The 57,671-nt window shown below is 43.2% G+C and carries 56 protein-coding genes and 1 pseudogene; 25 read left to right on the forward strand and 32 right to left on the reverse strand.

From position 1 onward, the window contains the following. Window positions 1-158: 158 nt before the first annotated feature. The gene (locus AACS00_RS16245) at window positions 159-410 is read left to right on the forward strand and encodes a hypothetical protein (RefSeq protein WP_064624122.1); all 252 of its coding nucleotides are present in this window, start codon (window positions 159-161) and stop codon (window positions 408-410) included. Window positions 411-528: 118 nt separating this feature from the next. Here the strand turns inward: AACS00_RS16245 and AACS00_RS16250 are convergent, their stop codons facing one another. Then, window positions 529-846, reverse strand: coding sequence for a helix-turn-helix domain-containing protein (locus tag AACS00_RS16250; protein WP_017046120.1), 318 nt, complete (start codon window positions 844-846; stop codon window positions 529-531). A gap of 101 nt (window positions 847-947) precedes the next feature. Between AACS00_RS16250 and AACS00_RS16255 the strand changes: the two genes are divergently transcribed. The 11 genes from AACS00_RS16255 to AACS00_RS16305 all read left to right on the forward strand — a co-directional run bounded on the left by AACS00_RS16255 (window position 948) and on the right by AACS00_RS16305 (window position 13,121). Next, complete coding sequence (locus tag AACS00_RS16255; RefSeq protein WP_064624120.1) at window positions 948-1,490, forward strand: hypothetical protein; 543 nt, start codon at window positions 948-950, stop codon at window positions 1,488-1,490. Then, complete coding sequence (locus tag AACS00_RS16260; protein ID WP_110168020.1) at window positions 1,475-2,857, forward strand: DEAD/DEAH box helicase; 1,383 nt, start codon at window positions 1,475-1,477, stop codon at window positions 2,855-2,857. Before AACS00_RS16255 ends, AACS00_RS16260 begins: the two co-directional genes overlap by 16 nt. A 196-nt stretch (window positions 2,858-3,053) precedes the next feature. Continuing rightward, on the forward strand, window positions 3,054-4,148 hold the full coding sequence (locus AACS00_RS16265; RefSeq protein WP_110168021.1) for a hypothetical protein: 1,095 nt from the start codon (window positions 3,054-3,056) through the stop codon (window positions 4,146-4,148). Next, a complete protein-coding gene (locus tag AACS00_RS16270) occupies window positions 4,132-4,557 on the forward strand; it encodes a hypothetical protein (RefSeq protein WP_110168022.1) in 426 nt (141 codons plus the stop codon). Before AACS00_RS16265 ends, AACS00_RS16270 begins: the two co-directional genes overlap by 17 nt. A 449-nt stretch (window positions 4,558-5,006) precedes the next feature. Next, window positions 5,007-6,113, forward strand: coding sequence for an SAVED domain-containing protein (locus AACS00_RS16275; protein WP_110168023.1), 1,107 nt, complete (start codon window positions 5,007-5,009; stop codon window positions 6,111-6,113). Between the two features lie 9 nt (window positions 6,114-6,122). Next, window positions 6,123-7,487 carry an SMODS domain-containing nucleotidyltransferase gene (locus tag AACS00_RS16280; protein WP_110168024.1) on the forward strand — a complete coding sequence of 455 codons (1,365 nt, stop codon included), beginning with the start codon at window positions 6,123-6,125 and terminating at the stop codon, window positions 7,485-7,487. Between the two features lie 315 nt (window positions 7,488-7,802). Then, window positions 7,803-8,201 carry a hypothetical protein gene (locus tag AACS00_RS16285; protein WP_110168025.1) on the forward strand — a complete coding sequence of 133 codons (399 nt, stop codon included), beginning with the start codon at window positions 7,803-7,805 and terminating at the stop codon, window positions 8,199-8,201. Beyond that, entirely contained in the window at window positions 8,146-9,390 is a 1,245-nt protein-coding gene (locus AACS00_RS16290) for an SAVED domain-containing protein (RefSeq protein ID WP_110168026.1), read from the forward strand. Before AACS00_RS16285 ends, AACS00_RS16290 begins: the two co-directional genes overlap by 56 nt. A 302-nt stretch (window positions 9,391-9,692) precedes the next feature. Further along, complete coding sequence (locus AACS00_RS16295) at window positions 9,693-10,931, forward strand: nucleotidyltransferase domain-containing protein (protein ID WP_110168027.1); 1,239 nt, start codon at window positions 9,693-9,695, stop codon at window positions 10,929-10,931. Further along, window positions 10,931-12,679, forward strand: a complete 1,749-nt coding sequence (locus AACS00_RS16300) for a ThiF family adenylyltransferase (protein ID WP_219968431.1) — start codon at window positions 10,931-10,933, stop codon at window positions 12,677-12,679. Before AACS00_RS16295 ends, AACS00_RS16300 begins: the two co-directional genes overlap by 1 nt. Beyond that, complete coding sequence (locus tag AACS00_RS16305) at window positions 12,657-13,121, forward strand: Mov34/MPN/PAD-1 family protein (RefSeq protein ID WP_110168029.1); 465 nt, start codon at window positions 12,657-12,659, stop codon at window positions 13,119-13,121. The genes AACS00_RS16300 and AACS00_RS16305 overlap by 23 nt, the downstream gene beginning before the upstream one ends. An 84-nt stretch (window positions 13,122-13,205) precedes the next feature. Here AACS00_RS16305 and AACS00_RS16310 read toward each other — a convergent pair whose 3' ends face one another. From AACS00_RS16310 to AACS00_RS16320, 3 genes are all read right to left on the reverse strand, one after another. Further along, window positions 13,206-13,808, reverse strand: a complete 603-nt coding sequence (locus AACS00_RS16310) for a Cap15 family cyclic dinucleotide receptor domain-containing protein (protein WP_110168030.1) — start codon at window positions 13,806-13,808, stop codon at window positions 13,206-13,208. Next, the gene (locus AACS00_RS16315; protein ID WP_110168031.1) at window positions 13,805-14,239 is read right to left on the reverse strand and encodes a diadenylate cyclase; all 435 of its coding nucleotides are present in this window, start codon (window positions 14,237-14,239) and stop codon (window positions 13,805-13,807) included. The genes AACS00_RS16310 and AACS00_RS16315 overlap by 4 nt, the downstream gene beginning before the upstream one ends. 423 nt (window positions 14,240-14,662) lie before the next feature. After that, window positions 14,663-15,265 (reverse strand): helix-turn-helix domain-containing protein, encoded by a 603-nt coding sequence (locus AACS00_RS16320; protein WP_110168032.1) that lies wholly within the window; start codon window positions 15,263-15,265, stop codon window positions 14,663-14,665. Between the two features lie 45 nt (window positions 15,266-15,310). Here AACS00_RS16320 and AACS00_RS16325 point away from each other — a divergent pair, with 45 nt between their 5' ends. After that, window positions 15,311-16,015, forward strand: a complete 705-nt coding sequence (locus tag AACS00_RS16325) for a B3/B4 domain-containing protein (RefSeq protein WP_110168033.1) — start codon at window positions 15,311-15,313, stop codon at window positions 16,013-16,015. A 1-nt stretch (window position 16,016) separates the two neighbouring features. Continuing rightward, window positions 16,017-16,643, forward strand: a complete 627-nt coding sequence (locus AACS00_RS16330; protein ID WP_181397618.1) for a LysE/ArgO family amino acid transporter — start codon at window positions 16,017-16,019, stop codon at window positions 16,641-16,643. 535 nt (window positions 16,644-17,178) lie between these two features. On the opposite strand, the gene AACS00_RS16335 is transcribed toward AACS00_RS16330, so the two are convergent. From AACS00_RS16335 to AACS00_RS16390, 12 genes and pseudogenes are all read right to left on the reverse strand, one after another. Next, window positions 17,179-17,760 carry an SLATT domain-containing protein gene (locus AACS00_RS16335; protein WP_110168035.1) on the reverse strand — a complete coding sequence of 194 codons (582 nt, stop codon included), beginning with the start codon at window positions 17,758-17,760 and terminating at the stop codon, window positions 17,179-17,181. A gap of 23 nt (window positions 17,761-17,783) precedes the next feature. Continuing rightward, window positions 17,784-19,064 (reverse strand): SMODS domain-containing nucleotidyltransferase, encoded by a 1,281-nt coding sequence (locus tag AACS00_RS16340; protein ID WP_181397619.1) that lies wholly within the window; start codon window positions 19,062-19,064, stop codon window positions 17,784-17,786. Window positions 19,065-19,272: 208 nt separating this feature from the next. Continuing rightward, window positions 19,273-20,328 carry a DUF6765 family protein gene (locus tag AACS00_RS16345; RefSeq protein WP_110168037.1) on the reverse strand — a complete coding sequence of 352 codons (1,056 nt, stop codon included), beginning with the start codon at window positions 20,326-20,328 and terminating at the stop codon, window positions 19,273-19,275. An 8-nt stretch (window positions 20,329-20,336) separates the two neighbouring features. Then, window positions 20,337-20,606: a hypothetical protein gene (locus AACS00_RS16350; protein ID WP_064624099.1), complete on the reverse strand. Its 270-nt coding sequence runs from the start codon at window positions 20,604-20,606 to the stop codon at window positions 20,337-20,339. Then, window positions 20,603-21,268 (reverse strand): hypothetical protein, encoded by a 666-nt coding sequence (locus AACS00_RS16355; RefSeq protein ID WP_064624097.1) that lies wholly within the window; start codon window positions 21,266-21,268, stop codon window positions 20,603-20,605. Before AACS00_RS16355 ends, AACS00_RS16350 begins: the two co-directional genes overlap by 4 nt. Next, window positions 21,265-22,032 carry a hypothetical protein gene (locus tag AACS00_RS16360; RefSeq protein ID WP_064624095.1) on the reverse strand — a complete coding sequence of 256 codons (768 nt, stop codon included), beginning with the start codon at window positions 22,030-22,032 and terminating at the stop codon, window positions 21,265-21,267. Before AACS00_RS16360 ends, AACS00_RS16355 begins: the two co-directional genes overlap by 4 nt. Before the next feature lie 371 nt (window positions 22,033-22,403). Next, window positions 22,404-22,574, reverse strand: a complete 171-nt coding sequence (locus tag AACS00_RS16365; protein WP_181397622.1) for a hypothetical protein — start codon at window positions 22,572-22,574, stop codon at window positions 22,404-22,406. Window positions 22,575-22,677: 103 nt separating this feature from the next. Further along, on the reverse strand, window positions 22,678-23,235 hold the full coding sequence (locus AACS00_RS16370) for a helix-turn-helix domain-containing protein (RefSeq protein WP_234942183.1): 558 nt from the start codon (window positions 23,233-23,235) through the stop codon (window positions 22,678-22,680). 28 nt (window positions 23,236-23,263) lie between these two features. Beyond that, window positions 23,264-24,346, reverse strand: coding sequence for an ATP-binding protein (locus tag AACS00_RS16375; RefSeq protein WP_110168038.1), 1,083 nt, complete (start codon window positions 24,344-24,346; stop codon window positions 23,264-23,266). 434 nt (window positions 24,347-24,780) lie between these two features. After that, window positions 24,781-25,032: pseudogene (locus AACS00_RS16380) on the reverse strand (MarC family protein); the annotation flags it as partial. Window positions 25,033-25,093: 61 nt separating this feature from the next. Next, entirely contained in the window at window positions 25,094-25,729 is a 636-nt protein-coding gene (locus tag AACS00_RS16385; protein ID WP_181397624.1) for a lysoplasmalogenase, read from the reverse strand. A 1,002-nt stretch (window positions 25,730-26,731) separates the two neighbouring features. Then, a complete protein-coding gene (locus AACS00_RS16390; protein ID WP_110168041.1) occupies window positions 26,732-27,118 on the reverse strand; it encodes a DUF4145 domain-containing protein in 387 nt (128 codons plus the stop codon). Between the two features lie 331 nt (window positions 27,119-27,449). On the opposite strand from AACS00_RS16390, the gene AACS00_RS16395 reads away from it, so the two are divergent. Further along, window positions 27,450-27,785, forward strand: coding sequence for a DUF2500 domain-containing protein (locus AACS00_RS16395; protein WP_110168042.1), 336 nt, complete (start codon window positions 27,450-27,452; stop codon window positions 27,783-27,785). Here the strand turns inward: AACS00_RS16395 and AACS00_RS16400 are convergent. Then, window positions 27,782-28,795, reverse strand: coding sequence for an acyltransferase (locus AACS00_RS16400; protein ID WP_072670166.1), 1,014 nt, complete (start codon window positions 28,793-28,795; stop codon window positions 27,782-27,784). The genes AACS00_RS16395 and AACS00_RS16400 overlap by 4 nt on opposite strands. Before the next feature lie 323 nt (window positions 28,796-29,118). Here AACS00_RS16400 and AACS00_RS16405 point away from each other — a divergent pair, with 323 nt between their 5' ends. The 3 genes from AACS00_RS16405 (at window position 29,119) to AACS00_RS16415 (ending at window position 31,832) form a co-directional block, all read left to right on the forward strand. Then, on the forward strand, window positions 29,119-29,589 hold the full coding sequence (locus tag AACS00_RS16405; protein ID WP_072670167.1) for a Dps family protein: 471 nt from the start codon (window positions 29,119-29,121) through the stop codon (window positions 29,587-29,589). Between the two features lie 303 nt (window positions 29,590-29,892). Then, window positions 29,893-30,906, forward strand: coding sequence for an alpha/beta fold hydrolase (locus tag AACS00_RS16410; RefSeq protein WP_110168043.1), 1,014 nt, complete (start codon window positions 29,893-29,895; stop codon window positions 30,904-30,906). An 86-nt stretch (window positions 30,907-30,992) separates the two neighbouring features. Beyond that, window positions 30,993-31,832: a Cof-type HAD-IIB family hydrolase gene (locus AACS00_RS16415; RefSeq protein WP_110168044.1), complete on the forward strand. Its 840-nt coding sequence runs from the start codon at window positions 30,993-30,995 to the stop codon at window positions 31,830-31,832. 116 nt (window positions 31,833-31,948) lie between these two features. Here the strand turns inward: AACS00_RS16415 and AACS00_RS16420 are convergent, their stop codons facing one another. Further along, complete coding sequence (locus AACS00_RS16420; protein WP_110168045.1) at window positions 31,949-32,416, reverse strand: EVE domain-containing protein; 468 nt, start codon at window positions 32,414-32,416, stop codon at window positions 31,949-31,951. 46 nt (window positions 32,417-32,462) lie between these two features. Between AACS00_RS16420 and AACS00_RS16425 the strand changes: the two genes are divergently transcribed. Then, window positions 32,463-34,007 (forward strand): COG3650 family protein, encoded by a 1,545-nt coding sequence (locus tag AACS00_RS16425; RefSeq protein ID WP_110168046.1) that lies wholly within the window; start codon window positions 32,463-32,465, stop codon window positions 34,005-34,007. Further along, complete coding sequence (locus AACS00_RS16430; RefSeq protein ID WP_072670172.1) at window positions 34,007-34,606, forward strand: tRNA-uridine aminocarboxypropyltransferase; 600 nt, start codon at window positions 34,007-34,009, stop codon at window positions 34,604-34,606. Before AACS00_RS16425 ends, AACS00_RS16430 begins: the two co-directional genes overlap by 1 nt. Here AACS00_RS16430 and AACS00_RS16435 read toward each other — a convergent pair. From AACS00_RS16435 to AACS00_RS16470, 8 genes are all read right to left on the reverse strand, one after another. Next, window positions 34,583-37,081, reverse strand: a complete 2,499-nt coding sequence (locus tag AACS00_RS16435; protein WP_110168047.1) for a bifunctional diguanylate cyclase/phosphodiesterase — start codon at window positions 37,079-37,081, stop codon at window positions 34,583-34,585. The genes AACS00_RS16430 and AACS00_RS16435 overlap by 24 nt on opposite strands. An 85-nt stretch (window positions 37,082-37,166) precedes the next feature. Continuing rightward, window positions 37,167-37,886 carry a 5-amino-6-(5-phospho-D-ribitylamino)uracil phosphatase YigB gene (yigB, locus tag AACS00_RS16440; protein WP_110168048.1) on the reverse strand — a complete coding sequence of 240 codons (720 nt, stop codon included), beginning with the start codon at window positions 37,884-37,886 and terminating at the stop codon, window positions 37,167-37,169. A gap of 3 nt (window positions 37,887-37,889) precedes the next feature. Next, complete coding sequence (xerC, locus tag AACS00_RS16445; RefSeq protein WP_110168049.1) at window positions 37,890-38,819, reverse strand: tyrosine recombinase XerC; 930 nt, start codon at window positions 38,817-38,819, stop codon at window positions 37,890-37,892. Further along, the gene (locus AACS00_RS16450; protein ID WP_110168050.1) at window positions 38,812-39,495 is read right to left on the reverse strand and encodes a DUF484 family protein; all 684 of its coding nucleotides are present in this window, start codon (window positions 39,493-39,495) and stop codon (window positions 38,812-38,814) included. Before AACS00_RS16450 ends, xerC begins: the two co-directional genes overlap by 8 nt. A gap of 14 nt (window positions 39,496-39,509) precedes the next feature. Further along, entirely contained in the window at window positions 39,510-40,340 is an 831-nt protein-coding gene (gene dapF, locus AACS00_RS16455) for a diaminopimelate epimerase (protein WP_072670177.1), read from the reverse strand. 11 nt (window positions 40,341-40,351) lie between these two features. Next, window positions 40,352-41,605, reverse strand: coding sequence for a diaminopimelate decarboxylase (lysA, locus tag AACS00_RS16460; RefSeq protein ID WP_110168051.1), 1,254 nt, complete (start codon window positions 41,603-41,605; stop codon window positions 40,352-40,354). A 30-nt stretch (window positions 41,606-41,635) separates the two neighbouring features. Then, on the reverse strand, window positions 41,636-41,752 hold the full coding sequence (gene lptM / locus AACS00_RS16790) for an LPS translocon maturation chaperone LptM (protein WP_419796212.1): 117 nt from the start codon (window positions 41,750-41,752) through the stop codon (window positions 41,636-41,638). Between the two features lie 285 nt (window positions 41,753-42,037). After that, window positions 42,038-44,566, reverse strand: coding sequence for a class I adenylate cyclase (locus AACS00_RS16470; protein WP_072670180.1), 2,529 nt, complete (start codon window positions 44,564-44,566; stop codon window positions 42,038-42,040). Window positions 44,567-44,979: 413 nt separating this feature from the next. Here AACS00_RS16470 and hemC point away from each other — a divergent pair, with 413 nt between their 5' ends. Genes hemC through AACS00_RS16490 form a run of 4 tightly spaced genes read left to right on the forward strand, consistent with a single transcriptional unit; the run spans window position 44,980 to window position 49,045 of the window. Continuing rightward, window positions 44,980-45,918, forward strand: a complete 939-nt coding sequence (gene hemC / locus AACS00_RS16475) for a hydroxymethylbilane synthase (protein WP_110168052.1) — start codon at window positions 44,980-44,982, stop codon at window positions 45,916-45,918. A gap of 3 nt (window positions 45,919-45,921) precedes the next feature. Next, window positions 45,922-46,644: a uroporphyrinogen-III synthase gene (locus tag AACS00_RS16480; protein ID WP_110168053.1), complete on the forward strand. Its 723-nt coding sequence runs from the start codon at window positions 45,922-45,924 to the stop codon at window positions 46,642-46,644. Window positions 46,645-46,664: 20 nt separating this feature from the next. Then, window positions 46,665-47,867: a uroporphyrinogen-III C-methyltransferase gene (locus tag AACS00_RS16485; RefSeq protein WP_110168054.1), complete on the forward strand. Its 1,203-nt coding sequence runs from the start codon at window positions 46,665-46,667 to the stop codon at window positions 47,865-47,867. Further along, complete coding sequence (locus AACS00_RS16490) at window positions 47,864-49,045, forward strand: heme biosynthesis HemY N-terminal domain-containing protein (protein WP_110168055.1); 1,182 nt, start codon at window positions 47,864-47,866, stop codon at window positions 49,043-49,045. Before AACS00_RS16485 ends, AACS00_RS16490 begins: the two co-directional genes overlap by 4 nt. Before the next feature lie 62 nt (window positions 49,046-49,107). Here the strand turns inward: AACS00_RS16490 and hemN are convergent, their stop codons facing one another. From hemN to AACS00_RS16510, 4 genes are all read right to left on the reverse strand, one after another. Next, window positions 49,108-50,496 carry an oxygen-independent coproporphyrinogen III oxidase gene (gene hemN / locus AACS00_RS16495; protein WP_072670185.1) on the reverse strand — a complete coding sequence of 463 codons (1,389 nt, stop codon included), beginning with the start codon at window positions 50,494-50,496 and terminating at the stop codon, window positions 49,108-49,110. 240 nt (window positions 50,497-50,736) lie between these two features. After that, entirely contained in the window at window positions 50,737-51,225 is a 489-nt protein-coding gene (locus tag AACS00_RS16500; RefSeq protein WP_110168056.1) for a DUF2489 domain-containing protein, read from the reverse strand. Between the two features lie 9 nt (window positions 51,226-51,234). After that, window positions 51,235-51,807 carry a Der GTPase-activating protein YihI gene (gene yihI / locus AACS00_RS16505; RefSeq protein ID WP_110168057.1) on the reverse strand — a complete coding sequence of 191 codons (573 nt, stop codon included), beginning with the start codon at window positions 51,805-51,807 and terminating at the stop codon, window positions 51,235-51,237. Further along, window positions 51,807-52,445, reverse strand: a complete 639-nt coding sequence (locus AACS00_RS16510) for a class I SAM-dependent methyltransferase (protein WP_072670188.1) — start codon at window positions 52,443-52,445, stop codon at window positions 51,807-51,809. The genes yihI and AACS00_RS16510 overlap by 1 nt, the downstream gene beginning before the upstream one ends. A 415-nt stretch (window positions 52,446-52,860) precedes the next feature. Here AACS00_RS16510 and yihA point away from each other — a divergent pair, with 415 nt between their 5' ends. Continuing rightward, entirely contained in the window at window positions 52,861-53,517 is a 657-nt protein-coding gene (gene yihA / locus AACS00_RS16515; protein WP_110168058.1) for a ribosome biogenesis GTP-binding protein YihA/YsxC, read from the forward strand. Between the two features lie 422 nt (window positions 53,518-53,939). On the opposite strand, the gene AACS00_RS16795 is transcribed toward yihA, so the two are convergent. Continuing rightward, entirely contained in the window at window positions 53,940-53,987 is a 48-nt protein-coding gene (locus AACS00_RS16795; protein ID WP_438356636.1) for a hypothetical protein, read from the reverse strand. Window positions 53,988-54,180: 193 nt separating this feature from the next. Beyond that, window positions 54,181-56,976, reverse strand: a complete 2,796-nt coding sequence (polA, locus tag AACS00_RS16520; RefSeq protein ID WP_110168059.1) for a DNA polymerase I — start codon at window positions 56,974-56,976, stop codon at window positions 54,181-54,183. Between the last annotated feature and the right edge of the window lie 695 nt (window positions 56,977-57,671).

The following is a 57,671-nucleotide window of genomic DNA, read 5'->3' on the forward strand; positions in this document are numbered from 1 at the left end:
TGGCTAACTTCGGGAACAGAAACAGAAAATAACACCTAAGAATTACGAATTCGTAATGAGCTACGTGTCATGTGGATTAGATGTCGGAAGACAATATAGTTCGTATCCTTGGGGTGACTTGTTCACCCCTTTATTCCTCTCCTACAAGGGAAACGACTATGAGCAAGAAAATGTTATCAGAAAAAGAACTGATTAAGGGCATTGCGCCTGATACTGCCCATACTGATGAACTTGCAACAGTTTCATGGAATGAGCTGGGACTAGAACCGTCAGAAAGCGACTATAAAGCCGCATTGAAGAGAATTGAATCCCTGTTTGATCTGGCTGAACCTAGCACACCTGAAGGTAACGAACTTGAAAAGCTGGTTACTTGGCTTGAAGCGTATGAAGAAGAGCACCATCCATTTTAAGGATGGTGATTTAAACCAGCTCACACCTGACGCACTTCTGTCGGGTAGACGACACCTGTTACCAAGTGCTGCCCTCCTAAGATGTATGGACTCCCTCTCCTCGGAGAATATTAAGCGCTCATATAGTGTTTAAGTGCTTACTTATTTCTAAGGCTAGCTGTACCTTTTCATCTTTACTCATTTTTGAGATCAAGCAAACGAGCTCAGCTGAAATATCATCCTCACAGAAAAAGTAACTTAGTGGTACCCCAAGCTCATCAGCAATCAGCTTAAGCGTGTGGACGTCAGGTGTGTGTTTTCCCTTTTCGTATTGATTCATCCTAGGACTAGCTGAACTTTCATCCATACCTATGCGAACTCCCAACATTTTTTGTGAGAGCTTGGCTTTTTTACGCGCTTCTTTGAGGCGTATTGGGATTGGGTTGTCGAACGACACTTAGGATTCATATCTCTAGGCTCAATGTAACTAAGATTTTCTTAGTTTTACTGATTTATGTATACTAAGCAATCCTTAGTTTTATGGTTTTAGAATAGTCAATGAATCGTTCTCAAAAAATGAATGCGTTTATGCATCAACTGTTGATTGAAAAACAGATGGATAATTTTTCGGTTGTGGAAATTCGAGATGCATTGCTGTTGCTTGAAGGTGTTGATCCCGATCCTGAAGAAGCCCGGAAGTTCATTTATCGTCAAATTTTAGTACTTGAGAAAAAAGGTTGGCTAAGTTGTGAAGGGATCGGAAGGCAAAAAAAGTATTTCCAAACCGAACTCTTTCGAGGACTCGATATAATCTGCCGAGAGAGCTCATCGCCTAAAGTTCGGATTTCCAAACCGTCAACTTCAACCATGGATGGATACTCGGTCTTGATGACAGAGCGTGGTGAACATCAGGGGGAGTTAGAAATTATTCTCGGTGAAATAGAAGAATATCAGTCGTTGAGTCAACGTTTTCCTGAATTGAGTACTCAAATCACACCACTGCTTAAGATAGCGAGAGAACGTTCCGCATTATTACTGGGTAAAATCAATGTATTAACCAATGTACTAACGTCGTTATCAGAAGGATGCGCTCGATGTTAAGAGATTGGCAAAGAGACTGTGCGATGAGAGCGTTAACAAAGTATCAAGGCGAACAGTCTCATTTTTTCTGTCAAGCAACCCCGGGGGCCGGTAAAACTATCCTAGCCGCCGAAATTGCTAAACGCTTATTGGCGGGCAACTTAATTGACTTGGTGTTGTGCTTCTCCCCAACGCTCAGTGTGGCCGATAGTATAAAAAGAACCTTCTCCAAGACATTACATTGTACGTTCAATGGAGGCTTAGGCTCCATTGGGCAATCACTGACCTATCAATCCATTCAATTTTTAAATGATGAATTTTGGCGGATCCTGACTAAATACCGAGTGTTTGTCGTATTTGATGAAATCCATCATTGTTCAGGATCTGAAATGGAAGGCGCGAATGCATGGGGGCAGCAAATACTCTCCAAAGTTCAAGGGCTCGCCACTTATACGTTAGCGCTATCTGGAACGCCATGGCGCTCGGATTCCTTACCGATTGTGATGGCGGAATACAGTGACCCTGATGGCCAACTGCTCGTCGATTATCAATACAGCTTGAAACAGGCGATTGAAGACAGAGTGTGCCGTTCACCAAAGATTGTTTTGGTGGATAACGAACATCTCACCATTACTGGTAGCAAAGAGGTTCAATCGTTTTCTTCTATATTAGAGTTACTGAAACAGACAAAAACGTCATACCAGAGCATCATCCATAATGATGAAGCGATGGAATATCTCCTTGGTTTGGGCTGTAACAAACTGGCGAGTATTCGTCTGGAATCACCCAATGCCGGAGGGTTAGTTGTGGCGGCGTCGGTACAACATGCAAAGAAAATCCAAAAAATATTAGTGACTCAGTTTCATCAATCGGCTGCGATTGTTACCTATCGTCATGATGAGCCGCTGTCTGAAATCAATGCTTACCGTCATGGTAATACCGAGTGGATTGTCAGTGTCGGTATGATTAGTGAGGGGACCGATATCCCAAGATTGCAAGTTTGTTGCCATATCAGCTCAGTGAAAACCGAATTGTACTTTAGGCAAGTACTTGGCCGTATTTTGAGAGTGAACGATGAGCCGAACCAAGAAGCTTGGCTGTTCACTTTTGCAGAGCAAAGCCTTATCGAATATTCCGAACGCATTGAGCAAGATATACCCGAAACCTGTCTGTTTGCGAAAATGGGCCAAAATGAAGCTTTCCATATCGACGGTTCAAATATCCGCTCACTGCAATCGGCCACTTCTGAACAGAGTGACATACTCGTCCCCACTCTGAATTGGAACTCTTCAATTAAAAATGGAACGTCAGTTGATGGCTCAAATGAACCCTTTGATGAGTTACATTTAGGGCGCTTTAAGCAGCGAGTGATATCGGCATTTGTGTAGTTTTTGACCGATGATGGGGGTGAGGTTTCTACTTTGTTTTGTCTACAATTAATGATGTAGAAAAGCCTTACATATAAGTCGGTTACTGAACTAAAACTTACATTTTAATTGTGCAACAAGATGCTGGGCAAATTTTTGCCTGTGATTTTTTTGGGTTATCATAGGCAATCCTAAATAATGATGGTACATCATCCCTATGTTTGACAAACAGCGTTCTTATTGTTGTCCATTTTGGAAAGACCCTGAAACCTGCAATTGCGCATCCTGCTATAACCAAAGAGAATGGGATAGAAGCAGTGCCGCACTTAATGTCGCTGAAGCTAACAACTTCAGGTCATCGGGAACTGCAATTCCAAGTATGCAACCAATGCTTGAACCTGAACTGCCTAAAATGACGATGAAAGAAAGGCTAGAAGCACAAAGTAGGCAAAACCTTGCACAGCGTGAAAATAATTGGAAATATGTACAAGCCAATAAAGAGCGTTACGCCGCGCAACGAGCGGACCAATTAGCTCGACAAGCTCAAGCTGCTTATGATCTTACAGAGAAAGAATGGAATAAAGATCTAAAGGAAGATTTAAAAGCCTATTTAGAGAAACGACATACACAGGTTTGCATTTTCACTGTCGATGATGCAGCTAAATGCGCGATAAACATTTGGCAGCAAAAAAATACAGATGGTGAAACTATTGGCACTGAAACATTGAAATTGTTAGAAGAGATTCATTCTAAATTTGATATCGGTGTTGGCCTTGTTGCTGCTACAAAAGTAACAAAAGCTCTGGGTGGTTTAGGGGTGACCGTCAAACAATACTTAGATGCTAAAGGCAAGGAAAAAATCATCATATCTAGCCTTTGGAATGATAAAAAAATGCACTATGCAGTTGTTAATGGTTTAAATATAAAGAAAAACCATCCATATCCAATATCTAATCCAACGGTAAAACAATTAGGTGTTTTGGCAAAAGATACTGTGAATGGCTTTAAAAAAGGAGCGGTGTTAAGCATGATTATCTCCGCCGGAATAAACACAAACGAATTAGTATTTAATGATGATTATCATTTGGTTGATTGGTTTGGGCATGTTGGCAGTGATTTTTTCAAAGCTATGACCGTTCTTTCTACTAGTGCTTATGTGGTTAGCTTAACTGTAGGTTTGGGTATTGCTCTACCGATATTAGCAGGTGTTGTACTGTGGGTTGGTGTTGATTGGGCAATAAATGAAATTTGGGAATCATTTAAAATTGAAGATGCTATCGTTGAAGGATTGAAAAATGCCACAAATAGCTAATAAGCTTATATATTCATACGGTGCATTAGTGAGTTTAATTGGTTTACCCTTTGCTCTTTACTTGAGTTTAGAAGACCTTTTGAATGTTTATAAACTTGGTAGTAAAACCATAGAGTTAAGCTACTTTTTTGCTATTTCCCCCATCCTATTTTGGATTCTAAGTATTGTTATCGTAGGCACGTATTCATTATTTTTTAAGACAAGAATGAAGCTTTCACCGCCCATGAGAAAGGCGATAGGCATATACATGCCTATCATTGCTGTTTCACTTTCTTTAGCCATGGGTATTTTTCTAAAACCGCTAATGGCCGAACACTTGGTAACTAATGGGTATGCATTGGAAAAAACTATTTCTGCTTCGGCACCATGGCGTTCTGACATTGATGTTTATACACGAAACGGCCAGTAATGATGGAACTAAAAGTACTAAAGCATCAATTGCATTTGTAGGAGGGCAATATGGTTTGTTATAAGTTCTTAAAAGTGTAATACCTACCTTAATAGTTAATCTCTAAGATTACGTGGGTGAACTGAAAGAAAGCATAGTTCTTATAGAAGCAGTGTTTTCTTTGCTGATTGGGATCAAATAGGACAATGTTGGTAAGCTCATTTCTGCCCCAAAGTTGCTTAGACTTTTTACTCATTCACACCCTGTTCATGGGCTTTTGCAATACTAAAAGTTATCCCTTCTTCTCATGCTGTTCGCTGTTAATCCCCGAGATGTAATACGGGGTGAAAGTCTGTACAAACGAATAAATAACCAAATATAAATATGCATTTATATACACACATATCAATGCGCAATAAGTGTCTTATAGGTTAGAATCAATTACTTTCTAGATATATAGGACTTGAAGTTTGAAGTGGATAGAGCAACTACTTGATTTTGGTTATGTAATTTTTCAGCGACGACTTTCAGGTTCGCGCTATCTTATGGGCTTAGGCATAAAGCTCTTTACTCTTACGGCTATTGGCTCACTTGCATTTCAGTTTAGCAATGGTGAATACTCATTCGTCATTGATACAGCGTCTGACTCAACATATGAAATTGCGACGTTGGTAGGTGTTTATGTCTCAATAGTAATGATCGTCGTAGGATTCTTCTTTGAAGTGTACTCAATGCTATTTGGTGAGTCAGCCTCAAAGAACAGAGCAAAGAGTATCGATTTAAGAAGCTTAGATGGGGCTGCCGCTCCAACCCTGTGCAGCAGTTTTAGTTCCACAATCGAACCAGCTGGGTTACATGATGACCTTTTCATGTGGAAGTCTAGAAAGCAGACTCTTGAGGACTGGTTAAAAGAATCATGCGCCAAACTTCAGAAGTTTTACGACGAATCACTTCAGAAATTAAATGGCTTTGAACCAAACAAGCCACTCGCTTTAGGAGCTATAGCTCATGTTCCGCATTGCTTCACTTTAGGTTACTTGGTTGGAAATAAGCGTCTGGTAAATTACTACTGCTGGAACCGTGATAACAAGAAGCAACACAAGGAACGATGGTTAGACTGTCGAGATGCTAGAAGTAGAGGTCAAAAATTAGAGTGCTCAGAAATTATGGAAAAGCCGGAGGTCCTAGATTCTCAGGTAACAAAGCTAGGCATTTCGATAGAAGTCTCTTTTGATAATGACTTAAAGACCTTTTTTGAAGATCTAGAGTTAGATCGCGCTATTGCTTATAGAGTTGAAAGTAGAAACGTTGGAAATATGTTCTCAGATGTAGAGCAATCCAACTTTGTTGCCTCCCTTAGAACCGAAATAAATAACACCCTTCTTAAGAAGTACCCCTACGTTACTGAAGTTCATTTGACCCTTATGGCTCAAGCCTCGCTAATCATGCGCATAGGGGCGGAGTTTAATCAAAATCACCTTAGTCAACAAATAAACGTACACCACTTCGATGGTGCTGGTTACCCTTGGTCATTACAAATAAACAAAGACCAAGAAATTAGTTACTTAATTAAGTAAGGAAGCCATGTGAGACATCAAAAAATATTTACTGAATTCCTAACAGGAGTGGTCAATCTCAATCAAGCTCGAATTAACAAGGTTACTACCACTTCGGCGTCTGTTGAGAAGTATGTAAAAGATCACGACGATTTTAAAGGGATTTTTAGGAACACCTCGCCTCAGGGGTCATACGGACATAGGACGATTATCAAGCCAGTTAAAAGCAAAGAGTTTGACGCTGATATAGTCTTCTTTATGGACGAAAATGATAATTGGGAGCCTAAAGACTACATAACAAAACTTCATCAGGCTTTTAAGGGGTCAAGTATCTATAAAGATATGGTTCACTATAACACTCGTTGTGTTTATCTTGATTATTCAGGTGATTTTCACATCGATGTTGTTCCATGTATTGTACGAGTAACAGAAACCGTTTTCGGTAATCATACACAATATTTGATTGCGAATAGACACACCAATGAGTTTGAACTTACTGACCCTGAATCATACAAGAAGTGGGTCGCCGACAAGAATTCAGTGGTAGGTAACAACAACCTCATTAAATGTATTCGCCTTATCAAGTATCTTCGTGACATAAAAACTACGTTTTCATGTAAATCAATACTTTTAACCACTCTGATTTGTAATATGGTTCAAGACTACGAATCTAATAGTGATCACTTCAAAGATATTGCTACCACCTTAAAGACAATTTTTACCCGCTTGGATGATTATTTAAGTTTTTACGATTCAATGCCAGAAATAGTCAATCCAGTACGAACCGAAGAAACGTTTACTCGTCACTGGAATGAAGAAAAGTATACGATTTTCAAAACAAAGATCGGCGATTATAGAACTTGGATAGAAGATGCATTTGATGAAACAGATCGAACTGAATCTATTAAAAAATGGCGCCGTGTGTTCGGAGATAGTTTTCATTCTGTTACAAAGAAATCAGCCACAGCAGCTACCTATGATGAAATTTTGAACGAAGCAAGTCAGCCTAACTTCCCTATTCCTCCTCACTGCGCGCACCACAGATGGGAAGAAGTGGATAACGTTGGTAGTGTCAACTTAGATGTTGAGTATCGTAATAAAAATAGCGTCAATCCGTTCGCTAGAGCTGTCCAACAAATTATTTTTGGCAAGAACTATTCCCTTAAGTTCACGGTTACAGATGATATTCCTCCCGGCTCAGACGTATATTGGCAAATTACTAACACTGGAGAAGAAGCGAGTAGATTAGGTCAATTACGAGGTGGGTTTGAAATCGGTGGAAAAATCAAAGAAGAAACAACCTCTTATAAAGGGAATCACTTCGTAGAGGCATTTGTTGTTAAAGACGAGGTGCTTTTAGCAAGAAGTGGTAAGCTCGTCGTCCCTATCAATTGATAGATATAAGGCTCGCATTAGCGAGCCTTTTCCTTCTAGAACCTGACCAATTCACCGCCAGCCACTCACGTTGACTCCATTTCTTTTCTCCTAAAAGCGGACATTTCTATCGGGGATTGACAGTACGAAGGCGTATAAACTGGAACTATTTTTTACTCTTAGTATTCCTTGTTACCTCTGTTTGACCAAATCTAACTAATACCACATTATGTGCTTGGTTGATTATCGTTCTTATTGGTCTGCAATCGAAAGGAAGAAATTGGGTCAGAGTCAGTTAATAATGAGTAGTGGTTAAACGATGGAAAAGGAATACAAGTGCAAAACGAACTGAAGGTACTTGAAGGTCATCCGTCAGGTTTATCTGACGCAGAATTGGCAGAATGGCTTTCTTTATGCCTCTCAAATGGAAAACTATTAGCTTATGCTTATGCCAAACATATCTTCAAGGTTTATGAGCAGAGTGAAGAACCGTCGCAGTTAATGGTAGGCGATTTAGGTACGAAAGCTGTATCCGTTCTAAAGGTGTTGTCTAAGAAGAACATGCTTAAACGTATAGAGCTTCCTTATGACGTATTAGTAGAAAGTAAGACCTCACAATCTGACTGGACGCTGCTAGAAGCGAAAGTCAAAGATATTACTGCTCTAAAGAAAGCAAGGGATGAACTATTTGGCCAAGGTCGAGGCAAAGCAATATCACCCCCCTACGGCTTCTAAGGTATGGCATGATGCTGGAGGAAGGTGTATGTACCGGGGGTGTGGCCAAGATCTTGGCTCTACTCCTTTAACAACACAAAATGCAAGGATTGCATATTTGGCTCACATTGTAGCTTCCGATCCAGATGGACCGAGAGGGAATGAGAGCTCTCATGCACTATCAGACTCTCCAGAAAACATCATGCTTATGTGTGACGGTCACCATAGACTCATAGATAGGATAGATGTAGCTGGACATCCAGCATCCGATTTACAACATATGCGCGATGTACATACTGCCCGAGTTAATTTGTTATTGGGTAGTTTGCAGTATCCCACCGTACAACTCATAACTCTACTCGCTGACTTAGCTCAAGTACCAACAAATGTATCCAAAACAGAACTTTGCAGTTCTGCACTTAGCCGAAATCTTGGTCCACTCCCAGAAATCAAACACATGCTCCGAAGAACACAGCGAGATGACCGAGGACGTTTTGGGTTTTGGGGTCATTTTCTTCATGAGCATGAGTCAGATATACGAGAATTAATTAGCTTCACAAGTAACAAACCATCTCAGAAATCATCTATGACACCTGAATCTCTGGGAATTTTCCCGCTGCATTTGGTTCCTGTACTAGTTCTGGCTGGAAGGATTATCGGTGAAGCTAGGCATGTAGAAATTTTCCAATATGATCGAATCGCAAAAACTTGGCATTGGCCAAAGGAGTCTCCGATCTTAACCTCGCAGTTTAATATCTCGTATGAAGTAGATGACGATTCTGACCAGGAAGAAGCAATCCTTTCTTTCGAACTCACAGCAAAGTTAGACACCAATGCTCTTCCCGAAGAATTGGCTAGAACAGTTAGAGATAAGAAAATACGCTGGATTAGAATCACTAATACTGACCCCAACCCCAACTGCATTAACTCAAAAGAACAATTAGATAATTTTTCAGATCTTGCTAGGCAAGCCATAAGGACAATTCAAGATTCATGGCGCTCTAAGGTGATACATGTTTTCGGTGTCTCCCCAGCCAGTACACTTTTCAAATTTGGCCAAATGTTACAAGCAGGGAATCATTCAGTATGCAGAGTCTACGATAGACCTGATGGTTCAAATATTTTCGTCCCCGCTTTAGATATAACTGGCAATGATGTTAGGTCAGTCGGTGCTAACTCCGATCAGCAACATCAAATAAGTCTCAGATAAAGGATATCAAAGTAACAATTACACAAATTTCAGGACAGCCTCAATTTATACGGTGTAGATTTTCAATTACAGCCTATTTTTTGTGGCATACCAGATAGATTCCAGCCAGAGCATGTATTCCCGTACGTTACGAATACATATTTTAAATATGTCGTTGTCAAAATGGCGGTTGAAAATTGTACATGGTTGACTCTGAGGAGTATTCTAGGTATGCAACTTTTGGCATTTACACAACATCAGCGTTCAAAAGCTGCATTATTGAAGTAACGGAATAATGTTCTTATAAAGCAGGAGAAAGTTGTATGTCTGTATCAGTTACAAAGCAAGCGGATACTTATCTAGAGGCTTTGGCCAAAGCATTAGAGATCCCACAGTCTAGATATGAACAGGCAGAGAAAAGCTATAAGTCTGTAGGGGAATGGCTTCATAGAGAGGAGTCAACGGTAAAAGATTACTCTCCTGACGTGTATGTACAAGGCTCTTTTCGTCTAGGATTAGTCATTAAACCTTTGTCAGCACAGGAAGAATACGATATTGATTGCGCGTGTTCTTTGACTTATCTCGATAAGTCGTCTCTCTCGCAACAAGATTTAAAAGTGCTCATGGGGGATGAACTAGAGTTATATCGCAAAAGCAAGGGTATCAAAAAGCCAGTCGCTGAGCAAAGGCGCTGTTGGAGGCTAGAATATGCTGACGGCGCGCAATTCCACATGGATGTCGTTCCCTGTATACCAAACGCTGAGCAACAACGCCTTTTACTAGAACAGAAGAACTTTGATACTAAATTTGCTGAGACAGCAATAGCTATAACAGACAATGAAGTACTACCTCAGTACCATCAAATTACATCAGACTGGCCGAGATCGAACCCTCGTGGATATGCTGAATGGTTTAAATTTCGAATGGGTGAGAACTTTGAAAGAAAACGCCGCGAAATACTGAAAGAAATGGAAACTAAAGGTATACAAGCCAGTATTGAAGACATCCCGAGTTATCGCGTCAGAACACCCTTGCAATCAGCGATAATGATACTTAAACGTCATCGTGACATGATGTTTGAAGATAATTCAAAAGATAAACCCATATCAATAATTCTTACAACGCTATCTGCTCATGCATATCAAGGTGAAGATAGTATAGGTTCGGCACTGCTCTCCATATTACTCAGGATGGAGGAAGGAATACATTATGATGGACATAAGTATGTAATCAACAATCCGACAGATGCCATGGAGAATTTTGCCGACAAATGGGAAACACATCCTGAACGCGCTGAAGCCTTTTTCTCCTGGCTGAGTCAGGCTCGAGAAGATTTTTATTCAGTAGGACAACAAGCTGAACACCGCCGAATGTCGGGTATCCTAGAAAGCAGAATCGGTCAGAATGTAATGAATCAAGTTCACCAAAATCTATTAAGTTTAACAAAGTCTGGAGCCTCTAGTTTGTTGTCCACTGCGACGGCAGCATCAACCTTAGCAACCCCAAGCATTGCATTTGGTGATGTTGCAAGAAAACCTAAGAAGCCGGATGGATTTGCGTGATGTGGTGGATTTTTCAAAAAGAAAGGTTTTCTTTAGAAAGAGCGGCTGTAGCGGAGCTTGAGTCTAAAGTAGGCTGGTTAGAGGTAGGCAAGTGGCAGGCTGATCCAGATAATGAACTGGCAATGTGTTTGACATTTCAAGTATTGCATCTAAATAGAACTTTTCACTTTAAGATGGTGTACCCGAGCGTATTCCCTGATTCACCACCAATGATCTATACAGAAGATAAAACGAGGGTCTCTTTGCATCAGTACGGGGCGAGTGGTGAACTATGTTTAGAGCATAGACCTGATAATTGGCAATCGTCAATAAGTGGCTCAGATATGATTGAAAGTGTTTACCGACTACTTTTAGAAGAGCAGGGAGAAGAAGGATATATGGCGCATGCACAATCAGCACATATACCTTCCTTAGGACGTGATACGCGCATCAAAACTTTTCGTTTTTTGCTTACTGAAGGAGACCTAAATGCGCTCAATGCCCTCACAGAGAGAAAAACAGAAAGAGCTTGGATCAGAGAACGTAAGGTGGGCGGGGTCTTCATTAGTTCTCTTCTAAAGGTGGGAGACAAAGAGAATCCTATTTGGACAAGCAATCTCACCTTACCTGACTGTAATAGAGAAGAACAAGCCTTTGTAGTACGTTTTTCTGGTGCAGAAATATCAGATCAACCAGATGTTTCTGATTTAAAGAAATTACTTGAAACATCAGAAATGCTAGAGCTGTATCATGAAATTCTACAAACAGATTCAATTGCAAACTTGATTATAGGGGATAAAGATAATTGGGTTTTATTGAGTCTCTTTGGTTCTATTGATGAACGAAAAATAATACGTTACACGACGATTAAAATACCGGAGCACAAAAATAGATTACCTGATCAATTTTTATCATTGAGCGATAAAAAAGTAGGACTAGTTGGGTGTGGTTCTGTCGGTTCCAAAGTTGCCGCAAGTTTGTGTAGATCTGGAGTAGGAAATTTTTTGCTCATTGATGAAGACATTTTTTTCCCTGACAACATTGTTAGAAATGACTTAGATCTCAACTATGTTGGAGCTCATAAAGCACCTGCATTACAACAGCGATTACAAAACATTAACCCTCACGTTGACACACAGATTCTTAGATTATCATTAGGTGGACAAGAAAGCTCTAGCTCAATGTCTGGGGCGTTAGAATCACTCGGTAATTGCGATCTCATTATAGATGCTACAGCAGAGCCTTTAGCATTCAACTTGATTGCGTCTGTTTCAGTGCGCAAGAAAAAACCAATGATCTGGGTAGAAGTTTTTGGTGGTGGGATTGGCGGTCTTGTGGCAAGGTCAAGACCTGAGCTAGACCCTGTCCCACTATCTGCGAGAGCTCAAATATATAATTGGTGCGAGGGGCAAGGTGTAGAGTTTTTGCACAGCACAAAAGCAAATGACTATAGTGCTCAAGTGGATGACGATACACCGTTAATAGCAAATGATGCTGAAGTCTCCGTTATGAGTGCTCATGCTACTCAGTTCGCAACCGATATCCTAGCTCGACCTGAAGCTAGTATATTTCCTTATTCTGCGTATATCGTTGGCATGTCGTCAGAATGGCTTTTTCAACAGCCTTTTGATACTCGCCCTATCGACCTGCTACCAGAAGGCCACTGGGGAGAAACTGCTGAACATATTGAGTCAGAAGAGATTATCCAACTATTGCAAGCTTACCTTCCACCTAAGGACCAATTAGATGCAAATAGTTCTTCCGAATAGTGTTTTGAAAAAGCTTCGACTCCATATGTTAAAGGCTGGCAAGCGTGAAATAGGTGGAATGCTTATGGGGGAAGACTTAGGCGAACAGGCCTTCCGGATCGTTGATTTTTCTGTCGATGTGAAAAGGGGGACGACTTCTAGCTTTTTCAGAGATTCTGATGAACACGATTTGGCATTGCAGAGGTTTTATGAAGAAACAGGCTCTGATTACAAACGCTTCAATTATTTAGGAGAGTGGCACACACACCCAAGTTTCTCTGTTGATCCTAGTATCAATGACATCAATGCTATGCAAGGTATAGTTAATGGCGGTGAAAACATAGATTTTGCGTTTTTATTTATTTCTAGGTTACGTTGGTTTTGGCAGTTCGAGTGTAGTGCTTACCTGTTTATTCGAGGCCATCAACCAATTCAAGTAGAGATTATTATTGAGGAAAAATAAAGACCTATTACTTTGATGGGTAGTTGTCGAGCTTTTATGCTATTTATCACTATTAGCAAGATAGAGTTAACTTTCGGTATAATTTTAATCAGAATGACTAACACGTTTTAACACATAGTAACCGACGGTTTTTCGACTAGTAAAATAATTCCCTTGAAGTAATCCATCATCATCCAGACCTAGCTTAAGAATAGCTGTACCCTTATATGGTTGTTGAGGTAGTGAGTGTGATTTGTGTTTTGGGGTGGTCAAAAAAACGTAATATAGTTCCGATCTCCCAGTTTCTGCATCTTTTTTAGGCTTAGCCAGTAAAGTTTGAGAGTCAGAATCTTCAGCCTCTACATCCATACCGATATTCAGAAAACTTTGTTTAATCACAGCTCTGCCGTGCGATGTACCTTGCTTTCCTTCCCACTCCCAATGGATCGTCATGTCCCATATCCCGTTTAAGTTGGGGAATAATAGTCTATTTAGGCTAGGGTATTTCCCCCAAATTCTCTCCCAGCCATAATAAAATAGTATGGCGAGTAGACCATTTAGAACAGTTGAACCGCTAGCTCCTATTGATACCGCTGACAAGAACGATGTACTTTCGTCATACACAGCCCAGAGGATTAGACAGCTAACCACTGCGTATGCGACAGCAATGAGGGTAATAACTCTGCCTATTGGAATAAGGCTAATCATTGTGCTTCCTCAAAATATACTTCTTTGCCACCTACAAAGATAGAAAGACCATGTCTTTCACTGATAACCCCTGTCATTATTACACCAGGAATTGCTGAGCCGAACAGAGCAGCTACGAAACGTCCACCTACTGGGCGAGCATTATCGATGCTCACTTCTTTAATAATCGGTGGAGAGAAATACTGAGCGACATGCGTTATCTCTCCTTTTCTATTTAGAATATGAAATCCATCATGATATTTGCTTTTATAGCTAGAAAGCTCTGCCAAAATGTCAACCACCGAACCGGATAACTTTGGTGATGTATCTCGTAGACTTACTATTGGTAAATTCGCAGGAGAATCAGATACAATAACACCAGCTCCAGAGAAATCGGAGCAAGCATCTGCCTTAATCTTATACAGTAAATTTCTAAAATCGCTTTGTGTCATAATAGCTTCTAAACTAGAGCGCTGAGTACTAGGAGCACCCAAGGTACTTCTTCTTCGATACTTTATGGAGATAATACAGGAAACTCGCACCAAATTTCACACACTAAAATCAGAGATATCAAATTCTTTTCAGCATGATATCAGCAACTGTAGTGAATAAGGGAATTTGGCCTGCCACATGTAGGCTGGTCGCATGGTTGCAATACTAGAAGTAATCCGAAAAATCAGGGCTCTGTATGGTTCATAACTCAGAAATGTCCAAAAACGTTTCACAGAGCCAAGCTTTGGGACAAGAGCGCCTTAGTGCTACTACTCTAAAGCACTTCTGCCCCATTGTTACTTGGGGCTAGTACTAATCCATCTATTGTGAGTATGGCTTTGCCTTAATAAATCTTATTTGAACTCACCTCTAAATGAGTGGGCTTATCGATGTAACTCAGCAACGCTCATAGTGAAAACTAAATCCGAATCTGCTTGGTTTGAGTAGCTGTGAGGGACATCCGTTTTAGCTATAGCGGACTGACCTTCATGCAGTTCTATGGCTTTCCCATCAATATTCAAAGTGAGTATTCCAGACTCAACATGAAAAAGTTCAAACGTGCCTTGTGGATGACCTGCTGATTCAAAAACTTCTGATGGTTTCATATTCCAGCGCCACAACTCAATCATATCTGGGCCGCTTGTTCCCGCCAGAAGTTTTGCGCTACCACCGTGCTCGCCAGTCCAAAGCGTTGGAATGTCCTCTTTATCAATGATGTTGACTGTTGGATTACTCGCAACATTCACAATATCGGCAACCGAAATCCCAAGGGCAGCAGACAGTTTACACAACGTCGAAATGCTAGGGTTAGCTGCCCCTTTCTCTACTTCTACTAACATGCCTTTACTTATCCCTGCTCTTTTTGACAGGGCATCCAGTGACAACTTGAGCCTTTTTCGATGTTCCTTGATCCTTGCGGCTACCGCTTGATTAATGAAATCAGCATCAGTGCCACCATCGGTCGATATATTGACTTTTTTGGTCATTGTAATGTATCTTGCATGAAAATGAATCACTGAAGGAATTATCTAATGGTTGTTATAGTGCCGTCAATCGATGCTCGAATTTCCCAGATTGCACCAGAGTTCAAAGCATTGAGCATATCCGTTAAAGGAACGGAAGTTCAAAACCCAGAGTACGCAAAACAGGTTCTGCAAGAAGCGTGTACTTCGGTCATTGAGAATGACCATTCATGGGCAGAATCACACATCAATGCGTGGGGAGACGTTTTTCGTCAATTTGGCGCTAAACCAAATCGAACCCCTTGCTCGGCTGCTGCACTGCGAAAACGAGTATTGAAAGATGGAAGAATGCAGAGTATTGACCCTATTGTGGATATTTATAATGCCATCAGTATTCGATACGCCATACCCGTAGGTGGTGAAGATATGGACAGTTATCAAGGAACGCCAACACTCACTATCGCAGATGGCTCTGAATCCTTTGACACCATGAAAAATGGTGAGGCTTCAATTGAAAACCCTGATGTTGGGGAAGTAATTTGGCGCGATGAAGTAGGCGTTACTTGTCGTCGTTGGAACTGGAGGCAGGGTGTCAGAACCCGAATTGAATCTGACACACGTAACATGTGGTTTATTCTAGAAAGTTTGCCTGAAATGCCACTAGAACACTTGCAGGAGGCGGGGCAAGAAATGATTAAACACTTGCAAGTGATCATGCCTGATTCAGTGATAGAGCAATCGTTGGTGTTTGCTTCAAAATCCATTGAGGTTTGATGTGATAAATACTTTGTTAACGGGTGCCGTTGTTTCTGGAAGTTTGATTGTCGCAATCGGTAGCCAAAATGCGTTTCTATTAAAGTGCGGATTAAAAAAGCAATACGCACTGTCCGTTGCCACTATCTGCTTTCTTGGAGACATTCTACTGATCAGTACTGGTGTACTGGGTATAGGGACACTGCTCTATAAAGCACCATTATGGAAAGACCTTTTGACTCTTGGCGGCGTAGTATTTCTTTTCTGGTATGGCTACCAATCTGCAAAATCAGCATGGAATGGTTCAAGTCACCTAGAGTTGGAAAATTCGGACATTGCCCAGAGTTGGTTAAACGTCGTTTTAATGGCTATGGCCATCACTTTTTTAAATCCACATGTCTATCTGGATACGGTGGTGATACTCGGGGGCGTGACTGCTCAAATGGAACCTGATGAAAAACTATTGTTTGTTATAGGGGCACTGATTGCATCAGGGAGCTGGTTTTATGGATTAGTGTATTTGGCTAACAAGTTGATCCCACTTTTTAGTAAGCCAAGAACATGGAGAATTTTAGATTCTGCGATTTCATGCATCATGTTTGGTATTGCATTGAAGCTCGCAACACCTCTGTTAAGCCAATACATATAGAACGTCTCGATAAAGCTGCATTTCCAATAACTAAACTGCTCCTGCCAGATTGGACACAGATTTTCCATACCAGAAGTTATTCGTATTTTGCTAATTTAAGTAAATGCTCTAAATCATTTCTGTCCAAAAGCTTGCTAGAGATTGCTCAGACTTTATTGTCATTTCCACAGTGTTTCTGGTAGCAATACGCCTCAAAAATAATCAAAATTTAGCTTTTTATAGCCTAAGAATCGCTTGAAAAGGCACGTTTCCGATGATACTTATTGTCTTCGGACATTAGACTGGAAATGTCTGTAAGCGGGGATAATTTTGTCTAGTCCGCGTACTAAGTTAGTACATCTAAATACCCAGTGTTTGTATTGGACGAAGTATACACGAAAGCTTTTGGATAAGCTTCCGCCAGATATCTGTAAAAATCGGCACCAGCACTACATAACTCTCTTCTGGACAGAATTTTGTCAATGTTCAAATTAGAGACCAACTTACCTAAGCCTCTACAATTTGCATAGCCAGAGTAACAAACCACCGTTCTTGACTAACCTCTTTTTAACTCGCTTGGCAGAAAAGCGTCTATCTCAGCGTCTGAAAAAGTCATGTCCTCTTTGTTCTGCAAGGCATCCTGCGCTTTTGTATATGCATTGAAGTTAGTGCTTGGTGAGCCTACGTATATTGAATGCAAGTCGCCCATCAGCCTATCTCTTTCTTCCTGTACCTGTTGTAGAGGTTTAGTCCCAACCCTGAGATCTGTTAACAGAGATAAGTACTTTTCTCTTATCAACCAAATCTCATTTGCAGCATGCTTGTGCTTTTGGGCTATTTCGCCAAGATCGTAGTCCTTGGTATACGTATTGAGCACCAATAGTACTGTGGATGCGATTCCGCCGACGAAGACCCCTATTGTCCATAGGTCAAGAATTTCAGTGGCAAAACCACCTGTCGTTACAGTTGCCAGGATTATTTGCCACATTTTAATGCAAGCAAGTCTCGACAGCAGGATGTCAGAACATTTCTCGTGAGTCTTATGGCTATAGACCACTCGTCCATAGCACTCTCGAAGCTGACCCTCTAAAGCCAGCTCCTGATCTGACAAAGCGCAGCCAGTAGAACTATTAGTCATTTATTACATATCACCTTTCATTATCACTGGATGGGTACAGCTATCTGGTCTCTCGCAACAACGACACCATTTTTTATCGCGTAGCATTCGACGAGATGTTCGCCTTGGAAATCCGAAAACTCCTTTCGTTGCCTATAACCTTCATCTTCAAAAATTTGTCCGCGAATGCAGTCCCGGCGTTCGGCTTCCGACCCCTGATTGAGAACCTTCCACTTCAACGTAAATGGCTCAGGAACAGAGCACTCAGTCACCGTAAACAACAGCTTTTTCTTGGCAAGAAGAGGGATCCGCCGAGCTAACATATGCCTTAACGAGTTCTCCCTAAAGCCGTTCTGCGAAACGTCACAATCAAGGACAAGGCTATACTTAACATCGAGCGAGTACAAGTCATCAATGAATTGCTCAGTGCCACGCCATGCAGTCGCAGCTTTCGCAACATGCGTCTTTTCCGCAGCGGGGAATGGGCGACCAAATATGCTCTTCCACTTATTGTGCCGAGTACTCTCGCTAGAAGAATCAATAGCCTCTAGTGCCATCTCATATGCCTTCTTGGCCTTGCGCTGAAATTTCTTTTTTACAGCTACTCTTTGACGACTCCCCAATGCAGCATAAAACTCCTTATCAGGCTCATCAGCTAGATACTTAAAGAAGTCTCGGCACATCCAATCGTAATATGCATAACTCTTGTCGTCATAGTAAGTGCTGGACTTGAGGAAGTTATAAGCAAGCGTATCGATGAGGAGCCCCCCCATAGCAACGCCGCACTTGTTTTTCCAAGCTCTTCCCATTTTGCACAGCTTCCGGAGGTTGCGGTTCTTCTGATCCACGAACTCCTTCATTGCTTCAATCTCTTCTCTGGGCTTAGTGATCTTCCATGAGCCTCCATTATATGTATCCGGGTACTTGAAGCTTCTATCTACTTGCTCAAACACGGGTTGAACCTCAACCATAAAGTCCTTGTAAACGACCTGAACAACCAATCGATCTACTTTAACCTCAGTTTTTGGGTATCTGGCTTTGATAGCATCACGGGTATCAGTAAGGAGCTTGGACTGCTTGCCATCCTTATAGTCGTTCCACTTACCCGCAGGCATGATGTACAACATGTCCAAGTCAGAGATACCTCGGATCCCTGTCCATCGACCATAAGAGCCGACCTGAAGGCTGTTGGCGGTTTTCGACTCAGTATCTCTAAACTTTTTGTTCAAGCTTGCCGTAATCTCACCGTACCTATCGCTTATCGCCTGTCCGTTGTTGATAGTCAGGTTTCCAAGAAAACTCTGGAACATCTCAGATGTAGTCAAAGTAATTTACCTCTTCATTTACATTTAATTTGCAAGACAAGAGCGTGAAATCCCTATATCTAAAGATATACAAGCGCCTTTCCAAACTTTGCTGCGTAATTCTAGTTAACTAAATCAGGACATTACGCTCAGAACGTATCCTACGGATACCTAAAGCTGCCCTCCAATAACTTAAATTATTGGCCCGTAACTACGGACCAATGACAAACTACCTCACCATCAAACCATGCTGAGGTAAAAGCTCTCGCAAGACATACCATCGATGATAAGACGCCGCTTGGTAGTAATGATAGATAGGGAGTTTCATCGCGTCAGAGCTATTACCATGGCGGAGTGATTCAAAGCCGCCATTCCAATCTCTGTATTCTGGAATATCCTCCGCGATATTGAGTAGCTCGCCATACCGAGCTTCGTGTTTCCACTTATCAATACGGTCATTCCCAGTAGCTTGGAAAGCAAGAATTTGTGCTATCTTGTCTTTCAACAACATCCAATCCTGTCTTTGCTCGGGTTCTGTGTACTCTTCTGGTAACTCTGACAGCATCGAGTGAAGCTTTTGGCAGTACTCTAGGAAAGTCGCTGGATTATCCCTCCAACCAGAATCGCTTCCACTGTCGTATTCAAAACGCCACTTCAAGTATGGCCTGTCAGGAAATGTCACCACGCCCCCATGACCTAAGGCACCAGACAACTCCTCAGCAAGGTGAGATTTAATATTACGAACAATAGGATTAAATCGTGCAAAAAAGCTGTCTTTCTTACCAACGATATAAACTTCCATTTGCTCACTTAATTCACTGAACTCAAAAGAATCATTAACTACTTTATTGTGACGAGAACTAACTCCTGAGAAACCGTAGTGCGCGAATGTGTCAGCGTAGACGTGTGCCATTATCCCTAGCAATTCAAGGTAATAAGGTTTTGCGGCCTGTTTTAAGTGGTTTTGACACATTTGCTGGGCAATCACGCTGTCTTTGCGACATACCAAACGCTCAGTGAATGAACTACCTTCATTTCCCGGTAAGAAATGGAAGGGCACCCAAACTTGTCTTTGGTCATCAGGGTCAATGTTGCTTACATCTGCAGTGTGGTGCGCTGTTGCTTCGACTCGACAAGCCGAAGCGTCCGCTAAATCAATGCTGTTTTGCTGTGCGTTGTCGTCTACAAACTGAGCTGCGGTCGCAATAATACGAGCCGATTCTCGGTTTAAGCCTGCGGCGCGAGCCACACAATATGTCCCGTAATAGTGCATATCGATTTGCATAAGTCCTCCTAGCGAACTGCTTTGATAATGTCTTTTGCCAATAGCCAAGTCTCTTCACCAAGTTGGCGAACATTGCTTTCAAACTCAGCCACACTCAAATTACGTTCGGATGCCGTTTGTATCACATCCATCAAGGCTTGATATTGGCTATGACCTTTAATCGCAGGACTTAACATCTCTAGATCAAAACGAGTGTCTAACAATAACTGAAGCTCTCGCTCTGCCAATTGACGGCTTGCGGTTGCAACTGACTTCTTAATTCGGTTTCTCATACTCATTTGACTTTCTCCAGGTAAGGTTGTGCTTTCTGATCGAGTTCACGAACCTTATCTAAGCCTTTAGAAGCCTGATTCGATAACTCACTAACTTGTTGATTGATATCATTTCGTAATTGCTCTAAATCGACACTTTCAAGCAGGTCATTCTGTACATCTTGCACCTCTCGGATGCTATTAAGATGAGCAGTAATGGTTTGATTTCCCTGTCTCATTAATGTAAAACTCTGGCGTATATCAGCTAACATTACAGACTCAGCTTTTTCCAATGGCACTATGAGCTCACGGCGTTTAGCCTCTATTTCTTCAGTAGCAACAAGCGCCCATTCCTTCACACCATTTAACTGAGCCAACCTATTAGGCGTATCCACGGCAACAAAATCATCTACTTGGTTGTCATAGACCACTTTCCCCTGAGCCATTTCAATAAGCATTCCTTCGACTATCCAATCTTCCAACAATGCAGGCACCCACTCGTTGTACAAGTAGTCTTCTCGCTGCTTTTTAAGAACAGCCATGTGCTGACGAACCAAGTCCATATAGGCCTGTTCGACATGCGTCATGTCCTTATCCATTTTGTAGGACAGCTCAACGATTTCTTTAGGGATCGAGGCAGAACAAGCAGAAAGAAGCAAAGAAAACATGACTATCCATAATGACTTCATATGGCTTCCCCTATAAAAGTTATGATCTGGGCATTCACAGCCTCAAAATTAAGTAGATACAACGGCATTGCTAATGCTATGACCATCACACCTATCTTTTGAAGATTGTTTAGGAACCTCTGCTCTGCAGATGTTGTTCGAATCGCATGAGACGCAAACACCGTGAGAAACAGAGCCCCCGCTTGGCTTATCGCAGTTAAAATTATTTGGAAAGGGAGGTAATCCAAGCGAATAGCCTCGATATAAGCTTTTAATCCTTGCCCCTTTAACATTTGGACGACACTGACGTAGTAAGGGTCTATGGGCGATCGATAGATGGAATAAAGAATGTAAAACAGAACACCATAGGCTAGCGTTTTAACAAATTTTGTTTTCTTGGATTCAAAATAACCGAGAGTAAAAGCGGTATTGAAAAGAAGGAACAATAGACTAAAACCGAGAGCCCACTCTCTATGGCGAATATAGAGAATAGCAGCGATAACCCCGAGCACTCCAAAGAGGAACACCTCACCATCAACTTGCGATTTCGGTGGCTGGCCGCCGTTGTAGTTATGGTTGTAATTGGTAACGTTGTTGCCATGACCAATCTGGATATTACTGTCATCGCTAGCGGATATTGTCCCACTATTCAAGACTCTAACATGGCCCTTTGACAGCCCCTCGCCATTGCGAGAATCTGCATTAAGTATTTTTGTCCAAACAATACCAGCGATCGGGCCAATTAGAACCGCGAGCACGATTGGATCTGTCAGTAGATCTAACATAGGTGTTGTACCTTTCTATAGGGCGGGGAACCCCGCCAAACTAAATTGATGTCACTTATCGTGGATATGAACGCTTATGCTTACAAACGTTTTCGAGTCGGCCGAAACGGCGACGCACATACGCGCAAACATCAACGAGTTTTGGTCGAATACTCATGAGAGATTCCTCCATACTTCTTAACAAAGAGGGAACTCAACGATTGAAGTGAATGCTATAGAAAGGTAGTATCGCAATTCTCACCGAGCGATTGGGTTTCTATAGAGACCTGAGACCTCTTAGTGTTGGGTCTTATAATCGATCACGCCAATGACGATTACATTTCACTTCGCTAATAAAAAGGCACTTTCAGTAAAATACTGAAAGTGCCTTTTTATTTTTCTTTCCGGACGCCTTTAAAGGGTGTGCCGTCCTGCTTCACATCCATAAAACGTCCCGTATTCGCATCACGTTTTACCCAATGACCCGAAGATGTTTGAGTTTGAGAACGCTCGCGAACCATACCATGGCGACGGTTGTCGCCTGTTTTCCAATTAGTAGCCATTTGGTCTCCAATTCTGATTTAATTAATCTGTTTAAGCTAAAATAAAAAAATCCTCTCAGCTATGAAAGGATTCTAATCTTAAAATCTGATTAACACAAGCTGTTTAATCAGATTTTATTGCATAGTAAATAAATTCTTTTCCGCCAGACTCTGCTGCCTCTTCGGTACGAGTGATATAACCCGCGCTATATAGCTTTTTTAATCGAGTACTTGCGTTTGGAATGCTGATACCAAATGCAGCAGAGATACTCGCGGTTGTTACAGAACCATTATCTAAAACAAACTCAACCACATCTCTAGTACCTTTCGTCATTTCAGGCCCTATCACTTTGTACTGATTTCCCGACCAAATAACTAGAGGTTGCTCTTTCGCTTCAGCAGCATAAGCCCAGTTATCAATAAGATCCTGATCTGCTACATCAATTAAGTAAAAGCTTTTTTCACCTCGATAGAAGCGAGCAAGAGCCACAACACTTTCACGCGGAAAAGATGCATCTGTAGCCTCTATCCCATCCAGTGAAATCCCAAAGACAGTGAAAGATGGGAGAGAGTCGACTAGTTTCATCAACTGATGAAACACATCTTTCCCCTGAACATTGCCAAAAGGGTGATCGTCTTTCGTAAAATCACGGAGTTTGATTATCATTGGATTCTGATTCATGTCGATAACTTAAGGAGAAGATCTTAAATTATTCAAGAGAAAAGTCAAAACAAATATGCGTACCGGATAATTTTTGTAAACCATAACTCACTTCATGGCGAGAAAGTTTCCCTTGAGAATAGATAAGAGTTAGCTCGAAAGACTCCTGCCTAATGTGTATTTGAGCATTAAATTTAGCAGCAATATCACCGCTTCTTTTTAAACCTAATCCGCGGCTTTCATCATCATTATTCTCAGCACTACTTATACGACCTTCTTCAAATACACGCTTTATGAGCAGTGCATCTGACTCATCATTTATGCCTGAAAATTCTTTGAATAGTTTTGGGTAACGTTCTTCTAATACTGGTCGTAAAGAGCCTACAATGCCTATTCCACTATCTGATATAACGGTTTGTATTGTTTTAGTTCTTTCATAAACCTGTAAAGCAGCAAACCCATCTATTGGTGATTTTGAATGATCTCTAACATTACCAAAGAGCTCCGAAATCATAGTAAAGGCAGCATTGGAGTTCGTTTTACCGGCCTGCTCTATGAAAGCTTGCTTGAGCTGGAGAGGGATACTTTCATCTGGCTCTTCTGGAGTGATAATACCAAACTCCATCACTTTGGTGTTATGCCCATAGTGGCAAGACGCATCTTTTATATTAGGAGTAACAACGACCCCTTTATCAATTAACTCAAAAAAGCCTACTCGACACAGATATGAGAATGATTTGTCACACGCACAAAAATCTAATGAGATTGATTTACCTGCGTATACTAACTGATTAATAAGAGCGAGCAGTTTGCCCAAAGAATCAAGTAAGAAACTCCCACCAAGAAAAGTCATTTCGATTGTAGTCGTTTCCTCATCCCAGAGGCCATTATACTGCTTTATTACTTCTTCAAAGCCAGCAGAAGTTAACCAATTACGTGTGGGAACTGGGAAGACCACTTTCAACACCTCATTGGAAAGAGACCACTCATAATCCTCATTTTGGATAAAAGTCGAAGAATTAACATAGAGGAACGAGTTCACTTTTTTGCGATCTAACCCCAATATAGACGCTATTTTTTTCGCCTTTAGGTTAGGTCGTTCTCTGAGAAGATTTTGTATTGCCAATTCCATCTGAATATCCATAAGCTGATGTCTATTTAGAGAATACAATGCCGTAAAATCATTTTTCAATCGGTCGAACCAAAAAGTCACATAAAAACTTTAGCTCACCACGAAACGACCACCGCTGCGCCATTAATTTACAAGTGAAAACCTTATGGTGTAGTCCCCAACTCGCTGCTAGCACCTTTTATGGATTGGGCTGTACCGCCAATAAAAGAGGCTTATGGGAATGTTGCTATTGATGATTGCTGTACAAATGTTTTTAAATGGAATTATAAACTACTTCCAACACTTTTAAGCATTTATACTATATAGATTTTAGGGGATAGTTTAAAAATGTTACATGAAAATATTATACATAATATTTTTCTACCAAACCCAAAACCACTAGTAAAATTAGCACTAAGAGTACTGATACATTTAAATATTATCCTTTCAGGGGTAACTATGGTGATAAACAGAATAATGCCGCCAGAAATACTCAATGTTTCAGGCTGAACATGTAAGAAACCAAGAATCGATCGCCCTGCAAACAAAAATAACATCAAGATCACCAAAGCAAACAACAGCTCTCGGATCAATACTTTACGGCGACGTTTAGGATCAAGATGCTTAAGAATGGATAACACGACTGGTAGGTTACCCAGCGGATCCATGATTAAAAATAGCATGGTTGCCGCAGATAAAATTTCCATAAAACCTCAATAGACACAGGATGTGATAGAGATAGGCATGCCCGCAGCAGGGAAGACGGAATTAAGAGAGTAAAACAACCGAAGCGACAATCAAAGATTGAGCGAGCAAATAGCTCCCAGATATCCAATACTGTCCCCAAGGTAAAGAGTGTCGATAGTCATGAATCGCCAATAATAGCGCCGACAAAATAAACAGCAAACTACCCAAAAACCCTGCCAAAGACGCCAAAGATGGACTCTGCAGCAACACCTCGCCGGAGGCCCAAGCTAATTGTACCAGCACCAGCCCCATTATCGTAACAGGAAAAAGTAACGTATCGATTTGTGGTAGCAGAAGGAAAAAGGTGACAACACTGGTTGCAATCAATAAGGCAGGTAACCACCAAACCATATTACCGGATAATTGAATCCAAAAAGCTTTACTGTAACAGAGCTGGGCAAATAGAAAGCCAAAAAAACACAATTTGGGCCGATAATGAAACGTATGTAACCCATCAGCCAACATCGCGATGACTAAACCAATTGCTATCCATAGCGCAGGCATAGAGCGAGAAAATAACGGTTCAATGATCATCGCAAGCAATAGCACTAAACTGACCATTTTAAACAATACTGCTTGCCGTCTATGCTGGTTTTCAAACGCAGAAATGCTGATGAATCCCGATAATGCCACAGAAATCCAGCTCCACATGTCGATACCTCTTATCAATTCTGCCGCCAGTGTAGGCATGTCATCCATGAAGTCCAGAAGCGAACTGCAAAAATTGGATCTTGATTGCGATTCAATCACGTTAAATTCATCGTTTAAAACTTATCAGCATTCATCGCTCGTGGACTATTCTTTAACTGAATGAGACAACAGACATAACAACCAAACATTAAAAAACATTGTTTTAAACAATAAACATGGTAATAAAAAACCAAAAAAAACCAATGATAAATTAAAAAAATTAATAAAAGACATTTAAAATCAGTCAATTAAAAACAAAAATCAACAAAAATTAGATTTTGCAGGAAATTCCATTAAATCAAAACAAATAAACATAATAAATCCATATAAACTCATCCAACCAGATGTAAATGATAACTCATATCATTAAAGTGTTAATGATTTATTTAAAAAATAGGAATTAACTTAAAAATGACACAACTTGACAGGTAGCACCAGAAACCATAATAAACACATTAATAAAACATAAAAACAACATAAAAAAAGCATTAAAATTCAAACACATATATAAAAATCAGAATAATTAACCACCGATAAGAACAAGAGACAACCAACCAATAACACCCGCCTTAGTTCGCTATAATCGGAAAAATCATCACACTTTAACAACCACTTTTAAGACTTTCACCAAGATCCCCTTGATCAAGTCAATAAAGCAAGCTATTCTGATTAACAAGATGAGACAGACAACAGAGGAGCAGTGTTATGATTTCTTCATCTCAAAAACAGGGATTGGTAATGATCGCAGTCATCGTCGGCTTAATGACACTGCCTCTACTCTACTAATTCATTGTTTTAAAACAAAAAATAAAAAAGCATATAAAAAGGACGCCTAGCGTCCTTTTTATATGCTTTTTTATTTGGCTGATCCGCGATTAAGCAAAGATGATACTTACAGCTCAACAAGCTTCACTCTGATCAAGTAGCAAAATAAATATCTAACTTTCAGAGAAAAACTACGCCATCGCGCTAGCTCTTCGGTAAAAAGTGAGGGAAAAACTTTGATAATTCATCCCAATGGAGGTAATAAAACGTTACCGCAGCCATAGTCATCAATAACATCAACATTACAGCAACGCGCCAAATAAAACGCCCGCTACGTGGAGCCAGCTCTTTTTCACACTGAACACAGGTGATAAAAAATGCTTTTCTATCCGGCAAATGAAAATGATCTTCATGGACAATTTTATTGCGAATCGTGGCTATGTATCTCAGTTTTTCAATAATATCATGCGGTAGCCGCTCCTCGCAGCTCGAAATAAGCTGATGCAGCCCTTTACCTTGAGCGTGATAATGCTGACGCAATAAGGTTTCTAATCTTCTCGTTCGTAATACGACTTGTTCTATCTCGGACATGTCTGCCTCCTTGCTTATCCCCTTACTACTTGAAGCTGCAGCGGGTTGGCTACGTTAACCTATCTGCAACTCCAAGTGGTTTGGATATACACTACCACGATCTCATTGTTACTGATCGTCAAGCGCAGCACGACTGAATTGTCATGCCAGAAAAAATCCCACCACCAAAGTGTGAACCCAACCGAAAAATCTTGTTGTTCAATGCTGGGTTAATCACGCAATTTCGTTTTACTGCCCCTAAAGTCAACCACTTCGGTAAAATCAGTCTTCACTCTTTGACTATTATCGACATCCGTTATGGGCTTAGTTCAGCGGTTTTCTGGAGAATATGATGTCACCCTCTCTATTACTTATCGTCACTATACTCATCCTTTTATTGGTTGGCTTATGGTTCTTCAGTCGTTTTTTTCGTCAACATTTTCAAGGTGAAAATGCCCCTGAACGTACCGCCTTAGTCACCGTTTTAGACAAACAAATCGTGGTTATAGATAACCCACTTCCCGACCAAGAGGAACAAGAATATTGGATTTATGTCCAAAAAGGGACATTGGGCCCGAAACGAGAATTTCAAATTGGCCCGCATTACTACCACGCTTTAAATCCAGGCGATCAAGGCATATTGACCTACCAAGGACGAAAATTTCTCCACTTTGCTTTGAAAACTTAAGGTAGCAACCAACGTGTAGCTGTCGACCGAGATAAAGCATAACTAGTGAGTAATGCCCCCGCACCACTCAATAGTACCCAAAGTGGGATTACCCATAAGGGATGACCGTCATACCATGCGTAGGTTTTCATTGGCCATAGAAAAATCGGATGCAATAAATAAATGCCTAAGCTGTGCTGGCTGATGATCACCACCCAACGCTGTACTGCATTTGGTAATTGTTCAGCTAATGAGCGACACAACACAAAGACCATGATCGCCGCAGCAACGACATTAAGCGTTTTATACGATAACCAACGCCCAACCGTATACCGCCCGTGTGTCAGACTCAATTCCAGTACCGCTTGGACCGTCATATACAGTGCAAACGAGCCCAGAATTATGACGAATAATAGACTAAAAGACGATAGCCGCAGCTTTTGGTACAGCAGGTAACCTAGAGGCAAATAACCGCTATAGAGCCAAATCTCATGACTCCATGGCCCGTCAATACCGAATAAGTACAAGCCTGTTGTCATTAACCATATCGTCACCAAACTGTACCAAAAGCCATCATCGACTCGATTGACTAACCAATGTAAACAAGGAATAAGTAAATACAGCGGGATAAAATAGTAAAAGAACCCTAAATGGTAATAGGTTTCTTGATGGGGACTATCCAACAGCGTTTGTTTTACAACATTGATATCAAATCCATGGCGACTCCATCCGCTTAAATAAGCGTAAAACAGCGACCAAATCACAAAGGGAACCACCACTTTGCCTAATCTTCGCTGAAGGTAATAGCGTAAATCAAATGGCCTAGGGTCGCTCAACATCAAGGCGCCAGAAATCATAATAAAAATCGGCACAGCCCAGCGACTAAGGCCATTAATCGTCACCGCACTGATCCATTGTGGATCAGGAATGGTCCCCATCATCTGCCGATAAGGCGCTAAGACATGGATCGCAATCACCGCAATAGCAGCAACACAACGCAACAAATCAAAAAAAATCACTCGCTTAGTCATAACATGCTCTAGAGGTGGTGAATAAGCAACAATCCCGCTTCCCCTAAAGCATAGACTGATGAATTTAGAGTTATCCCTAATAAGAATATAACCATAACAAATTGATTTAAAAGAGAGGTAAAAATAAAGCCAATCGTCTGTCAATGATGAGTTCATCAATCAATGCGCAACCCAGTTCCATCGGTTTAACCTATTAAAACAATACCCACAACCGACTTTCTTAACACCTCATCAGGCGATAGCATAGCTTCAACGTTTGCAAAACAGCAAAATCTTGTCATCGATTACCATCGATAGTTATAAAAAATTAATGAGGTGAGTGTATGAAAACCAATCTTATCGGCCTAGACAGTCATCAAAGCCAGCAACTCGCAGCATCGTTAAACCAATTACTGGCCAATTACCAAGTGCTGTATATGAATACTCGCGGCTACCATTGGAACATTAAAGGCAAAGCCTTTTTTGAGTTACACAGTAAATTTGAAGAGATTTACACCGACCTGCAAAGCAAAATTGATGAGTTAGCCGAACGTATCTTAACGCTTGGTGCTCAGCCTTTGCATAGTTTTAGTGCCTATTTACAAGCGGCTGAAATCGAAGAACACATCAATGCCACTGACGGTCAAACAACCATGCATGGTCTCGTCAACGGTTTTGGCGCTTTAATCAATCAACAACGCGCGATCCTCGCTTTTGCGGCTGAAGTCGGTGATGAAGGCACCAGCGCACAAATGGGTGACTACATTCGTGAGCAAGAAAAACTGGTTTGGATGCTTAACGCTTGGTTGCAATAAACCGAAGTCGCCTTTTAAACAAATAACAATTACTGAACCATTAAACTATCCATAAATAATCACCACCCTTTTGACCGGCGCTTATTCTCTCCCCAAAGACAAGGATGAATAAGCGTACGGTCTTTTTTATTGGCGGATCGAATTCATCAACACAGTGAATGGACGCTGCACCACTATTGCCGAGCCTTTAATACAAACGATTTGGTGTTGCAGGTAGGCATTGCAATTCTGGTTGACTGGCTTATGCTAACCAAGTCGATTCTTTACAGACGGCACCTCATCATCCATAGATTAGATAAGCTCATGCCAAACTCTTATACTCAAGAAACCCATTTTCAACACGCGATGCAGCACGATATCGCGCAATGTTGGCAATCTCGTCAGCAAGGTTATCACCTGACGCTTGATAATAAACGGCTCTATTGGTGTTCCCTCACCGCTGCACAGCACAATAAAGTGATTATCATTGTTAATGGCCGTATTGAATCAGCGTGTAAGTATCAAGAATTGTTTTATGACTTATTTCACCAAGGGTATGACGTTTACTCTTTTGACCATCGAGGCCAAGGACTGTCAGAGCGACTGATTGATGACCCACAAATGGGCTATGTGATGCAGTTTGATGATTATGTGCGTGATATGGATGAGCTTATTACGACATTTCGATTACAAAGCTACGCGCAGCGCTATCTGTTGGCCCATTCCATGGGTGGTGCCATTACCACACGCTACCTAGAAAGTTATCCAAACCACCCTTTTGATGCGGCTGTACTCAGCGCACCCATGCTGGGGATCAATATGCCTTGGCAACTGCGGCCGATCGCTCTGACACTAACCAAACTGCTCAGCGCCTCCTATGCAACTCCCCGTTACGCTCCCGGCTATGGGCCTTATCTGCCAAAACCTTTTGCTATCAACCAACTGACCCACAGCGCTGTTCGCTACCAATGGTTTCGTGATCTGTATGAACAACAGCCACAACTGAAATTAGGGGGGCCAAGTGCACATTGGGTTTGGCAAAGCCTACTGGCTATCAAACGTTGCTTTGCAGAGATGCAAAATATTCGTCTACCACTGTTATTACTGCAAGCGGGACAAGATACGATTGTCAGTAATCACGCTCAAACTCGCTTTATGACGCAATTAGCACGCAGCAATCCTCAAGCCAAGATCGAGATTATTGATGGTGCAAGGCATGAGTTACTGTTTGAAAGTGATCGTTACCGTACCCCAGTTCTCGATAAAATAATGGTTTTTTTTGCACAGCATGCCAATGGTGGCGAAAGCTCGCCAATAGAGGAAAATAACCATGCCTAGGTTTACCCTCTTTTGGACAATCATTTTCACTTACACTAGTCTGCCACAGTTATGTCTTGGCATTTTAGCAGTACAACGAGGGTTTTATGACCACTGAACAAACAACACCGGTACGTATCGTCGCTTCCGATCTCGATGGCACCTTGTTAGCGCCTAATCATCAATTAAGTGAAGTGACCAAGCAGACGCTGCAGGCTCTTCATCAACAAGGTTTTACCTTCGTATTTGCCACCGGGCGACACCATGTTGATGTTGCCGGTATTCGTGAAATTGCTGGTATTCCTGCTTATATGATCACCTCAAATGGCGCTCGTGTGCATGATCAGCATGACAAAGAACTGTACAGTAAAAATGTACCTGCAGAGTTAGTCCAAGCGATCATCGATCTGGTTAAACACGATGACGATATTTATGTACATATTTATCGTGATGAAGATTGGTTACTCAATCGTGAAGATGAAGTATTACGTCATTTCCATGAAGACTCCGGTTTTACTTATCAAGTATTTGACGTTAATGCCGCGCCAAATCAAGGTGTCGCTAAAATCTTCTTTACTAATACCAAACAAGATCATGAACAGCTCGTCCACTACGAAAACTTAATTAACCAACATTTCGCCGGACAACTGAGTGTCGCTTTCTCAACCCCTTGGTGTTTAGAAGTGATGGGAGCGGAGGTATCGAAAGGCGAAGCGTTGCAAGCGATTGCTCAATCTCTAGGCTTAACACTTGAACACTGTATCGCTTTTGGTGATGGCATGAACGATGTGGAAATGCTTTCAATGGCAGGTAAAGGATTAGTGATGGGAACGGCACATGAAAAAGTATTTCGCGCCTTACCTAATAACACCGTAATCGGCAGTCACGCTGATGACGCCGTCGCTCATTACCTACAGCAGCACTTGCTGAGCCATAACCAGCAATAACATCAACAAACCATATGCAGTCACACCAAAGGGGATAACTACGTCTAACACTTGTCGTTAGCTTCCCCTTTATGCTGCACCTCTGATAAGAACAATCAATCGCGAATATTAACGAGTCATCCTGACTTAACCCTTTCTTGGTTGATGATGGCTTGCCATTCTGACTCACTGAGCGGCATGATCGACAACCGATTCCCCTTTTTCACCAAAGGTAATGCCGCCAGCTCCCGCACCTGTTTTAGCTCTGACAGTGGGATCACGCGCTGAGTTTTACGTACAAACGCAACATCAACCATCAACCAGCGCGGTGACTCTGGGTTCGATTTAGGGTCGAAATACTCACTGGTTGGATCAAACGCAAAATGATCGACATAAGCTTCCCGTACCACTTGAGCAATACCCGCCACACCAATATTCTGACAAGATGAATGGTAAATCAGTACGTGATCACCTTCTTTTACCGCATCGCGTAACCAATTTCTTGCCTGATAATTGCGTATCCCTTCCCAAGGTGAAACCTTTTGTGTTCGTAAACTGTCAATAGAGAAGGTATCCGGTTCAGTTTTAAACAACCAATATGCCATAATAAAGCCCTATATTTTGTATGTTCTGCCACGAGGAAGAGATAACATGAAGCAGCTAACAAGACCTGCCGCCCTTTTCGCGCTGCTTGCCATCCAAGCATGTTCATCAACGCCACCTGAGCAATCAGAGGTAACGCCAAGCCCAGAGCGGACACAGGCGACACTCGATAATCCTGCCAGTATCAAAATGCAAACCTTTATTCTACGAGGTGAAGTCGTTCTTGGCCCAGATGTCAGCTCATTAACCCCTTGTGATAGCAATAACCAGTATTGGCTAGACTTATCACCTGAGCTCAAACAACAAGCGAGAGCTGTGGCTCATCAACCTTATCAAGCTCTTTATGGTGAAGTCATCGGTTATCTGACCCCACCGAGTCAAACAGGATTTAATGGTGATTATACCGCTCGCTTTGTCGTTCAGCAGATCAACCAACTGAGTTCGGAAAATCCTCAGCGCTGTCAGCATCCCCCACGTCCAACTCGCGCTTTTGGTACTGAGCCATTTTGGTCCATTCAGTTCACGCCTCAAGGACTAGAATTTCAGCCTTTAGGCGGTGATAAGCAACACTTTATGATTGAGAATAGCCAACTGTCGACCCAACAACGTCATTATCAATTTCCCGAAGGCCAGCTCAGTTTAGTACGCGCCGTCTGCTCCGATAATATGAGTGATACGCTTTACAGTTGGCGGTCGACCTTAACCTTATCCGCAACCACTTATCAAGGCTGTGCGACATTAAGTAACGTCGATACCACACAAACTTGGGCGGGTACCTATTTTGCGAGCGCCAGTGATCAACGCGGCTTTGGTGTCACGCTAGAACTGAACGCTGATCATAGTGCCATCACACGTTATCGTTATCTGAGTGGTGAACGGGAACTGGTTGAAAAAGGCTATTGGCAACAGCTGAATCCCAAGCAAGTACAAGTGGTCATGACCCACCATCAACAGCAATATTTACTATCAGAACGGATTTATACTCGTGATGGCTTCCAGTTGCATGCTGATAAAGAAAAAATTGGCCACCAAGTCTATCCAATCAGTGAGGGGGGACTGACGCTCTTTCAAGCAAAAAGCATCGCCGATCAGCAGGCATCCCTCAATCAACGTAACTTAGATGGCCGTCCGCAATCGATCACTTCTCGTGGTGATTATGATGAGCAAGTTGACCAAGCGATCAAACGCTATTTTGCGTTGCACAAAACCGACCCGAGTCATATCCATTATCGCTGGTTGAAGTACGACTTAAATGGCAATCAAACACCAGAACTGCTCGTCCAACTGGATTGGTGCCAGCAAGAGCAATGCACCTTACTGATTTTCGAGAAAAAAGCCGGAGAGTGGCGTTTTAACAGCCGCATCAATCAGGTCGCTACGCCTTTTCAACTCGGTAAGCTGGCTCATCATGGTTGGCAAGATCTGATTTTAACTCTCAGACGTGATCAGCAAAGCCAGCATTACCAATTGTCTTATAATGGCATCAGTTATCCAGCCACCACTCGTGATGCTCAACCGGCGCAAACAACACAGATCAGCGGTGTCACACTGTTTGCCGATGGATTAGCACCCAAAAGTGGAGTGAAATTATAATGGCTTGCTTAGAATGTGGTCTCGAATGGCAGTGTCTGTGTTCGGTGGTTCCCAGTCTCAGCAGTCCATTGATCCTCTCATTACTGATGCATGAAAATGAATATCAACGCGAGACCAATACGGGTCGCTGGCTGACCAAAGCCCTGCCCGATTGCGCAGACTATCTCTGGCAGCGACGCACTCCACCACCAGCCTTACTCGATCGCATTAATGACCCAGATTATTATTCACTGCTCATCTACCCAAGTGAGCACAGTGAGCCTATCGAGCAGCATCTGCAACATGCACAAGATAACGGGCAAATCCCTCACTTTATTGTCTTAGATGGCACTTGGCAGGAGGCGAAAAAAATGCTGCGCAAAAGCGACTGGTTAAACCTACCCCATGCCCATTTAACAACCACACAGACGTCCCACTACCAGTTAAGACGTAATCAACAAACGGGACATTTATGCACTTTAGAGGTGGCCAGTGAATTGCTCAAGCACATCCACCAACCTCAGCAAGCTCAGGCATTAACTGATTTTCTCGACACGTTTATGAAAACCCTCCAGGCCGATAAAAGCGGCCATCGATTACGCGATCACTCGCTGACGTAAACGCACAGGCTGACCTAAGTAAAAACCTTGCAAGTAATCAACCCCCATGTCTTCGCTTATCTGACAGACGGTTTGGTTATGGACAAATTCAGCCACCGTTTTGGCATTCAGCACTTGGCACAGCTTAACCAATTGCTGCGCAATTTTACGCTGCTTAATATCTTGATCGATATTACAAATTAAGCTGCCGTCTAACTTAATAACTTGAGGTTCCAATTTAATAATTTCATCAATATTCGAGTAACCACTGCCAAAATCGTCAACAATAATTCGCACACCTAAACGCTTAAAGTGTTCGCATACCTCAATCATCTGACCATAATCTTTGATCTGTTCATTTTCGAGCACTTCTAACCCCACTCGCGATGGATCAGCCAATGACTTCACCGCGGCCTCAAGACGCAATAGCGTGCGTTCACTCATTAAATCTTGCGGAGAGAGATTAATTGAAAATGCTTCCTGGCGATCACGCATGATATCAAAGGTACTTTTTATCATTTGCCGACTTAAGCGCGTGTAAAGATGACTGCCTTCGATGATCGGTAAAAATCGTCCCGGCAAAATGATCTCCCCTTCGTCTTCAATGCGCACCAAACACTCATAGGAAGCCAGTTGATGAGAATGAGCGTGAACGATCGGTTGGCCGTACACCAACACATTATTATCCAGAACCGCCCGGCTCACACACGATAACCAGCCCAATCGTTTTTGACGTAATTCATCTTGAGCACGTAATCGCGTTGCACTGCAAAAATGCCGATTACGCTGAAAGGCGTGCCGACGAGCTTCAATCGCGCGCAGCAATAAATCGTCCGCATCTTCAGCCGGAAACTCTTTACGACTGACTAATCCCGCGCACAACGAAACAGAAACATAATCCACTTCTGGTAAGCCATAAGGTTCAAAATTGACATGCTCAAGCTGCTCAACAAATTGCGAAAACAGGCGATGAATCTCTTCTTCATCGCGATCAGCACTAAACACGGTCGCCCACTCGCCAACACCAATCGCATACAATGAACTCAGGCCCGGTAGATGCTCAGTTAAGTACTCTTGAAAATGCCCAGTTAAATCAACCAATAACTGGTCACCAACTTGATAACCGTACTTCTCATTAATCTGATGGAAGTTGGTCAATTTTAGCGCGAGTAAGTGTTCACCGTTCACCATCTGCAATAACCGTTCACGCAATACCACACGATTGGCTAGGCCAGTACGTCGATCAACGCGATAACTAGCCGTGAGTAATGAGGCTTGATCTTGAATTTTCTTGGTTAAATCACGATTCATCTCGTCCAAATCATCTAACGCATTACGAATCAGACTGAATAACGGGGCAATTTCATCGTGTTTGGTAACATAAGCAGGGCTTAACGTAGCCTGAGCTGGCACGCCTTCACGTAGCGCAAGATAAGTCATACTGTGATGAAGCATGCGTTGTGACTGTCCGTCATGCCACAGTTCACCCGCTAAGTAGCCACCATGAGTGGCCACTTGGTTTTGTAAAGGCAGAAGTTCTTGGTTACCAGCAATAAAGTCCAAACGTGAAGTACAGCTATAGATAATCATTTGCTCAGCTTGGAACTCACGTAGCCGCTCAGCACCGATCGAGATTTGTTCTAAGGTTATCGATGGATGATCGAAACAAAAGCGCACCTCATCTCCTACCGATAATGGTGCGTTGAAAATCAAGCCGCCATCTTGTTCAGCAAGAGGAACGTAGACGTCTTGTAGCGTGACTTCACCTTTCAGCAGTGGGAAATGGCTCAACCTTTCCAGCGGCACCGATTGACCATTGCCTAAGTAACGGTCATACAATTGACGAACGGGTATATCATCGACTCGTTGTACCATGCAGCCAGTGGCAGCCGTGACCCGAAAGGTTCGCCCAACCGGATTCCACTCCGTGTAAGCCCCAGTTTGAACGTGTAAGCTCTCGCTATGCAAGGCAACACTCACCATCGCTTGATGATAGAGTTGTCGTCCCAATAATACCCACTGCCCTTGCTGGGTTTCGGTGGCTAATCCCCCAGCGACGACAATCCCCGGAGCAAAGGTATTCAAGGCATGAAAACGCGCCTTATCATCGATATGGGTTTGACTGATAAAGCACAACATTGCCTGAGAGTCGGACTGTAACTTCAAGCCATCAATCAACGCTTGAGTGTCTTTTCTTCCAGACAGGGAAAGGGTTTGTGCTGAACAAGTGAGGTGAGTATTAGAAAAGTGACTGAAAATCAATAAAGTACCGTCGTGGTACAACTGTCCATCATGAATCATCGGCTCAGCGCTCAAACCGATTATCTTGGCCTCAGGATAAAGGGCCAATAACCTATCAACCCATGCTTGAACGCTTTCTATCGATTCACTCGACAGCAATTGGATCAACAATTGACCCGCCTTGGTCAAAGCGGGATGAATCGGTAATTCTGGAACGTCAGATTGTGCCGGAAAAAATAACGATGTTGTGAACATGTTCTCACTAACTCAGACTGCGAATACAACTTGTATCATTTGTGCAACTACGTTAATGATTAACCATGGAAATCACAATGTTTATTCAAGAAATCAATTGATTAAGTTGCTCTAGTCGATGAATTTCAATATCTGGCAAAACCGTTGCGCGAGAGTTTTCACGCAAAGTGAGACCTTGATCATTATACCAACACGATTGGAAACCATTTTGCTTCGCCCCTTGCACATCCGTCACCAAGTGATCGCCAACATGCAAAATCATTCGCGCTGGAAGCGCTAACCTATGGCTCGCTTTATCAAAAAGATCCGCGTAAGGTTTAGCTCGCCCATCGGCACCAGCCTTCAATACGCTCTGAAAATAATCACCTAAACCAATTTTCTCAACATCAACGTTACCATTAGTGATCGCAATCAGCGGCAGCTTTTCCGCTAGAGAGCTCAATACCTGATGCGTCATTAATGGTACATCGACCAAATTGCGTAAGCGTAATACTTCATGGATCGTCTCTTCTGCAACTTGTTGCGCCAAAGATGCAGAGTAGCCTAACTGCATTAATCCCTGTCTTACCTGTTCAAAACGCCACTGCGTAACATCGTGACGCAGCCAAGGATCTTGCATCGCAACCTGCCGCTTGAGGCTTACCCACCATGCCTTAGGTTGGCTAGCAGTCAACGGATGTTGCTGATGCAACCATTGCGTCACCTGCTGCTCTAAATGCTCAATCACTGGATGGTTATCGTACAAAGTGTCATCCAAATCAAAGCTCATGGCTCGAATCGGTCCTAACTGACGGTAAAACAGCATCAACTACTCCTTGGCTTTCTTTTTTGCTCGTGGATGAGCTTGGTCATACACCTGAGCAAGATGTTGAAAATCAAGATGAGTATAAATTTGCGTGGTTGAAATGTTCTCATGGCCTAATAACTCTTGCACAGCACGCAAATTATTACTCGATTCCAACACATGAGTGGCAAACGAATGACGCAATTTATGAGGGCTAATATGACTGGCTACCGACTGCTTATGTCCCCACTCTGCCATGCGCTTTTGTACGCTGCGATGAGAAATTCGACCACCAAGTTTAGAAATAAATAGCGCCACTTCATCGCCTTTCAATAGCGAACCACGAACTTTCAACCACTTACCAACCCACTCTTTGGCTTGCCCTGCAAAGGGTACTTTTCGTTCTTTATCGCCTTTACCGATCACTCGAATCTCGCCGCGGCTAAAACTGAGGTCTTTAAGATCAATCGCCACCAGCTCTGCCAAACGTAAACCAGCGCCATACATTAACTCCATCATCGCTCGATCACGAATCGACAATGGGTCATCATCGGTCACCTCAAGCAACTGAGCCATCTCGTCCACATCGAGATTCTTCGGTAATGGTCGCTGTTTTCGTGGTGCTGAGACGCCTTTGGCTGGATTAGCCGCCAGCTCACCACGTAAAATTAAAAAATCAAAAAAGCTACGTAAAGAGGATAAACGCGTCGCTAAACTGCTGGCCTTCATCCCATCACGCATTCCTTTACTGGCTAGCTGACGAACCCAAGCAGCATCAACCTGTTGCCACTCGCTCACGCCGAGATGATGAAGATGCCCAGCCATGGCTTGTAACTGCTGCTGATAATTACGCTGAGTATGCAAACTTAAGCCCTTCTCACTGCGCAAGTACTCATAAAAGCGCAATAGTGGCTGAGCCAACGTGTTAGGTAATGCCGAATCTTGCTCACTCATGATGATCAGATTGCCAAGGCAACACCGTAATCAAGTGACTTAACAATAGCGCCAAATGACGCAAAAAAAGCGTATCCATACAAGGTTGAAAATGACCACCATCGGGGCTAGAAAAGGCTAAAATCCCTTGCGCTGCATTCTGGCCAAGAGGCAATACGACATAAGAGCCCATTTCGGGTGCCGCGCACTGCTCACCAAGTAACAACCAGCGATCGGCTTGCCGCAATCGACCTAAATAGGCTTGTTTTCCATTAAAATGATTGGTTGAAAAGCGTTGTAATTGCTCTTGGCTGATACCGTATTCTGCCAGCCTTGCATCCACTAAACGTAGATAAGCGATTAACCCAAGTCGCTGAGCGGTCGTTTCAATCGCGCGACATACCGCTGATAAACAAGAACACTTTAATAACTGCTCTTGTAAGTCCATAAATTCATGGAAAGTGCGATCATTGTTCGCAGCAAGAGACATCAAAGCCGTGATCTCTTCTTCCAGCTCTTCAATCCGCTGTCGCTGACGAGCCATTTGAACATGCACCAAAGAAACCGCACCAGCTTGTGGATGCGGTAAGGATAAACGCTCCACCAATTGAGAACGGTGCTGGAAAAAATCAGGATGATCAGTTAAATATTCAGCGACGACCTCTGCCGTCAGAGCTTCTACTTGTGGTTGTAACAAAACACATCCTTACTTTAGCAAGAAACTTGGCCATCAAACACATGGGTTGCCGGCCCTATCATATAGAGAGGCTGTCCCGGACCTTGCCAGCTGATCTCTAAACGACCACCGGGTAAATTAACCGTCACGGTATCATCCAACAGATCTTGCAGGATACCGACCGCAACAGCAGCACAAGCTCCACTACCGCACGCTTGAGTTTCACCAGCACCACGTTCGTAAACCCGCAGATTAATTTGCTGACGATTGACAACCTGCATAAATCCAGCATTTACACGCTCAGGAAAACGTTCATGCGACTCCAACAAAGGGCCGATTCGTTCCACTTCTGCGGTAGCAATATCCTCGACAACAGTCACCACATGGGGATTGCCCATGCTAACCGCGCCACAAAACAGCGTCTGTTCATCGACACGCATAATGTACGTTTTTTCTGCTTGCTTAGCGCGAAATGGAATTTTGCTCGGCTCAAACTCAGGGATGCCCATGTTCACGCACACCTGATCATCCTCTTCAATGCTCAAGATGATTTTGCCTTTTTTAGTACTGACACTGAGACTGTACTTATTGGTTAAGCCTTTCATTCGTACAAAACGCGCAAAACAGCGTGCGCCATTGCCGCACTGCTCCACTTCACTACCATCAGCATTAAAAATCCGATAATGAAAATCGCTTTCTGGATCATACGGTGCTTCAACCACCAAAAGCTGATCAAATCCGACCCCAGTATGACGATTCGCCAAACGGCGAATCAGCTCAGGAGAAAAGAACACGTTTTGGGTAATACAGTCAACGACCATAAAATCATTGCCCAAACCGTGCATTTTAGAAAAATGGAAATGCATAAATGGTCACTTTACTCCGGCAAAATAGTTTCTAACGCCCAAAGGCTAGCCAACGATTCACGCTGACGAACAAGATGAATCTTATCACCATCCACCATCACTTCTGCCGCTCGGGTTCGAGTATTGTAATTCGATGACATGGCAAACCCATACGCACCAGCAGAACGAACCGCCAACAAATCGCCTTGGGCCAACACTAACGGGCGATCTTTCCCTAAAAAGTCACCCGTTTCACATACTGGACCAACCAAATCATAAATAATGGCTTCACCTGCACGCGGTGCAACAGGCACAATATCTTGCCAAGCTTGATAGAGTGCAGGACGCATCAAATCATTCATTGCTGCATCAATAATGGCAAAGTTTTTATGTTCTGTATGTTTTAAGAACTCAACCCGCGTTAATAACACTCCAGCATTAGCTGCAATGGCACGACCGGGTTCAAAAATCAGCTCTAAATGCGGATGCTTATGCAAACGAGCCAGTAAAGCCTTCGCATAATCCCCCGGCTGAGGTGGTTGCTCATCGCGATAGACCACACCGAGACCACCACCGACATCCAAATGCGCGATAGTGATCCCTTCAGCAGCCAATTGGTCAATCAACGCCAGTAGCCGATCGGTAGCATCAATGAATGGCTCAAGTGCCGTTAATTGAGATCCGATATGGCAGTCAATACCACGCACATGAATATGCTCTAGATTGTGCGCCAAACGATACACTTCCGGCGCACGCTCAAAGGCAATACCAAATTTATTGTCACGCAGACCTGTCGAAATGTAGGGATGAGTATGCGCATCAACATCTGGGTTGATACGTAATGAGACAGGGGCTTTAACACCAAGCTCCCCCGCCACTTGATTTAATAGCAGTAGTTCAGGTTCCGACTCAACATTAAAACACTTAATCTGCAGTGTCAGTGCGCGTTTCATCTCTGCCGCAGTTTTGCCAACACCAGAAAAAACCACATTACTTGGGTTACCCCCAGCCGCTAATACACGTTCTAACTCGCCACCCGAGACGATATCAAATCCCGACCCTAGGCGAGCGAGGGTATTCAGTACGCCCAAATTGGAGTTCGCTTTCACCGCGTAACAGATCAAATGCGGGTGTGCACCAACAGATTGATCAAAAGCATGCCAATGACGCTCAAGTGTGGCTCTGGAATAAACGTATAACGGGGTGCCGTATTGCTCAGCTAACTGTGTGAGGGAGACGTTTTCTGCCCAAAGCTGACCATCTTCCTGATAATTAAAGTAATCCAAAATAATGTCCCTTAATCTAATGTCTTGAATTTACTGATTCTGTTCACTCGGTTGAGCACGATCAGGCGGATATAGCGGCCCCGTTTGTCCACACCCTGCTAACGCAAGAGCAGAGAACAAAAATAGAGTTGTGATGGCTGTTTTCATTTTGCATATCGTTATTATTGACTCAATGCTCTCTATAATCGCACCACAATCAGGAAAAGCAATAGCATAGACAGGATGAACGAAACTGAATTTCCGCTCCAGCTTGAGCATCAATCAAAATACAGCAGATAAATCACGGGGAATCGGTATCAGTTGGGCTATATTAGCTAAAAAATTATACTTAACCGACCAGAGCCGATTCGATGGGCAATGAATAACAAAAAGCTAGACATTCCAAATCCGTAGACATTGCTGATAGCAGAGCGAGAATCAACGTCAAGAGGACTAAGCGTTGATCACTTTTGAAGGGCGAGAATAAACCGAGGAGTCATTACGATAAGGCACAACGTAGCTTTCTCCTTCTTCAGGATGAATGATTTGATAATACTGTGGCAGGTTAAAGTTAATTAATTTAGCCGCGATCTGATTATCATCTTTCACTGACGTGTAGAAGCTATTAACACTGTTGATCATCTCGTCTTTTTCACCACTACACTGATGATACACCTCGATCCGATTCGCTTCATCGAGTACGTAAATATTAAAGCCCTGCTCGGTATCCTCAAAAAAGAACTGCACCAATCCTTCACTGGCAAAACCATCCACTACATCGGGCAGTTGATAATCTTGCTCACGATCCAACATCAGTAATGGTGAACCTTTGAGTTTATTACTGGATATGCTGCGATAAAAATCGACCGAGTTTTCTAAGCGTTGCACTGAAACGCCTCGCCGCTCAAAGAATAGGCCATACATCTGCTTACCAATCCGCATCGCTTTAAACCGACGGCGTTTCTCTTGCTCAACGGGCTTTAGGCGTAAATCGATGCACTCGGCCAGTAATTGATAAATCAAATTACGCATCACACCACGCAAATGCTTGCTGTAACAAAAGACATCCACCGACTCTGGAGGAATCGCATCTTGGTGCATCTTACCTAATACGGTTTTCAGAGCATCCAATATCGCGGTTTCGCCCTTAAAGTGCAGGGTGCGTACTTCTTGCCAAGAATTGCGATATACCAAATCAACACTGCCAACCAAACACTGCTGCTGCTCAGAAAAACTAAAAATATCTAAACGCTTAACATCAACCTTAAGCGACTTACCAGTTAACTGAGTCGTTGGATCGTTTTCAAAATTGATGAACATCGCCAGTTGGCTAATTTCACAAGGACTCGCCAGCGCCGCCATGGTCGGGCGACGTTTATGCAATGAAAAGGTATTTCTTAAGTCGCTGACCATTTGATAAAACTTATCGAGGTCGAGATGCGCATCACGGACAACCGAATGCAAACGAGTCGACTCGGTAATCAAACCATTAAAAAATGACCAAGCGACCAGTTTACTTAAATATTCATGATGATCTAAACAGCGCTGACCAATCATCCGCTCGGCCAGTGGCGGCTGTTTATACAGATACCATCCTGAAGGGTTCGCTCGCCCAGAACGAACCTCGATAAAAGTCAGATCCGGCTCATGTAAATCTGGGGAGATCTGTGGATTAAGCAGCGTCACTTTGCCAGGCAGCACTTCAAACGCGGCATACAATTTACGCGCTAAAATAGAAATATCTTGTGGGCTGATCGCAGAAGTGATGTCATGACGACGCGCAAATTGAATCAAGTTACGGTAACTGAGCATCAACGCATCCAATAAGGCATGATGAACCGTTTTCACTTGCTCAACTTTCCAATGACGGCGGTTATCCAGTTGTTGAATCGTTGCCTCGTCCCATTGCCAATCTTGAACCATTTCAGTTAGGGCTTCTCGTCGCCAAGCGACAGATCCCGCCCCCGGTTCACGCGATAATTTCTCATGAGTTTTGAGATAAAAACAGCGACGAACTAAATCGAGTCGTGAACGGTCACCAATTCGCTCTAAATAGCGGGTGACTTTTTTCAACATCAAATAGTACGCATCCATCCCATACAGATCAGGCTCATGGGCAAAAAAACGTCGTTTAGTATCAATGCTGAGTAATTGAGTATGGGGATATTCCCAAGAGTAAGCTTCTAATAAAGTCGCTTTTAAGACCGACTTATACGGTGAGTCAATACTCTTATACAGTTGCCATAAATTGGCACCAAAATACTCTTCGGCAGGAATTCGGTTTAGGCGCCCAAAATCAATCCATTCACTGCAATCAATGTAGTGATTAGCACACAATAAATTGACGTATTCATCGTAACACTCCTCCATTTCCGGAGGTACGATTTGCCACAATAAGCGCTTACCCGCCAGACGAACCGCAGAACGATAGAATTCATCCAACAACAAAAGGTGTTGAGAAGAACCGCAGTTCTCACCGGTCATTTGATCCGATTGATTATGGCGAAAACGCTGTTCATCCATAATAAAGAAATTCGCTTCGACACCTTGGCTTTTTGCCCAATCGGTGATCAGCAAACATTTATTGCTTAATCGTTCACGCTGTTCGCAGCTCATGCTGGCCGCCACACATACCCAAATATCCAAATCACTTGAGGTACTTTGGCCAATCGATGACGTGCTACCCATAGTGTATAAGCCTAAAATACTCGGCTGACTAGGTACGGGCAGTGTTGCTCCCAAAGCCAATTGCGTATCATCGATTAATTGTTGCTGAATCGGATCTAGGTTAAAACACTCAATACCGTGTGGAACTTGCTGCTCAAAATAGCCGGGGATCAAAGGATGGTTGTAGTGCAGCAAAGCGGGGATCAGATGAAAAACACGCTGACCTTGTAAATCCATAAGCGCCAGCGCACGCTCAGTGCGTTGCCGGTTAAGATTATCTAATCGCTGAATTAAGGTTTTTGTGTAAGCCTGCAAGGTTGGTTCCTTGGTTGAAACATTAACGCCCGCTTTGGATATGTTTTGTACGACAGACTAAACAAAACGTGATCAATTTAACACTTTAAATCCGCTGGGTAAAGCCATCTGCACTCTCTATCATACTAAAGTCGTAATTGATTTACCAAATCAATACCCTAGGGCATAAACTCGGCAATACTAGTCATTTACTGTCTATTTTACTCGATATCGCCACAAACACCACTCAACTTGAAGATCCTCTCTCGTCAGAAAAGCAAGACTAAGTGCGATCCCAACGAGAAGTCCATCACACTATTTTCACTAAAAATCATCAATTTAGTCACAAATGAGCATCATCGCCATCTAGTATTAAAACTTTCCTGCGCACAATGTTAGGATGTCAGTATTGTTGACTGTTTATCGGGATTATCATGACTTCCACGCCTCCAATTCGTATTGCCACTCGGCAAAGCCCACTCGCTTTATGGCAAGCGCATTTTGTCAAAGATGCCTTGCAAGCCGCTCATCCACATTTAGAGGTAGAACTGGTGACCATGGTCACTCGTGGTGATGTGCTATTGGATACGCCTCTCGCCAAAGTCGGCGGAAAAGGCCTGTTTGTGAAAGAATTGGAAGTCGCGATGCTGGAAGGACGCGCTGATTTAGCCGTCCATTCGATGAAAGATGTACCGGTGGATTTTCCTGACGGATTGGGGTTAGTCACGATTTGCCAACGTGAAGATCCTCGTGATGCTTTTGTCTCTAATCACTACCATTCACTGGCAGATCTACCTCATGGTGCGACTGTTGGGACTTGCAGCCTCCGCCGTCAATGTCAAATTAAGGAAGCGCGTCCTGATATTATCATTAAAGAATTACGGGGCAATGTAGGGACACGCCTAGCAAAATTAGACGCTGGGGAGTTTGATGCGATTGTCCTTGCCGCCGCAGGATTAAAACGTTTGAAGCTGGAACAACGTATCGCCAATTTTATTTCCCCAGAACAATCGCTCCCAGCAGTCGGTCAAGGCGCTGTCGGCATCGAGTGTCGCCTCGATGACCAACGTCTCCTCACATTACTCGAACCCTTAAATCATGCCGACACCTATGATCGCGTGATCTGCGAACGTGCAATGAACCTGACCTTACAAGGTGGCTGCCAAGTGCCTATCGGTAGTTACACCGAGTTAGACGGTGATCAGATCTGGTTACGTGCTTTGGTTGGCGAGCCAGATGGCTCACGGATCATCCGTGGTGAGATTCGTGGCCCACGCCAACAAGCTGAACGCCTTGGTGTTGAATTAGCTCAGCAACTGCTTGACCAAGGTGCGCGTGATATCCTCAATAAACTCTATGCTGACCACGAGTAAACCATGGCAATATTGGTCACTCGCCCAGATCAACAAGGCAAAGCACTGTGCCAATTACTCCAGCAGCATGGGCACCAAGCGCTAAATCATCCGTTAATCCGTATCGAAGCCGGAACGGACTTAGCTTTGCTGAGCTCAGAACTGGTTGACTATGAGGTGATTGTTGTCGCCAGCCAACACGCGGTCAGTTGGGTTGAACGCACGCTCCAAGCCGAGCACCTCTCGTGGCCTACTGCAGCTATTTATGTTGCCATTGGTCAAAAAACCGCACAGGTTTTAAGCAAAGCCTGTCAACAACTCGTACACTACCCCGAGATCAGTGATAGTGAACATCTTTTGGCGTTGCCAGCGCTACAATCGGTAGCCGGAAAACGCGTGGTGATCTGGCGTGGTAATGGCGGGCGAGAGTTAATTTACCAAACACTGCACCAACGAGGCGCTAACGTTGATTACCGTGAAATGTACCAGCGACACCCCTTATCTTTTGACGGTGCAATGGCTTTAACACGTTGGCAAGCAGCCAATGTCGATACCTTAATCATTACCAGCGGTGAGCAGCTGGCGTTTTTTTGTTCACAACTGCCTCCTGAAGCTCAAGCTTGGACGAGGACATTACGCTTATTGGTCCCTAGTCAACGTATCGCTGAACAAGCACGAGAATTAGGATTTCAACATATTGTGATAACAGGAAGTGCGGCAAACCGCGATTTAGTGGCGGCTGTTTAGCCTTAACACAGGATTTAGCCATGACAGATAATAACCAACCCTCTCCACAAAAACCGGAACAGACTTCATCTCAATCTGGCGATCCGGTCGATACAAGCAGCAAAGCAAAAAAGACTGAGCGTAAGGCAGAATCAACGAGCCGCTCAAATCCGCCGCAAACTGTCAATCCGCCAACGAGCCCATCCGTTAATCGCCCAACGAACGGTGGTAGTACACTGGCCACGATTGCGATTGTATTAACCGTACTGTTTGGTGGCGGTATCACTTTGCATATGCAACAGCAACGCGCCGACTATCAGGCGCAAATGCATGCGCTACGTGCAGAACTCAATCAAGCTCGCAGCACCATCAATACTCAGCTTAGCGAAGCGAAAGAACAAGCGATTGGCGCAACTCGTGATATCGCGACTCAAGCTGAAACGTTACTTAACCAGCAAAAACAGAGTGTCGATAGTTTGCATCTCGCACTTGCCGAAATTCAAGGTCGACGCCCCAATGATTGGCTATTAGCAGAAGCCGACTACCTAGTTAAATTGGCTGGACGCAAGCTGTATTTAGAGCGCGATATTGAAACGGCAACCCAGTTAGTCCAAGAAGCCGATTTACGTGTTGCTGAACTCAATGACCCAAGCTTAACCTCACTGCGTCGAGCGCTAAGCTACGATATTGCTCAATTACAAGCCATGCCGATCATCGATAGAGACGGCTTAGTGCTGCGCCTGATGAGCCTACAAGAGCGTATCGACCAACTACCGCTCGCCAATGCGATATTGCCAGAGGAAGCTCAACCTAGCCAACCAACCGTTTCAGAAGATATTGCTGATTGGAAAACCAATCTACGTACCTCTTTACAAGCTTTTGCCGATAACTTTATTACCTTTCGCGTAAGAGATGGACAAGCGATACCGCTGTTATCACCACAGCAACATCTTTACCTTCGTGAAAACCTTAAAGCAAAATTAGATACTGCAATTAAAGCCGTCTATAGCGAACAGCAAGACATTTACACGCTCTCCCTTAACATGGCCCTAGAGTGGTCAAGGGATTACTTCAATCGATACGATCAACAGGTCAAAGCGTTTAACCTTAGTCTTGAGCAACTGGCAGAGCAACACATTCAGCTTGATACGCCTCAGCTCACGGCTCAACAGCCACTCTCAGATGTGATCCGTGAACGGTTACGTCGCTCTGTAGCACCAATAATGACGGAGGGACAACAATGATTCGTTTACTCTTTTTACTGGTTGTCCTCGGCCTTGGCTTATTTGTAGGTACCCAATACGCAGGCCAACAAGGTTATGTCTTAATTTCCATCGCTAATACCAGCATCGAAATGAGCGTCACCACGCTGATCATTGTGATGGTCGCCTTACTGGCTGGACTATTTTTTCTTGAATATCTGATAAAAAAAATCCTTCGAGCCAGTAGCAGCACATGGAACTGGTTTACCATTCGTAAGCATCGTCGCTCTCGCCGTTACACCGACGAAGGCATGATTAAGCTGCTTGAAGGGGATTGGAAACAAGCCGAGAAAAAAGTCACTCGCTGGGCGAATCATCATGATATGCCGCTACTCTGTTATTTGGCCGCGGCGGAGGCCGCTCATGCACAAGGCGAACAGCGTAAACGAGACGACTATTTGGCGTTAGCGGCCAAGCAGCCGAATGCCACTCTTGCGGTTGAATTAACTCGAGCCAAACAGTTATTAAGTGACCAAGCATGGCAAGCGGCTGTTGATATTCTGACTCGATTAGAACAGGCTTACCCTGATAACCTTTTAGTCTTAAAGCGCTTAAAGCAAGCCTATCTCGCCCTAGAGCAGTGGCAACCGCTACTGGCGTTGATTCCCAAACTCACTAAAAACCAATTAATCAGTCCATCACAGGCTGATGTTCTGACCTTACAAGCTCAACAAGCAATGCTCAGCGTTGTAGCAACACAAGGAGGCAGCGAAGGGTTATTGGCCTACTGGCAATCACTCCCAAAAGCTCTTAAACACGAAACCCGTTTAATGGTTGAAGTTATTCAGCAATTATTGCAGCGTCAAGCCGATACTGCGGCGTTCAAATTACTGAAAGAGTGGCTAAATAAACGGCCTACGATTGAGTTATATGGGTTCCTACCTAAGTTAACCCTAGATGATAAACAGCCGCTCATCGCCTTACTGCAAGACAAGCTACGTCGCGATAAAAATAATGCTGAAGCCCACAGCGCGCTAGGGCAAATTCTGCTTCACGAGAAACAGTGGGCACAAGCTCAGCAGCACCTTGAACAAGCCCTATCACTTCGAGTAAATATTGAAGATTACGCCTGTTTAGCTCAAGCATTAGAGCAGCAAGATCGCCCACAAGCGGCGCACGATGTCAGTCGTAAAGCTTTATCCCTACTGACTACAGCTTAATCAAAAAAAGCGGTTCCTCTTATCGACGAACCGCTTTCTCTCTATTGTCTTTTTTGAACAAATTAAATAACCCGAGAAAACTGCTGCTGGCGGGCACGCTGACGTAAGTACTTGTCAAAACACATGCAAATATTGCGGATCAGTAATCGGCCACGTAAGGTGACACGGATAAAACGGGAATCAACCTCAACCAATTGATCATCAATGAAGGTTTGTAATAACGCGAGATCTTGCTGGAAATAGTCATTAAAACGCAGCTTAAAATGCTGTTCTATTGCCTGTTTATCCAACTGAAAATTACAAATAAGTTGTTTAATGACTTCACGACGCAACAGATCATCACTGTCCAATGATACCCCTTTCCACAGCGCGTGACGCATTTCATCCACTTGCTGATAATAACGCTTCAGCTCTTTCTGATTTTGGGCATACACATCGCCAACCATTGAAATGGCAGAGACACCAAATCCCAGTAAATCACAATCGCCCTGCGTGGTGTAACCTTGAAAATTACGATGTAAAACACCGTTACGTTGCGCCACGGCTAATTCATCATCGGGTAACGCAAAATGGTCCATGCCAATAAACTGATATCCCGCTTCAGTTAAAGTGCTAATGGTATCTTGTAAAATAGCCATCTTTTCTTCTACCGATGGCAAGTCGTCAGATTGGATTTTCCGTTGCGCGGCAAACAACTCGGGCATATGAGCGTAGTTAAACACCGACAAACGGCCTGGGCGCATCTCAATCACTTGCTGTAACGTCGCGTGGAAGCTGGCAACGGTCTGCTTGGGTAAACCGTAAATTAAATCGAGGTTGGTGGAGCGAAAACCCAGTTGCTTAGCGCGTGCCACTAAATCAACAATAAACTGTTCATCTTGTTCACGATTCACAGACTGCTGAACTTGTTTATCAAAATCCTGCACACCAATACTGATGCGATTAAAGCCCTCACTCCGCAGATGATCGAGTACCGACAGCTCAATTTCACGCGGATCGACTTCAATGCTGATCTCCGCTTCCGGCTGAAAATTAAACTCCGCCCGCAATAATGCCATTAATCGGCTAATTTGAGCGTTAGTTAAAAACGTCGGCGTACCACCACCAAAATGCAATTGAGTAACAGGACGCGATAATAGTAATGGTGCACGTTGACGAATTTCGTGCTCCAGCACATCTAAGTACTCATCCGCCTTATGCGAGTGACGAGTAATAATTTTATTGCAGCCACAGTAGTAACAAAGCTTGTGACAAAAAGGAATATGGATATATAGAGATAACGGCCGCTGTGGATAACGTGCACAAGCCATATCAAATTCAGCAATAGTGAACGCTTCGTGAAATTCCACCGCAGTTGGATAGGAAGTGTAACGCGGCCCCGAGTAGTTGTACTTGTCTAAAATGGTTTGATCCCAAACAATCTGCTGACTGGGTACGACTGGCGACAACATAGTGACTCTTCCGTTATTGAACGTGGACTGATTATTCTGCCACACGACAAGGCATGGCGTCGGGAAGCAAAAGAAGATTTACCGATAAAATAGTCTAAATTGCTAGCCGGATCACTTCTTATTACTCATTAAACGATGATGGAAGTGGGACTAGGCCATTATCGGCATCTTAGCGACTTTCGAGGTATTAGGCGACGAACGTACCTTATCGAAAGCTTTCGCTAAGAGCCTATAAATAGATTAAACGAATTGAATAGGGATCTGTTGATTCAACGGACGAATACGCTGTTGTAACGCTTTCAGCTCCGCCACAATCGCGTCATTTAGACGAACTTCAGCTTTCTGGCGAGTTAAGTTATGGCGCATTCTCTCTTGTTTTGGCATTGCTTGTCGCGCGTCACCACGAGGCATATCTTTGACAATGTGGTACAGCTCAGCCGTCGCTGGATAGTCACGTTCAAAATCGACCCGTTGTTCACCCTGCACATAATCCATGATGCAGTAGACGCGAATGGCAATTTCGGATAAATCACACTGACCTTGAATACCGGCCAAACAGAGTGTATTCACACTATCAAAAATATTGGCATTGCGTTTTTCTATAGCCAATGTTTGATGTAGCTGCTGTAACTGAGTTTGTTTTTTTACTTGTAATAACAAGTAAACGGCATAGCTTGCCAAACCAAGAATGATCAGTCCACCAACCATCACCAACAAAAGCGTATTCATACCATTGCCCTACTGTTTGTATCCATCCACATCTAGATTTTCAAATTGCGCCAACAACTCATCATCAGATTGCACTTTACGTGTCTTAGACTGAGCCACTTGCGGGATAGGAAAATCATCGTCAAGCTCCTCATCTTCGTCGGCAGCATCATCAAACAAGCCTAGTTGCTTCATCAATACTTCGATCCGATCCAGTTTCTCGTCGACGTATTTTTGTAAACCAGCCCCTAGATTTTCACCACTATCGATTCTATCGAGCAGGACGTTCAATTGAGCATCATTTTCCAGCATCGCTAACTCTTGCTCAGCATCTAAACGGCGCTGCTGTTTGCTGGCTTTTTTCCCGGTTTCCACGATCAAGGGAATTTTTTTCTTGCTTCCCAAACGTGGATCACGAGCTTGCTCAGTGGAACGTTGACTGTGCTCACCACCATCAGAATGGCGACTACCACTTTTCAGTCCTTTACGTTTTTTTAATTTCTTGCGCTCACGGCTTTCTAAATCAGCCTCACTACGGTTACGTTTACGAGCCACGATCAGTTCACCGTTAAAGCCGGTTTTTGCTTTCTTTGTACGAGACATTACTGGGGTTTCCTCAGTAAAATTACATCATTTCCGATAAATTCAAGTTCGAGCTTATCCCGCTCGGCCAGAAACTGAAAGGTATCACAACTAAAAAAGCTTACATGAGTAAGATCATTTTTATAGTGCCATCCAGCAAACGCATCTACGTCTTTCACTAGCTTGGTCATAATACCAATCCAGCCGCCTGGCTTAACTAAATTCAGCCATTGCTGCCAAATACGGTGAGGATCATGTAAATGTTCAATCACTTCACTGGCGGTTATAAAATCATAGTCTCTTTGTAAGACTTCTTGTTGTGGATAATAAAAGAAGTCATACAACGCGACATCGTGTCCTGCTTCTTCAAGCATGACTGACAAGGTTGGCCCTGGTCCACAGCCAAAATCTAACCCCTGAGATTGAGGAGCGAGCCTCTCCAACATTGGCTGAGAGAGACGAGATAAGAAACGGCGATATCCCAGATCGCTGGGATTGTTGTCGTGCAAATCATAAATGCTTTTCTCACGCTCAGCACTCAGTCGGTCAGCAGGAGGTACAAACACCAATCGACAAACCGAACACTCTCTATAAGCGCGATGATTATCGGCAAAGTAGGCGTGGGTTTGAGCGCTGTGGCATAAAGGACAAGTATGCATGGTCGCCTCCTGATTGGGGGATGCGCAACATACCAGAAACTGGCGATAGTGTGGAGTCTCTTTGTTCAAAAACAGAGCAATTCTTGTAAAAAGATCATCAATCCATTGATCGCACAATGAAAAGCCTCACCGCAGCTTATGAGCTATCCGCCATACCCAACATCAAAATCCACTGCATTTGCTCTTAGCCCATCGAAGAAGACCATTTCTCTCGATTCAGATAAGCGATTGATATCAAGTACCAAAAATTCACTTACAACGAGGAAATCAATTTCTTCCTATCACACGATTGATAATTATCCAGCTTACCTCTGCACTCATGATACAATCACCGATCTTGTACCGAGTACGATTCTTCGACTAAGTTTTTATAAAAGCAATCAATCGACTACGCAAAGTCGAGATGGAGTTAACATTGAGCGTAAAAATTCACTATCAAAACACGCATTTCATTACCAGTGCGCCAGACATTCGCCATCTTCCCGCCGATGACGGTATCGAAATTGCGTTTGCAGGACGTTCAAATGCGGGTAAATCAAGCGCTCTCAATCGCTTAACCAATCAAAGAAGCTTGGCGAAAACCAGTAAAACCCCCGGACGAACTCAGTTAATTAACTTATTTAAAGTGACTGATGGCTGCCATATCGTTGATTTACCGGGTTATGGTTTTGCACAAGTACCACTAGAAATGAAAAAGAAGTGGCAAAAATCACTGGGTGAATACCTGCAACAACGTTCTAGTCTTAAAGGTTTGGTGGTGTTAATGGATATCCGCCATCCAATGAAAGATCTTGACCAACAATTGGTCTTGTGGGCTGTAGAGTGCGCGATTCCCGTTCAGGTTCTGCTCACTAAAGCCGATAAACTAAAAAGTGGTGCACGTAAAGCTCAGCTCAACAAAATCAGAGAAGAGTCGCTATCGTTCGGTGGTGATGTGAGTGTCGATGTGTATTCATCGCTGAATGGTCTAGGGGTTGATACCTTACGCAGCAAACTCGATAGTTGGTTTATGCCTGAAGTGCTGCGTCGTACTGAGCAACCTTTATCGACCGACCAACCTCCTGTCGCTTAGTGTTACCACAGCCAGTAATAAAAATCCCCACCATCCTGGTGGGGCAACGGGAGAGAAATAGGAAGTAATTATTGTTATAGCGTTAGCATTCCTCAATCCCGCCGAAATTACAAGACACCACACAGCATAAGCTTAACTCACCACCATCGCATAATTTCTGTTATTTCACCTATTAATCAATCAATTAAAATAAAAGTACCGCACATCATTGACTTGGTTTTTTGGTAAAAAGAATCGAAAGTGTGAATGACATTTAATTACAACATTGATCAAAAACTATCGTAAGTTTTCTATATATTGCCGAACAACTTGGCAGAAATAATCAAAGTGTCTTGGTCATAGCCAGTAAGAATGGGATAGATAACAGGTGGCAAGCGCGCAATAAAAAACGCCCCAGTCAATAATCGACTGGGGCGGCTGAATCAGCCTAATCCAATAACGTGAAACAAAAGGTCTGAAAGATAGAACATCTTACCTCTGTACCCTACGGAATTAAATCTACAGCAACTGATCAGAAATGAAAATAGTTTTTGTAGTTTTTTTTCATTAAAATTTTATTAAAATACATAAACACTTGAAAACCACTTACTTTTTTTCGATTAAAAAAAAGCCAGCGACGAGGCACTGGCTAGAATAATCGCTTGATTTTATGCTAAATCGACATTAATGGGCTTCATCCCAGTTATTTCCGTGACCAGCATCAGCCACTAATGGCACGTTAAGTTGCGCAGCAGATTCCATCAATTCTTGTACTTTACTTTCAATTTCGGATAACGCTGACTCTTGTACCTCAAAAACCAGTTCATCGTGTACTTGCATTAACAACTTCACTCGTCCCTGACCTTCGTTTTCGATCCAATTATCCACCAGTAACATCGCTTTTTTGATGATATCCGCGGCTGTCCCTTGCATTGGAGCGTTGATCGCTGCTCGTTCTGCCGCTTTACGACGCATCGCATTGCGCGATTGAATTTCAGGTAAATGCAAACGGCGACCAAATAAAGTTTCCACGTACCCTTGCTCTGCGGCCATACTGCGCGTCTCTTCCATATAGCGCAGCACTCCTGGATAACGTTCAAAATATTTATCCATGTAATGCTGTGCTTCAGAACGCGGAATACCGAGTTGCTTAGCCAGACCAAAGGCGCTCATGCCATAAATAAGGCCAAAGTTGACCGCTTTAGCGCGGCGACGTTGCTCACTGGTTACCTGATCAATACTCACACCAATGATTTCTGCTGCCGTTGCGGCATGAATATCCTTACCTTGTTGGAAGGCTTCCAGCAACGCAGGATCGGCCGAAAGATGGGCCATGATGCGCAATTCAATTTGTGAGTAGTCGACCGCCATGATTTTCCAGCCCGCTGGAGCAATAAAGGCTTGGCGAATGCGCCGCCCTTCCTGATTACGGATGGGAATATTTTGTAAGTTTGGATCAGTAGAAGACAAACGCCCTGTCGCCGTCACCGCTTGATGATACGAGGTATGTACGCGTCCTGTCGTTGGGTTGATCATCTTTGGTAGTTTATCAGTGTAAGTAGACTTAAGTTTTGCTAACCCTCGATACTCGAGGATCACTGCGGGTAACGGGTAATCTAACGCCAACTCTTGCAACACTTCTTCGTTGGTCGATGGGGTACCTGATGGCGTTTTTTTCACCACTGGTAACTTCATCTGCTCAAACAAAATCGTTTGTAATTGCTTTGGTGAACTTAAATTAAATTCTTGATCAGCCAGCTCATAGGCTTTGCGCTCTAGCTCAACCAAGCGCTGGGCAATTTCTTGAGATTGAATCGCCAGTAATTGATCGTCAATTAATACTCCAGTGCGCTCCATACGTGATAATACTGGAACCAATGGAACTTCAATATCGCGATAAACCGTTAATAATGGCGCATCCGCTTCAAGCAAAGCTTGTAAACGATGGTGCAATCTCAATGTCACATCGGCATCTTCAGCCGCGTATGGCGCAGCTTGTTCAAGATCGATTTGATTGAAAGTCAGCTGATTTTTACCCTTACCGGCTACTTGCTCAAAAGAAATACAGCTATGTTGTAAAAAGCGTAGCGCTAAGCTATCCATATCCTGCTTGCCACCGACGCTGTTATAAACATAAGAAGCGAGCATCGTATCATGAGCAATACCACACATCGCTATTCCATAACGCGCCATCACACTGGCATCGTATTTCAGGTTCTGCCCGACTTTAGCCAACTGAGGATCTTCTAATAACGGTTTTAGCTGCGCCAGTACCCAATCACGGTCCAGTTGCTGAGGCGCATCAAGATAGTCATGCCCAACGGGCACATACGCCGCTTCGCCTTCTGCTACGGCAAACGAAAGACCAACCAAATTAGCCACCATATAATCGAGACTGTCTGTCTCGGTATCAAAGGCAAACACTTCGGCTTGTTTGAGCTTAGCTATCCATACCGCAAAACTCTGTTCATCGAGTATGGTTTGATACTGACTGCGATCAATCGTTACCGCTGAGTGCTCACTCACGGCCGTGTGTGCTTGACCAGAAGCAATCTCTCGTTGGGCAATAGGTTCACGCGCTTCAACCACGCCAGTACCGCCGTCTAATAGTTCCGTTAACCAAGACTTAAACGCCATTTTTCCATATAAGGCGATTAAGGCGTCGCAGTCTGGGGACGTTTTTAACAAGGACTGAGGGGTGTAATCCAGTGCCACATCAAGTTTAATTGTCGCTAATTGATAGGATAACCAAGCATTGTCACGATTGTCTTCTAGCTTCTTCGCCATGGTTTTTGAACCACGAAAGCCTAAATCGGCAATTTTATCTAAATTGGCATATAGCGCCTCAAGGCCGCCGATCCCCTGCAACAAGGCGGTGGCGGTTTTATCACCAACACCAGGAACGCCGGGAATGTTATCAACTTTATCCCCCATCAAAGCGAGGTAATCGATGATCAATTCTGGCGGAATACCGAATTTTTCAATCACGCCTTCACGATCCATCACGACGTTAGTCATGGTGTTAATCAGAGTGACATGATCGTTGACTAATTGGGCCATATCTTTATCCCCAGTACTGATCAGCACTGGCATTCCCACTTGTGATGCTTGCGCCGCTAAAGTGCCGATCACATCATCCGCTTCCACGCCTTCAATCGAAATCAGCGGTAACCCCATAGCACGAATAATCTGATGTAGAGGCTCAATTTGACACCTGAGATCATCCGGCATAGGAGGACGATTGGCTTTATACTGTTCATACATGTCGTCACGAAAGGTTTTACCCTTCGCATCGAAAATGACCGCCATGCGCTCAGAAGCAAACTGGCGCATCATGGCACGCAGCATATTGACAACCCCATACACCGCATTGGTCGGGATCTCACCATTGGTCATGGTGCCTGGATAAGCGTGAAAAGCGCGGTACAAATAAGAGGAACCATCGATCAAAATAAGGGGATTATCAGGGATACGAGCCATAGTTTTACTATCCGATCAGAAACAATAAGCGCCTAGGATGCCATGACTGCTGCTTGGTTTCCATGCTGATCAAGCTGACTCTCTCTCGAAGCGTACACCGTTATCGCTTCTGACACCCATCCATCTGTGGATAAGTCTGTTTATAGATTTTATCCACAAGTGAGAAGAACCGCTTTCATCATCATGAATTAAATTATAATTAATTGATATTTAAAAGAATTAATCAAGATCGATAAAGATAACAATGATCCTTTTACGATCATCAATTGTGGAAAAGATACTTGCTGCCCTTTTGCTCGGGCTGAGATCTTACTCGAAATTTGCTGATGATAATTGCAGCAATCTCATCCTAACTCGCTAACCCAATGACGTAACATCGATAGATATAGCTATACACACGCCAAATTCAATCCATAAAAAAAGCGACACCCGAAGATGTCGCCTAGCCGTATGCTGGTGAAGCTAATGGTAAAATCAACTCCCCAAAAAGCTAAATATTACACTGGAAGCAATGTGAGCAATGTCGTGTCAAAAAGAATCGGTGTTGCCCAATAACTTCTGCTTATTGATTAGCAATAGAGAAAGCTAAAATCATAAGTAGGTCGGTTGTTGAACTCGACTTATCCCCTAAGACAAGGTTAATAATAATCGTTCTCATCTTAATGTCAACAGCCAAATGAGAAAAAATCTCATTT

This window comes from Vibrio sp. 11986-1-5, assembly GCF_963878025.1.
Lineage (GTDB): Bacteria > Pseudomonadota > Gammaproteobacteria > Enterobacterales > Vibrionaceae > Vibrio > Vibrio injensis.

Excerpts from the sequence above, each read along its gene's own strand:
- AACS00_RS16365 (WP_181397622.1), bottom strand. The coding sequence starts at position 22,574 with ATGGCTACTAATTGGAAAACAGGCGACAACCGTCGCCATGGTATGGTT.
- AACS00_RS16290 (WP_110168026.1), top strand. The coding sequence starts at position 8,146 with ATGAACTATTTGGCCAAGGTCGAGGCAAAGCAATATCACCCCCCTACG.
- AACS00_RS16415 (WP_110168044.1), top strand. The coding sequence starts at position 30,993 with ATGACCACTGAACAAACAACACCGGTACGTATCGTCGCTTCCGATCTC.
- AACS00_RS16295 (WP_110168027.1), top strand. The coding sequence starts at position 9,693 with ATGTCTGTATCAGTTACAAAGCAAGCGGATACTTATCTAGAGGCTTTG.
- AACS00_RS16400 (WP_072670166.1), bottom strand. The coding sequence starts at position 28,795 with ATGACTAAGCGAGTGATTTTTTTTGATTTGTTGCGTTGTGTTGCTGCT.
- AACS00_RS16425 (WP_110168046.1), top strand. The coding sequence starts at position 32,463 with ATGAAGCAGCTAACAAGACCTGCCGCCCTTTTCGCGCTGCTTGCCATC.
- dapF (WP_072670177.1), bottom strand. The coding sequence starts at position 40,340 with ATGCATTTCCATTTTTCTAAAATGCACGGTTTGGGCAATGATTTTATG.
- AACS00_RS16265 (WP_110168021.1), top strand. The coding sequence starts at position 3,054 with ATGTTTGACAAACAGCGTTCTTATTGTTGTCCATTTTGGAAAGACCCT.
- AACS00_RS16480 (WP_110168053.1), top strand. The coding sequence starts at position 45,922 with ATGGCAATATTGGTCACTCGCCCAGATCAACAAGGCAAAGCACTGTGC.
- AACS00_RS16390 (WP_110168041.1), bottom strand. The coding sequence starts at position 27,118 with ATGTCCGAGATAGAACAAGTCGTATTACGAACGAGAAGATTAGAAACC.
- AACS00_RS16375 (WP_110168038.1), bottom strand. The coding sequence starts at position 24,346 with ATGGAATTGGCAATACAAAATCTTCTCAGAGAACGACCTAACCTAAAG.
- AACS00_RS16260 (WP_110168020.1), top strand. The coding sequence starts at position 1,475 with ATGCGCTCGATGTTAAGAGATTGGCAAAGAGACTGTGCGATGAGAGCG.
- polA (WP_110168059.1), bottom strand. The coding sequence starts at position 56,976 with ATGGCTCGTATCCCTGATAATCCCCTTATTTTGATCGATGGTTCCTCT.
- AACS00_RS16435 (WP_110168047.1), bottom strand. The coding sequence starts at position 37,081 with ATGTTCACAACATCGTTATTTTTTCCGGCACAATCTGACGTTCCAGAA.
- AACS00_RS16335 (WP_110168035.1), bottom strand. The coding sequence starts at position 17,760 with ATGACTAATAGTTCTACTGGCTGCGCTTTGTCAGATCAGGAGCTGGCT.
- AACS00_RS16270 (WP_110168022.1), top strand. The coding sequence starts at position 4,132 with ATGCCACAAATAGCTAATAAGCTTATATATTCATACGGTGCATTAGTG.
- AACS00_RS16420 (WP_110168045.1), bottom strand. The coding sequence starts at position 32,416 with ATGGCATATTGGTTGTTTAAAACTGAACCGGATACCTTCTCTATTGAC.
- AACS00_RS16370 (WP_234942183.1), bottom strand. The coding sequence starts at position 23,235 with ATGAATCAGAATCCAATGATAATCAAACTCCGTGATTTTACGAAAGAC.
- AACS00_RS16355 (WP_064624097.1), bottom strand. The coding sequence starts at position 21,268 with ATGAAGTCATTATGGATAGTCATGTTTTCTTTGCTTCTTTCTGCTTGT.
- yigB (WP_110168048.1), bottom strand. The coding sequence starts at position 37,886 with ATGCTGTTTTACCGTCAGTTAGGACCGATTCGAGCCATGAGCTTTGAT.
- AACS00_RS16320 (WP_110168032.1), bottom strand. The coding sequence starts at position 15,265 with ATGACCAAAAAAGTCAATATATCGACCGATGGTGGCACTGATGCTGAT.
- AACS00_RS16360 (WP_064624095.1), bottom strand. The coding sequence starts at position 22,032 with ATGTTAGATCTACTGACAGATCCAATCGTGCTCGCGGTTCTAATTGGC.
- AACS00_RS16315 (WP_110168031.1), bottom strand. The coding sequence starts at position 14,239 with ATGACACAAAGCGATTTTAGAAATTTACTGTATAAGATTAAGGCAGAT.
- AACS00_RS16345 (WP_110168037.1), bottom strand. The coding sequence starts at position 20,328 with ATGCAAATCGATATGCACTATTACGGGACATATTGTGTGGCTCGCGCC.
- AACS00_RS16405 (WP_072670167.1), top strand. The coding sequence starts at position 29,119 with ATGAAAACCAATCTTATCGGCCTAGACAGTCATCAAAGCCAGCAACTC.
- AACS00_RS16310 (WP_110168030.1), bottom strand. The coding sequence starts at position 13,808 with ATGATTAGCCTTATTCCAATAGGCAGAGTTATTACCCTCATTGCTGTC.
- hemC (WP_110168052.1), top strand. The coding sequence starts at position 44,980 with ATGACTTCCACGCCTCCAATTCGTATTGCCACTCGGCAAAGCCCACTC.
- AACS00_RS16325 (WP_110168033.1), top strand. The coding sequence starts at position 15,311 with ATGGTTGTTATAGTGCCGTCAATCGATGCTCGAATTTCCCAGATTGCA.
- AACS00_RS16245 (WP_064624122.1), top strand. The coding sequence starts at position 159 with ATGAGCAAGAAAATGTTATCAGAAAAAGAACTGATTAAGGGCATTGCG.
- AACS00_RS16305 (WP_110168029.1), top strand. The coding sequence starts at position 12,657 with ATGCAAATAGTTCTTCCGAATAGTGTTTTGAAAAAGCTTCGACTCCAT.
- AACS00_RS16350 (WP_064624099.1), bottom strand. The coding sequence starts at position 20,606 with ATGAGTATGAGAAACCGAATTAAGAAGTCAGTTGCAACCGCAAGCCGT.
- AACS00_RS16510 (WP_072670188.1), bottom strand. The coding sequence starts at position 52,445 with ATGCATACTTGTCCTTTATGCCACAGCGCTCAAACCCACGCCTACTTT.
- yihI (WP_110168057.1), bottom strand. The coding sequence starts at position 51,807 with ATGTCTCGTACAAAGAAAGCAAAAACCGGCTTTAACGGTGAACTGATC.
- AACS00_RS16255 (WP_064624120.1), top strand. The coding sequence starts at position 948 with ATGAATCGTTCTCAAAAAATGAATGCGTTTATGCATCAACTGTTGATT.
- AACS00_RS16500 (WP_110168056.1), bottom strand. The coding sequence starts at position 51,225 with ATGAATACGCTTTTGTTGGTGATGGTTGGTGGACTGATCATTCTTGGT.
- AACS00_RS16410 (WP_110168043.1), top strand. The coding sequence starts at position 29,893 with ATGCCAAACTCTTATACTCAAGAAACCCATTTTCAACACGCGATGCAG.
- lptM (WP_419796212.1), bottom strand. The coding sequence starts at position 41,752 with ATGAAAACAGCCATCACAACTCTATTTTTGTTCTCTGCTCTTGCGTTA.
- AACS00_RS16430 (WP_072670172.1), top strand. The coding sequence starts at position 34,007 with ATGGCTTGCTTAGAATGTGGTCTCGAATGGCAGTGTCTGTGTTCGGTG.
- AACS00_RS16490 (WP_110168055.1), top strand. The coding sequence starts at position 47,864 with ATGATTCGTTTACTCTTTTTACTGGTTGTCCTCGGCCTTGGCTTATTT.
- xerC (WP_110168049.1), bottom strand. The coding sequence starts at position 38,819 with ATGAGTGAGCAAGATTCGGCATTACCTAACACGTTGGCTCAGCCACTA.
- AACS00_RS16300 (WP_219968431.1), top strand. The coding sequence starts at position 10,931 with ATGTGGTGGATTTTTCAAAAAGAAAGGTTTTCTTTAGAAAGAGCGGCT.
- AACS00_RS16485 (WP_110168054.1), top strand. The coding sequence starts at position 46,665 with ATGACAGATAATAACCAACCCTCTCCACAAAAACCGGAACAGACTTCA.
- hemN (WP_072670185.1), bottom strand. The coding sequence starts at position 50,496 with ATGTTGTCGCCAGTCGTACCCAGTCAGCAGATTGTTTGGGATCAAACC.
- AACS00_RS16395 (WP_110168042.1), top strand. The coding sequence starts at position 27,450 with ATGTCACCCTCTCTATTACTTATCGTCACTATACTCATCCTTTTATTG.